The sequence below is a fragment of the Domibacillus robiginosus genome (assembly GCF_000966195.1).
Lineage (GTDB): Bacteria > Bacillota > Bacilli > Bacillales > Domibacillaceae > Domibacillus > Domibacillus robiginosus.
On sequence record NZ_LAHL01000014.1, the window covers coordinates 1 to 56764 of the forward strand.

Annotated in this window: 60 protein-coding genes and 1 other annotated feature (1 of these 61 cut by a window edge); of the genes, 37 read left to right on the plus strand and 23 right to left on the minus strand. The window is 44.3% G+C overall.

The window, feature by feature from the left end; all coding sequences use genetic code 11:
* Positions 1-15: 15 nt before the first annotated feature.
* Together ggt and VP97_RS24715 are read right to left on the minus strand one after the other, a co-directional pair.
* Positions 16-1689, minus strand: coding sequence for a gamma-glutamyltransferase (gene ggt / locus VP97_RS11335; RefSeq protein ID WP_050181987.1), 1674 nt, complete (start codon positions 1687-1689; stop codon positions 16-18).
* A gap of 115 nt (positions 1690-1804) precedes the next feature.
* Complete coding sequence (locus VP97_RS24715) at positions 1805-1939, minus strand: hypothetical protein (protein WP_281175088.1); 135 nt, start codon at positions 1937-1939, stop codon at positions 1805-1807.
* A gap of 396 nt (positions 1940-2335) precedes the next feature.
* Here VP97_RS24715 and VP97_RS11340 point away from each other — a divergent pair, with 396 nt between their 5' ends.
* Positions 2336-2758 (plus strand): acyl-CoA thioesterase, encoded by a 423-nt coding sequence (locus tag VP97_RS11340; protein ID WP_050181988.1) that lies wholly within the window; start codon positions 2336-2338, stop codon positions 2756-2758.
* Positions 2758-3060, plus strand: a complete 303-nt coding sequence (locus VP97_RS11345; RefSeq protein ID WP_050181989.1) for a hypothetical protein — start codon at positions 2758-2760, stop codon at positions 3058-3060. The genes VP97_RS11340 and VP97_RS11345 overlap by 1 nt, the downstream gene beginning before the upstream one ends.
* Before the next feature lie 12 nt (positions 3061-3072).
* Here VP97_RS11345 and VP97_RS11350 read toward each other — a convergent pair whose 3' ends face one another.
* Together VP97_RS11350 and plsY are read right to left on the minus strand one after the other, a co-directional pair.
* Complete coding sequence (locus tag VP97_RS11350) at positions 3073-3363, minus strand: HesB/YadR/YfhF family protein (RefSeq protein WP_050181990.1); 291 nt, start codon at positions 3361-3363, stop codon at positions 3073-3075.
* A 122-nt stretch (positions 3364-3485) separates the two neighbouring features.
* Positions 3486-4088, minus strand: coding sequence for a glycerol-3-phosphate 1-O-acyltransferase PlsY (plsY, locus tag VP97_RS11355; protein ID WP_425388459.1), 603 nt, complete (start codon positions 4086-4088; stop codon positions 3486-3488).
* Positions 4089-4318: 230 nt separating this feature from the next.
* Between plsY and parE the strand changes: the two genes are divergently transcribed.
* The 6 genes from parE to VP97_RS11380 all read left to right on the plus strand — a co-directional run bounded on the left by parE (position 4319) and on the right by VP97_RS11380 (position 11701).
* Positions 4319-6295, plus strand: coding sequence for a DNA topoisomerase IV subunit B (gene parE / locus VP97_RS11360; RefSeq protein WP_050181991.1), 1977 nt, complete (start codon positions 4319-4321; stop codon positions 6293-6295).
* A gap of 4 nt (positions 6296-6299) precedes the next feature.
* A complete protein-coding gene (parC, locus tag VP97_RS11365; RefSeq protein WP_425388460.1) occupies positions 6300-8723 on the plus strand; it encodes a DNA topoisomerase IV subunit A in 2424 nt (807 codons plus the stop codon).
* A 150-nt stretch (positions 8724-8873) separates the two neighbouring features.
* Positions 8874-9017, plus strand: a complete 144-nt coding sequence (locus VP97_RS23820) for a hypothetical protein (protein ID WP_156153473.1) — start codon at positions 8874-8876, stop codon at positions 9015-9017.
* Positions 9018-9092: 75 nt separating this feature from the next.
* Complete coding sequence (mscL, locus tag VP97_RS11370; protein WP_050181993.1) at positions 9093-9473, plus strand: large conductance mechanosensitive channel protein MscL; 381 nt, start codon at positions 9093-9095, stop codon at positions 9471-9473.
* 138 nt (positions 9474-9611) lie between these two features.
* Positions 9612-10481, plus strand: coding sequence for a TetR/AcrR family transcriptional regulator (locus VP97_RS11375; RefSeq protein ID WP_050181994.1), 870 nt, complete (start codon positions 9612-9614; stop codon positions 10479-10481).
* Between the two features lie 20 nt (positions 10482-10501).
* Positions 10502-11701: an MFS transporter gene (locus VP97_RS11380; RefSeq protein ID WP_050181995.1), complete on the plus strand. Its 1200-nt coding sequence runs from the start codon at positions 10502-10504 to the stop codon at positions 11699-11701.
* A 29-nt stretch (positions 11702-11730) separates the two neighbouring features.
* On the opposite strand, the gene VP97_RS11385 is transcribed toward VP97_RS11380, so the two are convergent.
* Positions 11731-12354 carry an HAD hydrolase-like protein gene (locus VP97_RS11385; RefSeq protein WP_050181996.1) on the minus strand — a complete coding sequence of 208 codons (624 nt, stop codon included), beginning with the start codon at positions 12352-12354 and terminating at the stop codon, positions 11731-11733.
* Between the two features lie 151 nt (positions 12355-12505).
* Here VP97_RS11385 and map point away from each other — a divergent pair, with 151 nt between their 5' ends.
* Together map and VP97_RS11395 are read left to right on the plus strand one after the other, a co-directional pair.
* Positions 12506-13249, plus strand: a complete 744-nt coding sequence (gene map / locus VP97_RS11390) for a type I methionyl aminopeptidase (RefSeq protein ID WP_050181997.1) — start codon at positions 12506-12508, stop codon at positions 13247-13249.
* A 116-nt stretch (positions 13250-13365) separates the two neighbouring features.
* Positions 13366-14415, plus strand: a complete 1050-nt coding sequence (locus tag VP97_RS11395; RefSeq protein ID WP_050181998.1) for a metal ABC transporter solute-binding protein, Zn/Mn family — start codon at positions 13366-13368, stop codon at positions 14413-14415.
* 18 nt (positions 14416-14433) lie between these two features.
* Here the strand turns inward: VP97_RS11395 and VP97_RS11400 are convergent, their stop codons facing one another.
* Positions 14434-15030 (minus strand): YitT family protein, encoded by a 597-nt coding sequence (locus VP97_RS11400; RefSeq protein ID WP_050181999.1) that lies wholly within the window; start codon positions 15028-15030, stop codon positions 14434-14436.
* A gap of 117 nt (positions 15031-15147) precedes the next feature.
* Between VP97_RS11400 and VP97_RS11405 the strand changes: the two genes are divergently transcribed.
* The 8 genes from VP97_RS11405 to VP97_RS24215 all read left to right on the plus strand — a co-directional run bounded on the left by VP97_RS11405 (position 15148) and on the right by VP97_RS24215 (position 19877).
* Positions 15148-16518: an aldehyde dehydrogenase gene (locus VP97_RS11405; RefSeq protein WP_050182000.1), complete on the plus strand. Its 1371-nt coding sequence runs from the start codon at positions 15148-15150 to the stop codon at positions 16516-16518.
* Between the two features lie 58 nt (positions 16519-16576).
* A complete protein-coding gene (locus tag VP97_RS11410; protein WP_050182001.1) occupies positions 16577-17092 on the plus strand; it encodes a hypothetical protein in 516 nt (171 codons plus the stop codon).
* Positions 17093-17207: 115 nt separating this feature from the next.
* On the plus strand, positions 17208-17408 hold the full coding sequence (gene cspD / locus VP97_RS11415; protein WP_046176144.1) for a cold-shock protein CspD: 201 nt from the start codon (positions 17208-17210) through the stop codon (positions 17406-17408).
* Positions 17409-17632: 224 nt separating this feature from the next.
* On the plus strand, positions 17633-17983 hold the full coding sequence (locus VP97_RS11420) for a hypothetical protein (protein ID WP_050182002.1): 351 nt from the start codon (positions 17633-17635) through the stop codon (positions 17981-17983).
* A gap of 139 nt (positions 17984-18122) precedes the next feature.
* Complete coding sequence (locus tag VP97_RS11425; RefSeq protein WP_050182003.1) at positions 18123-18416, plus strand: hypothetical protein; 294 nt, start codon at positions 18123-18125, stop codon at positions 18414-18416.
* 70 nt (positions 18417-18486) lie between these two features.
* Complete coding sequence (locus VP97_RS11430) at positions 18487-19116, plus strand: metal-dependent hydrolase (RefSeq protein ID WP_156153474.1); 630 nt, start codon at positions 18487-18489, stop codon at positions 19114-19116.
* Between the two features lie 110 nt (positions 19117-19226).
* Entirely contained in the window at positions 19227-19631 is a 405-nt protein-coding gene (locus VP97_RS11435; protein ID WP_050182005.1) for a sporulation protein, read from the plus strand.
* 108 nt (positions 19632-19739) lie between these two features.
* On the plus strand, positions 19740-19877 hold the full coding sequence (locus VP97_RS24215) for a hypothetical protein (RefSeq protein ID WP_172656761.1): 138 nt from the start codon (positions 19740-19742) through the stop codon (positions 19875-19877).
* A gap of 90 nt (positions 19878-19967) precedes the next feature.
* Here the strand turns inward: VP97_RS24215 and VP97_RS11440 are convergent, their stop codons facing one another.
* Genes VP97_RS11440 through yfkAB form a run of 4 tightly spaced genes read right to left on the minus strand, consistent with a single transcriptional unit; the run spans position 19968 to position 23281 of the window.
* Positions 19968-20249, minus strand: a complete 282-nt coding sequence (locus VP97_RS11440) for a DUF6509 family protein (protein WP_050182006.1) — start codon at positions 20247-20249, stop codon at positions 19968-19970.
* 17 nt (positions 20250-20266) lie between these two features.
* A complete protein-coding gene (locus tag VP97_RS11445; protein WP_245629879.1) occupies positions 20267-21634 on the minus strand; it encodes an aminotransferase-like domain-containing protein in 1368 nt (455 codons plus the stop codon).
* Positions 21618-22157: a peptide-methionine (S)-S-oxide reductase MsrA gene (gene msrA / locus VP97_RS11450; protein WP_050182008.1), complete on the minus strand. Its 540-nt coding sequence runs from the start codon at positions 22155-22157 to the stop codon at positions 21618-21620. The genes VP97_RS11445 and msrA overlap by 17 nt, the downstream gene beginning before the upstream one ends.
* Positions 22154-23281 carry a radical SAM/CxCxxxxC motif protein YfkAB gene (gene yfkAB, locus VP97_RS11455; RefSeq protein ID WP_050182009.1) on the minus strand — a complete coding sequence of 376 codons (1128 nt, stop codon included), beginning with the start codon at positions 23279-23281 and terminating at the stop codon, positions 22154-22156. Before yfkAB ends, msrA begins: the two co-directional genes overlap by 4 nt.
* A 515-nt stretch (positions 23282-23796) precedes the next feature.
* Between yfkAB and VP97_RS11460 the strand changes: the two genes are divergently transcribed.
* Both VP97_RS11460 and VP97_RS11465 read left to right on the plus strand, forming a co-directional pair.
* Complete coding sequence (locus VP97_RS11460; protein ID WP_050182010.1) at positions 23797-24465, plus strand: hypothetical protein; 669 nt, start codon at positions 23797-23799, stop codon at positions 24463-24465.
* Between the two features lie 106 nt (positions 24466-24571).
* Positions 24572-24901 (plus strand): hypothetical protein, encoded by a 330-nt coding sequence (locus VP97_RS11465; protein WP_050182011.1) that lies wholly within the window; start codon positions 24572-24574, stop codon positions 24899-24901.
* A 32-nt stretch (positions 24902-24933) separates the two neighbouring features.
* On the opposite strand, the gene VP97_RS11470 is transcribed toward VP97_RS11465, so the two are convergent.
* From VP97_RS11470 to VP97_RS11480, 3 genes are all read right to left on the minus strand, one after another.
* Complete coding sequence (locus tag VP97_RS11470) at positions 24934-26175, minus strand: glutamate-5-semialdehyde dehydrogenase (RefSeq protein WP_050182012.1); 1242 nt, start codon at positions 26173-26175, stop codon at positions 24934-24936.
* 11 nt (positions 26176-26186) lie between these two features.
* Positions 26187-27302: a glutamate 5-kinase gene (gene proB, locus VP97_RS11475; protein WP_050182013.1), complete on the minus strand. Its 1116-nt coding sequence runs from the start codon at positions 27300-27302 to the stop codon at positions 26187-26189.
* A 46-nt stretch (positions 27303-27348) separates the two neighbouring features.
* Positions 27349-27556 (minus strand) — a binding site (T-box leader).
* A gap of 30 nt (positions 27557-27586) precedes the next feature.
* Positions 27587-28222, minus strand: a complete 636-nt coding sequence (locus VP97_RS11480; protein WP_050182014.1) for an NUDIX hydrolase — start codon at positions 28220-28222, stop codon at positions 27587-27589.
* A 216-nt stretch (positions 28223-28438) separates the two neighbouring features.
* Here VP97_RS11480 and VP97_RS11485 point away from each other — a divergent pair, with 216 nt between their 5' ends.
* Positions 28439-29518 (plus strand): branched-chain amino acid aminotransferase, encoded by a 1080-nt coding sequence (locus VP97_RS11485; protein WP_050182015.1) that lies wholly within the window; start codon positions 28439-28441, stop codon positions 29516-29518.
* Positions 29519-29594: 76 nt separating this feature from the next.
* Entirely contained in the window at positions 29595-30521 is a 927-nt protein-coding gene (locus tag VP97_RS11490) for an MBL fold metallo-hydrolase (protein WP_050182016.1), read from the plus strand.
* An 82-nt stretch (positions 30522-30603) separates the two neighbouring features.
* Here the strand turns inward: VP97_RS11490 and VP97_RS11495 are convergent, their stop codons facing one another.
* Positions 30604-31683: a tyrosine-type recombinase/integrase gene (locus tag VP97_RS11495; RefSeq protein ID WP_050182017.1), complete on the minus strand. Its 1080-nt coding sequence runs from the start codon at positions 31681-31683 to the stop codon at positions 30604-30606.
* Between the two features lie 179 nt (positions 31684-31862).
* On the opposite strand from VP97_RS11495, the gene uvsE reads away from it, so the two are divergent.
* The gene (gene uvsE, locus VP97_RS11500; protein ID WP_050182018.1) at positions 31863-32741 is read left to right on the plus strand and encodes a UV DNA damage repair endonuclease UvsE; all 879 of its coding nucleotides are present in this window, start codon (positions 31863-31865) and stop codon (positions 32739-32741) included.
* A 31-nt stretch (positions 32742-32772) separates the two neighbouring features.
* On the opposite strand, the gene VP97_RS11505 is transcribed toward uvsE, so the two are convergent.
* The 4 genes from VP97_RS11505 to nagA are packed head-to-tail and all read right to left on the minus strand — an operon-like array spanning position 32773 to position 36151.
* A complete protein-coding gene (locus tag VP97_RS11505) occupies positions 32773-33510 on the minus strand; it encodes an SIS domain-containing protein (protein WP_050182019.1) in 738 nt (245 codons plus the stop codon).
* 13 nt (positions 33511-33523) lie between these two features.
* Positions 33524-34246 (minus strand): GntR family transcriptional regulator, encoded by a 723-nt coding sequence (locus VP97_RS11510; protein ID WP_050182020.1) that lies wholly within the window; start codon positions 34244-34246, stop codon positions 33524-33526.
* Positions 34239-34985: a glucosamine-6-phosphate deaminase gene (gene nagB, locus VP97_RS11515; RefSeq protein WP_050182021.1), complete on the minus strand. Its 747-nt coding sequence runs from the start codon at positions 34983-34985 to the stop codon at positions 34239-34241. The genes VP97_RS11510 and nagB overlap by 8 nt, the downstream gene beginning before the upstream one ends.
* A complete protein-coding gene (nagA, locus tag VP97_RS11520; RefSeq protein ID WP_050182022.1) occupies positions 34982-36151 on the minus strand; it encodes an N-acetylglucosamine-6-phosphate deacetylase in 1170 nt (389 codons plus the stop codon). Before nagA ends, nagB begins: the two co-directional genes overlap by 4 nt.
* Positions 36152-36360: 209 nt before the next feature.
* On the opposite strand from nagA, the gene nagE reads away from it, so the two are divergent.
* From nagE to opuFB, 3 genes are all read left to right on the plus strand, one after another.
* The gene (gene nagE, locus VP97_RS11525; protein ID WP_050182023.1) at positions 36361-37809 is read left to right on the plus strand and encodes an N-acetylglucosamine-specific PTS transporter subunit IIBC; all 1449 of its coding nucleotides are present in this window, start codon (positions 36361-36363) and stop codon (positions 37807-37809) included.
* Positions 37810-37910: 101 nt separating this feature from the next.
* Entirely contained in the window at positions 37911-38846 is a 936-nt protein-coding gene (locus VP97_RS11530) for an ABC transporter ATP-binding protein (RefSeq protein WP_050182024.1), read from the plus strand.
* The gene (gene opuFB, locus VP97_RS11535) at positions 38843-40360 is read left to right on the plus strand and encodes an osmoprotectant update ABC transporter permease/substrate-binding subunit OpuFB (protein ID WP_050182025.1); all 1518 of its coding nucleotides are present in this window, start codon (positions 38843-38845) and stop codon (positions 40358-40360) included. Before VP97_RS11530 ends, opuFB begins: the two co-directional genes overlap by 4 nt.
* Positions 40361-40375: 15 nt before the next feature.
* Here the strand turns inward: opuFB and VP97_RS11540 are convergent, their stop codons facing one another.
* Complete coding sequence (locus VP97_RS11540) at positions 40376-41296, minus strand: CHAD domain-containing protein (protein ID WP_050182026.1); 921 nt, start codon at positions 41294-41296, stop codon at positions 40376-40378.
* A 186-nt stretch (positions 41297-41482) separates the two neighbouring features.
* Here VP97_RS11540 and purT point away from each other — a divergent pair, with 186 nt between their 5' ends.
* Positions 41483-42649 carry a formate-dependent phosphoribosylglycinamide formyltransferase gene (purT, locus tag VP97_RS11545; protein ID WP_050182027.1) on the plus strand — a complete coding sequence of 389 codons (1167 nt, stop codon included), beginning with the start codon at positions 41483-41485 and terminating at the stop codon, positions 42647-42649.
* A gap of 35 nt (positions 42650-42684) precedes the next feature.
* Here the strand turns inward: purT and VP97_RS11550 are convergent, their stop codons facing one another.
* Both VP97_RS11550 and VP97_RS11555 read right to left on the minus strand, forming a co-directional pair.
* On the minus strand, positions 42685-43107 hold the full coding sequence (locus VP97_RS11550) for a hypothetical protein (protein ID WP_050182028.1): 423 nt from the start codon (positions 43105-43107) through the stop codon (positions 42685-42687).
* 87 nt (positions 43108-43194) lie between these two features.
* Positions 43195-43761 (minus strand): SLOG family protein, encoded by a 567-nt coding sequence (locus tag VP97_RS11555; protein WP_050182029.1) that lies wholly within the window; start codon positions 43759-43761, stop codon positions 43195-43197.
* A 74-nt stretch (positions 43762-43835) separates the two neighbouring features.
* Here VP97_RS11555 and VP97_RS11560 point away from each other — a divergent pair, with 74 nt between their 5' ends.
* Complete coding sequence (locus VP97_RS11560) at positions 43836-45713, plus strand: ABC-F family ATP-binding cassette domain-containing protein (RefSeq protein ID WP_050182058.1); 1878 nt, start codon at positions 43836-43838, stop codon at positions 45711-45713.
* A gap of 38 nt (positions 45714-45751) precedes the next feature.
* Here VP97_RS11560 and VP97_RS11565 read toward each other — a convergent pair whose 3' ends face one another.
* Entirely contained in the window at positions 45752-46444 is a 693-nt protein-coding gene (locus tag VP97_RS11565; protein ID WP_216594925.1) for a hypothetical protein, read from the minus strand.
* A gap of 192 nt (positions 46445-46636) precedes the next feature.
* Between VP97_RS11565 and VP97_RS23280 the strand changes: the two genes are divergently transcribed.
* The 7 genes from VP97_RS23280 to VP97_RS23830 all read left to right on the plus strand — a co-directional run bounded on the left by VP97_RS23280 (position 46637) and on the right by VP97_RS23830 (position 53191).
* Positions 46637-46831: a hypothetical protein gene (locus VP97_RS23280; protein ID WP_082220334.1), complete on the plus strand. Its 195-nt coding sequence runs from the start codon at positions 46637-46639 to the stop codon at positions 46829-46831.
* Between the two features lie 189 nt (positions 46832-47020).
* Entirely contained in the window at positions 47021-47881 is an 861-nt protein-coding gene (locus tag VP97_RS11575) for a GRP family sugar transporter (protein WP_050182031.1), read from the plus strand.
* Positions 47882-47903: 22 nt separating this feature from the next.
* Entirely contained in the window at positions 47904-48689 is a 786-nt protein-coding gene (locus VP97_RS11580; RefSeq protein WP_050182032.1) for a glucose-1-dehydrogenase, read from the plus strand.
* Positions 48690-48900: 211 nt separating this feature from the next.
* Entirely contained in the window at positions 48901-50604 is a 1704-nt protein-coding gene (locus VP97_RS11585) for a molecular chaperone HscC (RefSeq protein WP_050182033.1), read from the plus strand.
* Positions 50601-52067 (plus strand): sodium/calcium exchanger protein, encoded by a 1467-nt coding sequence (locus VP97_RS11590; RefSeq protein WP_050182034.1) that lies wholly within the window; start codon positions 50601-50603, stop codon positions 52065-52067. The genes VP97_RS11585 and VP97_RS11590 overlap by 4 nt, the downstream gene beginning before the upstream one ends.
* A gap of 18 nt (positions 52068-52085) precedes the next feature.
* Complete coding sequence (locus VP97_RS11595) at positions 52086-52775, plus strand: DUF1266 domain-containing protein (protein ID WP_050182035.1); 690 nt, start codon at positions 52086-52088, stop codon at positions 52773-52775.
* Positions 52776-53020: 245 nt separating this feature from the next.
* Positions 53021-53191 (plus strand): hypothetical protein, encoded by a 171-nt coding sequence (locus tag VP97_RS23830; protein WP_156153476.1) that lies wholly within the window; start codon positions 53021-53023, stop codon positions 53189-53191.
* A 100-nt stretch (positions 53192-53291) separates the two neighbouring features.
* On the opposite strand, the gene VP97_RS11600 is transcribed toward VP97_RS23830, so the two are convergent.
* A complete protein-coding gene (locus VP97_RS11600; protein WP_050182036.1) occupies positions 53292-54032 on the minus strand; it encodes a hypothetical protein in 741 nt (246 codons plus the stop codon).
* A gap of 236 nt (positions 54033-54268) precedes the next feature.
* Here VP97_RS11600 and VP97_RS11605 point away from each other — a divergent pair, with 236 nt between their 5' ends.
* Positions 54269-55234 (plus strand): cation diffusion facilitator family transporter, encoded by a 966-nt coding sequence (locus VP97_RS11605; protein ID WP_050182037.1) that lies wholly within the window; start codon positions 54269-54271, stop codon positions 55232-55234.
* A gap of 238 nt (positions 55235-55472) precedes the next feature.
* Positions 55473-56764: the 5' portion of a transposase gene (locus tag VP97_RS11610; RefSeq protein WP_050182038.1), read on the plus strand. It continues 67 nt past the right edge of the window; 1292 of the gene's 1359 nt are visible here — the first part of the coding sequence; it begins with the start codon at positions 55473-55475; its stop codon lies beyond the right edge, outside the window.

The following is a 56764-nucleotide window of genomic DNA, read 5'->3' on the forward strand; positions in this document are numbered from 1 at the left end:
GAAAAGCCGTTTTTTTTATTGGTTTGCGACAGGAATACCTGGCCGTGAAGAATCACTCCCGCCAATTCGTTCGCCTGTTTCAGGGTTGAGCAAAACGGCCTGCACGTTTCCAATAGACAGCGCGATAGAGTCAAACTGATAATTCATCCTTTCGAGCGTTTGCTTTGCCTCTTCTGGAATGCCTTCCTCTTGCCAGATAAGCGGCCCGGTGCCATTATAAATACGAGGTTCTTCAATGGCTTCTTTTAAATCCAATCCGAAATCAAGCACATGAATCATTGTTTGCAAAACAGACGCAGGGATAGTCGGTCCACCAGGAGAACCCAATGTTAAAACTGGATCAGCGTCTTTAAAAACGATAGTTGGTGTTTTCATGCTGACCGGATATTTGCCTGATTCAACGGAATTTAAGCCGGCCGGGTCTGGATCAAAATCTGTCATGTCGTTATTCAGCAAAAAACCATAGCCGGGAACCATAATTCCAGAGCCGAAGAAATGCTCCAACGACGACGTGCAGGCAGCGATATTACCCCTTTCGTCTACGGCAATAAAGTGTGTGGTGTCCGGTCCTGGCTCTGTTGTGCTGGCAGCCTTGTTGTGAGGCTCCTGGTCATCGTACGGCCACGGGTTGCCCTCCGTTACATCCTCATTCCGGAATTTGAAATTCAAAAGCTTCAGCCGTTCCTTTATATAGTCCTCAGTTAGCAGTCCATTTAACGGAATATTGTAAAAGGAGGGGTCTCCCATAAAGGCAAGCTTATCAGCTGTCATAATGCGCATCACTTCTGCCAAAAGGTAATACTTTTCCCAGGAGCGCAGGCCATACTGCCCGATATCCAGCTTTTCAAGCATTTTCAGCATATAAAGAAGAGCAAAGCCGCCGCCGTTTGGCGGTGCAGGCACTGCAATCGTATACTCTTTATATGTACCTGTAATCGCTTCAGAGACGGTTGCTTCATAAGCAGTCAAGTCGTCTTTTTGCATAAAACCATCGAATGACTGAACCGTTTCAATAATCTTATCGGCGATTTCTCCTTTGTAAAAAGCATCGGCTCCTTTTGATTGGAGAATTTGAAGTGTTTTGGTTAACTCCTCATTTACAACTGTTTCTCCTTCCGTAAGAGGCACATCATTTGGATAAAAAAATGCCTTTGCTTTTTCGCCTAGACGATCGCTAAAACGTTGAAGTCCTGTATTCCAGGTTAAATTAACGCGGACACCCTTCTCAGATAAGGCGATAGCCGGCTCGATCACATCCGCCCAGGACATCGTTCCAAACTCATTCAGGGCTTTTTCCATCCCCTTTAAAATGCCGGGTACGGCTACAGCCGTGCCGGGTGTAGATCGTTCTAAAAATGGAATAACATCCTGATGCTCATCCACAAAAACGTTTTTATGAGCATTTTTCGGTGCGATCGAGTGTCCGTTTACAACGGATGTTTTCTTTGTTTCAGCATCGTAGTACATAATAAAACCGCTGGCAGCAAGTCCTGTATTAAACGGCTCTGATACGGCCAGAGCAAACTGCATAGCAACGATTGCATCCATGGCATTGCCGCCTTTTGCTAAAATATCTGCTCCAATGGTTGACGCTTCTTCAGTTGCGCTTGCTGTCATTCCTTTGTATCCGCGAGCATGCTGTTTATCAGAGTGATTTTGTTGATTTTTCCAGATATGGTCCATTGTCATGTGTGATCCTCCGTCACTTTAAGGTAATCGTTCAATTGTTTTTGTAAAAAATGCAGTCGTGAAGCCGCGGGGGTATACTCGCCAGTTTCACTGTGTGAAAATTCACCGGCAGGACTCATCCCATCGGTGGGAGCATGCCGGCCGGTTTCTTTACTTTCTCCAGAAGAGAGGTTGGAAATGCGCCCCTTAATCCCGGCAGCTGTTCCCGGAATAGTCTTTTTTGTACAAGAGAATGGATATAGTTCGACATCCCAGCCTGCTTGTTTTCACGCTTTTATCGCAGATCATGGCTGGCCTTTTCCTCTTTAACTAGTCTCATACGATTAAAATGCTGGATGCTTAGTAGCTAAAAAAGTAACGCTTACATGATAGCCGTGTTTTTGCTCACGATAAACAGCAACGGGAGAGACGAATAGTTTACATTCCTCCTGGAGCAAGATAGCCGGTTTGATCGACGTATATTACTGTTTGCGTTTGTGATATTCCCAAAAAGTAATAGTATGTTTTCCTGGTTTGGAAACGTAATCGACAATCCATCCACTTTCACATGCTCTTTCTCTGTACCCATTAAGACAAAATGAATAAACGCAAGTTCAAAACATGATAAAATAAGTAAAGAAATTGATTGACTAAAGGAGTTTTCATTTTGTTTATATCAGAAACGCAAGTAGAAGTTCGTTATGCAGAAACCGATGCGATGCAGGTTGTATACCACGGCCAGTATGTCGTTTGGTTTGAAATTGGTCGAACCCAGCTCATTAAAGATTTAGGCTTTCATTATGCGGATATGGAAAGAGCCGGATTTGTTTCCCCGGTTATAGATATCCAGCTTTCATACAAGCGACCATTTCGATATGGAGAAAGTGCTATCGTTCGAACATGGATTCAGTCTCACACTGGGATTCGTACCACATACGGCTACGAAATTATAAACGAAGCGGGTGATGTTTGTGTAACCGGTTCAAGCGTGCATACAGTGGTAGACAAGGAAACATTCCGGCCGGTAAAGTTTAAAAAAGCTTTTCCTGAATGGCACGCTGTTTATGAAAAAGAAAAGCAGGAACAGTAATGGCGTTTGGCGTAAAGAGGGCAGAGGTTGAAAAATGGAAGGAAGAAATTGCTCAAGGGAATGTGTCTTTTTTAACTCATTATTGGCAGGATGAGCGGTTTCCAGGTTATCGGACTGTTACAAAAGCGGGATGTATAGATGCCAAGAAACTGGCCCGGTGGGGAAAGCAGTACGGATTAAAGCCGGAATGGATTGATATGCGCAACCCATCCCGGCCCCACTTTGACTTGCTGGGAGCAAAGCAGTTAGCCGTTTTAAGACAGGAAAAACTGTTTGACCATATAAAGCGATTTAATCTTTAACAGCTGGCACTTTTATTTTATGTATTCATAAGCTGGTTCCTTCAACTTGTCGTCAAAAGCTACTTTTAAATGATGACCGTCAAAGTACCAGACATCTTTTTCTTCGACGAAGTAGGTAACACCTTCGTGCGAAACGGTAACAGCCGGTTCTACAGGCTCGTCTTTTGTTACGCCCAATGAAAAACCTTCATGAAGCGGGCTTGATCCGCCGTATCGTACATAAAAGCGGACAGAATCTCCTGACTGCACCTGCATTTCTTCTTTAAACCACTTTTTTGCTTTATTGGTTATATCGATGTTCATCGTGATCACTCCAATCTTTTTTCATAGTGTAGCATGGAAACGGATGGACTCAAAATAGTTCGCTGTCTGCGGGGCGCTTTCAGGAAAAAAGCCGGCTTAACTTTTGAGTTAAGCCGGCTTCGTTATTCCTTACTTCCCAATCGAATTTTCGGTTCTGTTCCATTGCGCAGGCGTGACATATTTGCTCTGTGTCGGTAAATAACGAAAAAAGCCAGTGCCGTGACAACTGCTAAAAATGGGATATCCTGCGTGTAAATTGTATGCACGACCGCATAAATAAAAGCAGCCACTGCAGCTGTTACTGATGCCACAGACACGTATTTTGTCGTGAGCAGAACAGCCGCAAAAATGGCGATTAAAAGCAGGAAAAAAAGCCAGTTGTACGCAAGCAGCACACCAGCTGACGTAGCAACTGCTTTACCGCCGCGAAATCCGGCAAACACAGGGAATATATGCCCAATAACGGCTAAAAGGCCGGCTAAAAGAGGATGGACCCCTGTGTCAAAAACAATGGGGATAGAAGCAGCAGCTGTTCCTTTTAAAATATCAGCTGCTGTAACAAAAGCGCCGGCTTTTTTTCCAAGAACGCGAAATGAATTGGTCGCGCCCAAATTACCGCTCCCATGTTCCCGTATGTCTATGCCAAAAAAGGCTTTTCCTGCAATTAAGCCGGAAGGAATCGAGCCTAGTAAGTAGGCGATTATAAGTACAAATGCTGGAATCAATTTCTCATTCTCCCTTTTTGTGTTGTATAATCATGTGCATGGCATTCTCATTCATTTTACCATGAGGACCTAGACGGCGGGAACATTATTTCGGTTGATTCTCAAGCAAAAGTAACGTACTCTTTAAAACGGAATCAGCAAAGAGATTGGTGAACCGCCGCTTTTTATGATATGATAGTTAAGAACATACGTTTTATGTACGGGTGTTGGAAAGAGAGGAGATTACGTTCATGGCGGATGCAACAAAACAATCAACTTACAATGAAGACTCCATCCAGGTTCTTGAGGGACTTGAAGCGGTTCGAAAGCGCCCTGGAATGTATATAGGGTCGACAGATAGCCGTGGGCTTCACCATTTGGTATATGAAATCGTTGACAACTCGGTTGATGAAGCGCTTGGCGGACATGGAACCGAAATTAACGTTACGATCCATAAAGACAATTCAATCAGTGTGCGTGACTACGGACGTGGAATGCCAACGGGTATGCACCGCACGGGCAAGCCGACAACGGAAGTGATTTTAACCGTGCTTCACGCAGGCGGAAAATTTGGCCAGGGCGGCTATAAAACAAGCGGCGGCCTGCATGGGGTAGGGGCTTCTGTGGTCAATGCCCTGTCTGAGTCGCTCACGGTTACGATCTGGCGGGACGGCTTTCAATTCGAGCAACGCTTTGAAAAGGGCGGCCGTCCAGTCACGACTCTTGAAAAAAAAGGGAAAACAAAATCAACCGGTACGCAAATTCATTTCAAGCCGGATGAAACGATTTTTTCAACAACGGTTTTTCAGTTTGATACGCTAAGCGAACGATTAAGAGAATCGGCGTTTTTGTTAAAAGGCTTGAAAATTACACTTGAAGATAAGCGGAAAGACAGGGAACAAAAAGAAGAGTACTTTTTCGAAAATGGTATTGAAGAATTTGTTAAATACTTAAACGAAGAAAAAGATACACTTCATCCGGTTGTGTCATTTGAAGGAACCCAGCACAGCATTGAAGCAGAATTTGCTTTTCAATTTAATGATGGATTCTCAGAAAATGTCTTATCATTTGTAAACAATGTCCGCACAAAAGATGGAGGTACGCATGAAGCGGGTGCGCGTGCAGCCATGACACGCACGTTTAATGAATATGCACGTAAAAGCGGATTGTTGAAGGAAAAAGATAAAAATCTTGAAGGAACCGACATTCGTGAAGGTTTGACTGCGATTGTGTCCGTGCGTGTACCCGAACATCTGCTGCAATTTGAAGGACAGACGAAAGGAAAGCTCGGAACAGGAGAAGCCCGTTCTGCAGTCGATCAAATTGTGTCGGAAAAAATGCTGTACTTTCTGGAAGAAAACCAGGATGTGAGTGCACTGCTGATTAAAAAAGCGGTCAAAGCAGCCCAGGCAAGAGAAGCAGCCCGCAAAGCACGGGAAGATGCACGCAACGGCAAAAAGCGTAAAAAGGGAGAGTCGGTGTTGTCTGGAAAGCTGACGCCAGCTCAATCACGCAATCCAGAAAGAAACGAACTATACCTGGTGGAAGGCGATTCAGCCGGCGGCTCTGCGAAACAGGGGCGCGACCGTAAATTTCAAGCGGTGCTGCCGCTGCGCGGGAAAGTCATTAACACAGAAAAAGCAAAGCTTGCTGATATTTTTAAAAACGAAGAAATCAACACGATTATTCATGCAATTGGCGCTGGCGTAGGACCGGATTTTGCAGTTGATGATGCCAATTATGATAAAGTCGTAATTATGACAGATGCCGATACAGACGGAGCGCATATTCAAGTACTGCTGCTTACATTTTTCTATCGTTATATGAAGCCGCTTATCGACAGCGGCAAGGTATATATTGCCATGCCGCCGCTTTTTAAAGTATCAAAAGGAACGGGGAAAAAAGAAGTAACAGAGTATGTATGGACGGAGCGTGAACTCGAGGTGCTGCTTAAAAAAATGGGCAAAGGAACAACGATCCAGCGCTACAAAGGACTCGGAGAAATGAACGCAGACCAGCTGTGGGAAACAACGATGAATCCCGATACAAGAACGCTGATCCGTGTTACGATTGATGATGCGGCACGGGCAGAGCGCCGTGTAACTGTCCTTATGGGGGACAAGGTAGAGCCGCGCAGAAAATGGATCGAATCCAATGTGGCGTTCGGGTTGGAAGAGGAAGCCGCTCTCTTAGAAAATGAGCAGCTGGCCGGCAGTAGGGAGGAATAACGAATTGGAAAGTGAAAACATTCAAGATTTACCGCTTGAGGATGTCATTGGTGACCGATTCGGGCGGTATAGTAAATACATTATTCAAGAACGGGCGCTTCCGGATGCACGTGATGGACTCAAACCGGTACAGCGCCGTATTTTATTTTCTATGCATACAGAAGGAAACACGCATCAAAAGCCGTTCCGGAAAGCGGCCAAAACGGTTGGTAATGTAATCGGTAATTATCACCCTCATGGTGATACATCGGTGTATGACGCGATGGTGCGTTTGAGCCAGAGCTGGAAGATGAGAACACCGCTTATTGAAATGCATGGTAATAATGGATCTGTTGACGGGGATCCGCCTGCTGCGATGCGGTACACGGAAACAAGGCTTTCGGCTATAGCCGGAGAACTGCTGACAGACATCGAAAAAAGAACGGTTGATTTTATTCCAAACTTCGATGAAACAACCAATGAGCCGGTTGTACTGCCGGCCAGATTTCCAAATCTGCTTGTGAATGGATCAACAGGGATCTCAGCGGGGTATGCCACGGAAATTCCTCCTCATCGTCTTGATGAAGTGATTGATGCTGTGATTATGCGGATGGAAAAGCCGGACTGTACGGTAGAGGAACTCATGACAGTGCTGCCAGGACCGGACTTTCCGACAGGAGGCATTATTCAAGGTGTAGACGGTATTGAAAAAGCGTATAAAACGGGAAAAGGAAAAATAATTGTCCGCGGTAAAACGGAAATTGAAGATATGCGCGGCGGACGTCAGCGGATTGTCATTACGGAAATACCGTATGAAGTAAATAAAGCATCACTTGTAAAGAAAATGGATGATTTACGCATCGACCGCAAGCTTGACAGCATAGCAGAAGTACGGGATGAAACAGATAGGACCGGCCTTCGAGTAGTCATCGACTTGAAAAAAGATGCAGATGCAGAGCTTATTTTAAATTATTTGTTTAAAGCGACAGACCTGCAGATTTCGTATAACTTTAACATGGTTGCGATCGCTGATAAGCGACCTGTTTTAATGGGGCTGCACCGCCTGCTGGATGCTTATATTGAGCATAGAAAAGAAGTGGTAACCAACCGGTCAGCTTACGATTTAGAGAGAGCAAAAGCCCGTCATCACATTGTAGCAGGGCTGATCAAAGCCCTGTCTATTCTGGACGAAGTCATTGCCTGCATCCGTTCCTCAAAAGACAAACAGGACGCTAAATACCGCTTGATGGATCAATTTGATTTTACAGAGCCGCAGGCTGAAGCAATTGTGACCTTACAGCTTTACCGCTTGACCAATACAGATATTACCGCGCTTCAAAAAGAGTCCGCCGAGCTTGAAAAAACGATCAAGCAGCTGGAAGCCATTTTAGGAAGTGCAAAAAAGCTCGAGTCAGTTATCAAAAAAGAACTAAAAGAAATGAAAAAAGTATATGCCACCGAGCGCCGCACGATCATTGAGGCGGAGATTCAGGAAATTAAAATCGATCAAAAAGCAATGATCCCAAGTGAGGATGTGATCGTTTCCGTTACACGAGAAGGATACATCAAGCGAACCGGCTTGCGTTCTTATTCCGCTTCAGGTGGACTTCCAGCCATGAAGGAATCAGATGGACTCCTGTTTAAACGTGAGATGAACACAACAGATGTGCTGCTCGTTTTCACAAATAAAGGCAGTTACTTATATCTGCCTGTACATGAGCTGCCGGACATTCGCTGGAAAGATGCCGGTCAGCATGCTTCAGGCATGGTGAGCGGCTTTAAAGATGAAGTTATTGTCGGTGCTTTCCCGGTACGTGATTTTACTGCCGAGCGTTTTATACTTTTGGCAACAAAAGATGGAATGATCAAGCGAACAGAGCTTTCACAGCTGAGCGTACAGCGTTATTCAAGAGCATTAACAGCCATGAATGTAAAAGGCAATGATGAAGTGTGTGCAGCAGCGCTCACAGATGGCAGCAGTGATATTTTGATGATTACTCATCAGGGATATGGCCTGCGCTTTCCAGAAGAGGAAGTACCTGTGGTTGGTCCACGTGCAGCCGGTGTTAAAGGAATCAGCTTAAAGGAAGAGGATTATACCGTTTCGGTTATTGTGTCAGATCGTGGTGGCGAAACCCTATTTATTGCAGTAACAAACCGTGGATCAGCTAAACGGGGAGGATTCGACCAATTTGAACAGACAACCCGTGCCAAGCGTGGTGTGGTATTGCTTCGTGAGTTAAAAACAAACCCGCATCGCATTGTTGGAGCAGCCCGGCTTGATGAAGATCGGGATTATTATGTGCGTACAAAAAGGGGACCAGATGTGAAAGTGGCAGTCAACACATTAAAAAAAGTGGATCGCTATTCAAATGGCTCTTTTATTGTGGACGAAAAAGAACAGGGAGCTGTTGAGCAGCTTTTTTTAACTGAAAAAGAAAACGAATAACCAAAAGCTTCACGCTCTTCGAGTGTGAAGTCTTTTTTTAGAAAATAATTAATATTACACTATGTGCAAAATTCAAATCTATTTGTCATAAAACATAAAAACCTTATATAATAAAAAAGCTGGAGTTCAATCAACAGAGGAGGCGGGAACATGCAGTGGATTGCCGGTTTTCTGTACGTGTTGGTTTATGCAGTGCCAGTTTTTTTTATCACGTTGTTTATCAAGCTGTTCAAGTCTGAACAAAAAGGGAATAGACAGGAAAAAATGAAAAAAGATGATATTGCTCAAAAATAGAGCTCTTTTCTGCTAAAATGTTTTTTATGTCTGTTCTCAGGATATAAAACAGGGAAGCAGAAAGGAGGGAGGACCATGTTGAAGGAATTTAAAGCATTTGCGATGCGGGGCAACGTAATGGATTTAGCCGTCGGGGTGATCCTCGGAGCCGCTTTTGGTAAAATTGTTTCTTCGCTTGTGGCTGATGTGATCATGCCGCTTGTTGGACTTTTGGTTGGCGGAATCGACTTTTCAGGCTTGTCTTTTACATTTGGCAAGGCTGAGGTGAAATACGGTATTTTCATTCAAACCGTTGTGGATTTTGTTATTATTTCATTTTCCATTTTTCTGTTTATTAAATTGTTTAATAAGCTTTACACAAAAGAAAAAAAAGAAGAAGAAGCACCGCCTTCTTTAACAAAAGAAGAAGAGCTTTTAACGGAAATACGTGACTTACTGAAGTCAGGCAGGCAGTGAGCCGATACCCGGATAAACCATCCGGGTATCTTTTTTGATATTATTTCGTTTTACGAAACATTTTTCGTGTGTTTTGGGACAGCCTATGCTAAGATTGACTTCGCGGTCAATTACAAAACTTTTCGGTTGGTGTAGAAAATGAATGAAAAAAAAAGAAAAATCCTGCTGACGGCTATGAAGCTTTTTTCAACAACGAGCTTTTATCAAACATCCATGCAGCAGATTGCGGATGTATGCGAGCTATCAAAAGGAAGTTTATACACGTATTTCAAATCAAAAGAAGAGCTGTTATCCGATATATTCGAGTATTACTATCAGGTGCTGCACGATCAAATTGCAGCAGCAAAAAATGAGTCAGACAGCCATGAAGAACATTTTATCCGGGAGATGGCCATTCGAGCGCGGCATTATTATGCCTTTCAGGAATTTTTTATGATGCAGCTCAAAGAAATACGCGGCCTTGAAGATTCTTCTTTACATGATTTTGTCCGCCAGGAAAGCATTCAACTGAAAAAGCGGACAGAAGGGCAGATTGCTGCGATCTATGGAGAAGAAATCATTCCATATGCACCAGATTTGAACACTTCCATAAAGGGGATGATGATATCATACTTAGGAGAAATTATTGAAAGAGACGCCCAGCACGATTTTGACCGCCTTGCCCGGCATTTATTTCAGCAGTTGAATGCTTCGGCTCTTTGGATGCTTCAAAACAAACCGGAGCCATTTTTTAAAGCCTCCAGGTTTGATCAGAAAAAGGGTCTGTATTCTGAAAGTGTTCATCCCCTTTATTTCATTAAAAAGCTAAAAGCCCTGGCAGAAGGGGAACAGAATGCTTCTTTTGCCTTCGACTCGATCGCGCTTTTAGAAAAAGAATTACTTGAAGTAAACCCGCGTGCTGCCGTTCTGACAGGAATGCTTTTTAATTTGAAAAACCTGCCGCATATGAAAGCGATGGCTGAAGAGCTTGAACAGGCAGTTGGCAAAATGCCTAAAACGATTTATTAGACCAAGAAAGAAGGATGTACATGTCAAGACAAAGTATTCAGCAATTTCCTCTGCTGATTTTAATGATGAATATGTTTATCGTAATGACAGGGATTGGTCTGGTTATCCCGATCATGCCGACTATTATTCATGAATTTGGGGCTGGCGGCAAAACATTCGGGTTTTTAATTGCTACATTTGCATTTGCCCAGTTTTTATTTTCACCGCTGGCAGGAGACTTATCAGATCGGTACGGCCGAAAGAAATCAATTGTTTTTGGCCTTTTATTATTTTCCGCTGCGCAATTTTTATTTGCGTTCTCAAATCATCTTGCTCTTTTATATGTATCACGTATCATTGGTGGCATTGGCGGAGCATTTATGATTCCGTCCATGATGGCTTTCGTGGCGGATATTACGACGGTTGAAACGCGTGCAAAAGGAATGGGACGCCTGGGAGCAGCCATGTCATTTGGATTTGTGGTGGGGCCAGGAGTTGGTGGTTTTCTAGCAGCGTTTGGCCTGCGGGCGCCTTTTATTATTGCAGGTACTGTAGCAGCACTGGCTGCACTTCTTTCTATATTTTTCCTCAGTGAGCCGGCGAATGAGAAAGCGCAGGCTACGGTGAAAAAACGCGATTCACTTGTGAAACAGCTTGCACTTTCTGTTCAAAAACCATATTTTATACTGCTGGTGATGATGTTTACACTGTCGTTTGGACTTGCCAATTACCAATCAACGATTAGTTTGTTTACCGACCAGAAATTTGGCTTTAGCCCTTCAGATATTTCTATTTTAATGGTGGTCGGTGGCTTGATTGGTGTAGTTGTACAAGCCTTTGTACTTGACCGTGTGCTGGAGCGCTTTGGAGAAGTAAAGGTAATGAATACGATGCTTGTTGTGGCAGCGGCTGCGATGCTTGGCATTTTATTTGCTACCGGCTTCTCATCTGTGTTAATCATTTCTGCGATATTCTTTACCGCTGCTTCTTTGCTGCGCCCTTCCATTAACACAACGATTTCAAAGATGGCAGGAAGTGAGCAGGGATTTGCAGCCGGCATGAATAACGCCTACATGAGTATTGGTAATATGATCGGGCCAGCGCTCGCGGGTACTTTATTTGATATGAATATGGGTCTTCCTTACGTTTTCGGTGCTGTGATTATTGGTGTTACACTTCTTATTTGCATTCGCTGGGCAAGAGGAAGAAAGCAAAAGCATACAGCGGGCTCAGTTCATTAAAAAAGTGCGGATTTATAATCCGCACTTTTTTATGCCCGCATCGCAAAATCAACAATATCGTCCGGGATGGAGGCTTTAGATGCTTCTCCGGAAATAAGGGATTCATGATCATATCCCCAGGATGCCCATACTGCACGCAGTCCTGTTTTCATACAAGCATCAATATCGCGCTGCTCGTCACCAACGTAAAAAACCTCTTCCCGTGAATAATTGTACTGCTTCAGCAATTTTTTTATCATTTTATCTTTACTGAAGATATACTTAGAAGATAAGATATCATGGATGTAATGAATCCCATTGGATCTTAAGCACTGGTTAATAATGTCTGATGCATTGGAGGAAATAATCGCAATATGAATGCCGCGGCTGCTTAATTCGTCCAGCATTTGTTTAATGCCAGGGAACAGCGGAAGCGAGGCATTTGACTCACGTATAAAGCGGTACAGCTTTGGCGCAGCAAATGGAATGCTCCGCATTGGGAAATTTAAATGGCGGCAGCGTTCGGGAATGCTCATTTTTTTTAAATCGTCCAATTCGTCAACCGAAACTTGATTATAGCCTTCTTTTTCGGCAAAATCATTGTATGCCTTTATAAATACTTGAATAGAATCGGAAAGTGTACCATCAAAATCAAAAATGATACATTTTGTCATGAAAATCACTCCTTCGGTCGGGATATTGTCCGCTTATAGTATTAGTTTAACATTGCATCGGTGCATCAAACATGCTCCATACATATTTTCAACACAATCTTAACATTCTGCTATAATAAGTAGGAAAATTAAAAGTGAAGGAATGGATTTAATGATTGTAAAAACAGATGAAGATCTTCAGGCACTCCAAAAGATTGGCAAAGTGGTTGCCGCTATCCGTGATGAAATGCGCGCTTTCACAAAGCCAGGCGTCACAACTAAAGAAATAGATGAGCTTGGCGGCCAGCTGTTTGCGCAGCATGGTGCGATTTCGGGGCCAAAAGGTGAATATGATTTCCCGGGATTTACGTGTATCAGTGTAAATGATGAAGTGGCCCACGGTATTCCGGGCAGCCGGACCATTCAAGAAGGTGACCTGGTAAACATTGATGTTTCCGGTTCACTTGACGGCTACTTTGCCGATACTGGCATTTCATTTGTAGTAGGCGAAGGAGAACCTATTCTTACAAAATTATGCGAAGCAGCCGAGCAGGCCTTTGAACGTGGCTTATTGAAAATCAAAGCAGGTGCAAAGCAAAATCAAATCGGAAAAGCTGTGGCAAATGAAGCACGCCGTAACGGGTTTGCTGTCATTAAAAACTTAACAGGCCATGGTATTGGCAAATCTCTTCATGAGGCTCCGGACCATATTTTAAACTATTTTGATCCATGGGATAATGCGCTTCTTAAAGAAGGGATGGTTATTGCCTTTGAACCATTCGTATCAGAGAAAGCGGATATGATTAAAGAAGCTGGAGATGGATGGACATTTAAAACACCAGACGGCAGCCGGGTAGCACAGATTGAACATACGGTGATCGTAACAAGAGACAAACCCATTATTTTAACGAAATAATAGCAGCAAGCACTCACTGAAAGGTGAGTGCTTATTTAAATCGTAACAATTACTGTTTACAATTCGTAATGATTACGATATTATAGAAGAAACACTCGACTTTGGAGGATATACATGTGAAAAAATGGACAGCAGCAACAGCTAGCTTACTTTTAATGCTGGCAGCTTGCGGAAATGAAGAAAACGATCAAGCCGCAGATACAAAAAAAGCAGCAGGTGACAAGATAACAGTTTATACAACGATTTATCCGCTCGAATATTTTACTGAACGAATTGGTGGCAATACAGTAGACGTAGAAAGTATGCTGCCTGCAGGAGCAGATGAGCATACGTATGAGCCGACGTCTAAAACCGTATTGAATATAGCAGAAGCTGATTTGTTTCTGTATAACGGTCTTAACCTTGAGCCGTTTGCAGATAAAGTAAAAGAAACCCTTTCCTCAGAGGACGTTCATATTGTAAATGTAGGTGAGCAGGTGGAACTTGATTCAGCTCATGAACATGGTACAGAAGAAGAGAATCATGAGTCCGAAGCGGAAGCTGAGCATGAACACAGTACAGAAGAACACAGCCATGAGTCCGAAACAGAGTCAGCAGAGGGGCACAGTCATGAAGCCGAAGATGGGCATAACCATGGCGGTGTTGATCCGCACATCTGGCTTGATCCGCTGTTAGCAGAGCAAATGGCTCAGGTTGTAAAGGAAGAGCTGGTTGAATTGAATCCGGACGAAGAAGCACTTTACACAAAAAATTACGAGACCCTTACCAAAGAGCTTGAACAGCTGGATGAAGATTTTCATACAATGGCAGAAACAGCAGCGCATAAAGAAATTCTCGTTTCCCACGCAGCTTATGGGTATTGGGAAAAATCGTATGGCATTGAACAGCTGAGCGTAGCCGGTCTTTCATCTACAGATGAACCTTCTCAAAAAGAATTAAAGGAACTGGCTGATACAGCGAAAGAACATAACATTCGCTATGTTATTTTTGAACAGAATGTTACGCCGAAAATTGCTAAAGTGATTCAGGAAGAGATTAATGCAGATTCTCTCCGTCTTCATAATCTGGCTACACGGACAGAAGAAGATATTGAAAAGAAACAGGATTATATGTCGATTATGAAACAAAACATTGAAACACTGCAAACAGCCATGAGTGGTGAATAAAAAAAGGCGCTTCTGAAGCTACTGCTTCGGAAGCGCCTTTTTTTGTACAGGGTGGAAAGCGGCAGATTGAATAAAATCAATCACTCTTGATGCGATCCATTGACAGGCAATGGCATACAAAATGGTTTTTATATCTACCACTATTCCGGTTGCAATTAAAATGATCGTGTTTATGTAAAATAAAGTTCGGCCTGGTGTCCAATTCCGCCATTTTGACAGAATCAGTGCTGCAATATCCATACCACCGGAAGAAGCGCCGGATTTAAACAAAACGCCGAGTCCCACTCCAAAAAGAAGGGCACCAGCCGGAAGATCAATCCATATGGTGGAGGGTGGAAGAAAAAAAACAGGCGTTAAAAAATGAATAATGGTTGCTGTAACGGAGACACAATACATTGTGCCGGCCGCTGCTTTCCAGCCAAGCCACTTAAATGCCAGCACGATCATGATGGCATTCACTCCCCAGATTGATGCAGCATAAGGAGTTTGAAGCAAATGATTCAGCATAATACTGATACCTGCAGCACCACCCGAAGAAATGGCGTGCGGAAATAAAAAAATCGACATCGCTGCTGCTTGAATAGCCGCACCAGCTGTCCAAAACAAAATATTCACTATCTTCACCTCTATGTGTCATCATAGCGTACTTTGCTTTCGATTTGAAGGTGTTTTTTGACGCTCTGAAAAGAGACTGTTAAACTAAAAGAAATATACATACAGGAGTGGGTTAGCATGAATGTGGCTGACATGATGCAGGTACAAAAGGATTTTTTTGATTCAGGCATTACCCAGCAGATCGACTGGCGAATCGAGCGTCTGGAAGAATTAAAGAAAGCGATTAAAAAGTATGAAGAAGAAATCATGGAAGCCTTGCACCGGGACCTGCGAAAAAGTACATTTGAAGCGTATACAACTGAAATTGGTTTTTTATATGAAAGCATTAGGTATATGACGAGCCACCTGAAGGAATGGGCAGCTACCGAAAAAGTGGCTACACCTTTTTACCAGCAGCCGGCTCAAAGCTACATTATTCCAGAGCCGTATGGAAGTGTTTTGATTATTGGTCCATTTAATTATCCTTTCCAATTAGTTATGGAACCGCTGATTGGAGCGGTTGCGGCAGGAAACACGGTCATTGTAAAGCCTTCTGAAAGTACTCCTCATACCTCGGCCGTTGTGAAAACTCTTTTAGAAGAAACCTTTGAGCCGGGGTTTATTGGTGTACAGGAAGGCGGAAAGGAAACGGTCACAGCTTTGCTAAAAGCACCTTTTGATTATATATTTTTTACTGGAAGCGCCTCAACTGGCAGAGTGGTAATGGAAGCAGCAGCTAAGCAGCTTATTCCTGTTACATTAGAGCTTGGCGGCAAAAGTCCGGCTTTTGTGGATTATTCAGCCGATTTAAAGCAAGCAGCCCGCCGTATTGCCTGGGGGAAGTTTACAAACGCCGGCCAGACCTGTGTGGCACCGGATTACGTGCTCGTACATCAAAATGTAAGGGGCGCTTTTTTAGAAGAATTGCAGCTTGCTGTGCATGATTTTTATGGAGTGGCCCAGCAGGAAAGTCCTGATTTTGCGCGTATTGTCAATGCACGACAGTTTGACCGGCTGCATGCTATGCTTGAGCGGACAAACGGGCGCCTTCTTATAGGCGGACCAGCAGACAGAGGGGATTTATTTATCGCCCCTACTGTAGTTGAAGCAGAGTGGGATGATATTTTAATGGAAGAAGAAATTTTCGGTCCCATTTTGCCGGTTCTCACTTATACAGAGCTTAACGACACCATTAAGAAAGTGAAAAAGCTTCCGAAACCGCTGGCGCTTTATGTTTTTACAAAAGAAGCTGCGGTTGAAGAAAAGCTTGTTTCATCCATTTCGTTTGGCGGAGCGACGATAAACGACACACTTCTTCACGTATCAAGCCCACACCTTCCATTTGGGGGAGTAGGGGCTTCTGGAATGAACGCCTACCATGGAAGAGCAAGCTTCGACCTTTTTTCACATAAAAAAAGCATTTTACGAAAAACATCGTCCCTTTCGCTGCCATTCTTGTATCCGCCTTATGAAAAGCGTTTAAATATAGTTCGAAAGATTTTGCGATAAGAAGGGAAAGCGATGATTCGAGTGGAATGTAATAATAAAAAAACTGGGGGGAAGCCACGTGCCGATTAGTCTTGAACGATTAAAAGTGCCGGATGAATTTGTTTTAACGCAGGAAGACGTGCTTGAAGCCGTAACAGATCACTTAATGGCTCATGGATGGACGGTCCAGCTTGAATCTACAGTCGGTGGCCATGATTTGATCGTAGAAAAGCAGGGATGGTTTGGGTACATAAAGTGTAAAGGATCACGTGGTAAACGACAGCAGGAAGGAATGGTGTACGACAATAATCAGCTGAGAGGGAACACAGGGGATCAAATTGAAAGACTGATACGCGCTCAGGGAGAAGCTGAAAACCCAAGCTTATTTATTATGGCAAATCCGGGAATCGACCGTATGAAGTGGGTGGTATCGAAGCTAGAGACAGGACTTGATAAGCTTGATATTATCCGCATGTGGGTATATCCGGATCGTACGATTAAATGGGACGTTCCGGCTCATCTTTTACACGTTGCAAGGATGCTTGAAATTGAGAAAAATGGAAAGATTGCGGTTGCACCACCTAAAAAAAGATGATATAGTAAAGACAGTTGTTCGTTCGTTTCAAATGATATCACATTATGTGCTTCATCTTGAAATAGCAGCAAACAGCAAGAAAAGATTTGCGTATTAAGCGCGAGGAGGACATAACATGCTAGAAGGTAAAGTAAAATGGTTTAACGCAGAAAAAGGCTTCGGTTTCATCGAAGTTGAAGGACAGGACGATGTATTCGTTCATTTCTCAGCTATTCAAGGTGAAGGCTACAAATCACTTGAAGAAGGCCAAAACGTAACATTCGAAGTGGTTGAAGGACCACGTGGCCCACAAGCTGCTAACGTTGAAAAACACTAATTCTGATTGAAACCATAACAGGTGAAGCATACTATGCTTCACCTGTTTTACATTTTTATAGAAAAAATTATACATAAGCATAATGTGTAAACGCTGTCAACTTTTTTCAAGGTATTTGTCACAAAAAAGCTACATTTCTGCGCAGGAAATAGGTGTTTTTTTAGAAAAAACGAGTAAAATAAGGAAGGCAAATACATGAATGAAGAAGGGTCAGGAGGATGAGTATGATCTATATGGCAGCAACTGTCGTCGCATTGATTACTGGAATGGTGTGGGCAAGCCGGTTATGGTCTAGTCACAAAGTGGAAGAGGGTGTGCTTGTTGTGAAAAACGGCACGCAGGAAACATCCATCCCCACAAATGAGATAATTGAAGTGTTTGAAATAGATCAAGTGTCAAAGGATGCGTCTTTTTTTGAAAAATATATTATTCGTCCATACGTAAAAAAAGAACGGATCGCTGTTTATACGCGATCGAATGTATCGTACTTTTTTATTCTGCGCAATCCAAACCGGCTTGTTAAAGCCATAAAAGCACAAAACCCACAAGTATTTATTAAAGCGAAAGTTATGTAAAACGGAGTCTCTCCGTTTTTTTTTTATTTTTATTAATTTCCCATAATAACATTATGTTAACTTTAAATTTTGGTTTACAAAAGAAGCGGAAGCTGTTATTTTAAAGTAGTCGTGTTGAATAAAAAGGAGTTATCAAAAAATGGCAATGTTTACAGATGAGCAGCCAGAAGCAATCGTAACCGAATCATCATACAGCTGGAAGAAAAACTGCGTAAAAGTCGAAGATGGTTACTTAAAAAGTACAGGAATGGTAACAAATACGAGGATACCGGTCAAACATATTGATACGGTTGTTTATTCCTACAATCCTAAAAAACCGGCCATTGTTCCGGTATTGAAAATTATCGGCAAGGGCACTGTATTATGTGAAATGGAAGTTTCTACGGAACATATTGAAGCAGTACAGGACTGGATGCTTCGAGTAGTGGAATAATTTTATTACTGTCAGAAAAGCCGTCCGGTTATAGGACGGCTTTTTTTATATAGAGAAAGGACGAGGAATATTGAAAGGATCTTCACATATGGCGATCGGCGCCGCCACAGGCGTTGCAATAGCCGTCTGGACACAGTCTTCAGTCGTTGAGGCAGCGCTCTTTGGCTTTGTTGGGGGTGTTGCAGCCTTGGCCCCTGATCTCGACGTAAATGGTAAGCTTGCAAACAAAATTACGGTAGAAAAAAAGTGGCTTGTTTTATTTTTTGCCATAGCTGGCTTGCTGCTGGCTCTTTACAGCTATTTTATGCTGTTCGGCATAAAGCAGATAACAGGTTTTCTTGTCAGCCTTGGCCTGTTGCTTTTACCAAAGCTGTTTATTAAGCAAAGAATGATGCTTTTTTTGACCGGTGTTATAGTCGCCTATGCAGGGTGGTACATAAATGAAATGTGGATTGTTTACATAGGTCTGTTTATCTTATTTGCCTCCGTTGTTTCTCACCGAACGTGGACGCATTCCTTTGTGGGTGTTATTTTGTTTTATTTTGTTGCAGCCGAAGTTGCTCAGAAATTTCCGATAGAAGGACTTCAGGCAGTTCTTATACTTGGCTATGTGTCTCATTTAGTAGCAGACATGAAAATGCTTCCAGCAAACAAAAAAGGCACCAAGTTTTTTTATCCATTGTGGAAAAAAGAGTTTTAATTAACTCTTTTTTAATACACTATGTGTAAAATTCAAATAAAAAATAAAATAAAAAGTAATAAAAAATACCTTTTACGGGAATAGAAAATAAAAAAAAGGGGGATTCATGTATGTGGAAAGATTTTTTTTCAAGTATCGGGCTAGACAGTGTAAAGGTAGATACAATTGTTGAAAAGCAACTTATTTCGCCAGGAGAAACGCTCAGCGGTCATATTCATGTAAAAGGAGGACAGGCGGATGAACCGATTGATAAAATTCACATATTGCTTTATTTACAATATGAAGCAGTAAAAGAAGACAGCGACTTCTCATGGCATGAAAAGCATTTTGAAGAAATCATCATTCCCTTTAAACGCAATATAAAAGCATACGAAGAACACAGAGTTCCTTTTTCTGTAAAGGTCCCTTTAGAAGCGCCTAAAACTGATGATACACATAAATGGTTTGTTCGAACAAAAGTATTTATTGACCAGGCGGTTGATCCGGAAGATGAAGATGAAATCACTGTTCAATAAAAGCAAAAATTCTTCTGCTTTTATTGAAAAAAAATTGACGGTTTGATTAAACTGTTATATATTAATATTATATAAAATAAATTGTTGTATAACAGAAGGAGGAGCAAAATGGACATGTATCGAGAGGCTTACGAGTATTATTTGCAAATGTGCAAGGCGTTTGGAATGAAAAGTATCCCATTTTACCGCTTTATGCATAATTTAACGGAAGAGCAGATGAAGTTGTACATTGAAAAAGCCCACTGATGAAGAAGGGAATGATTGTTACGGAAACAGCCAGCGATGCTGATGTTTAAAAACCCCGTCCGCAACGAAAAGCAGACGGGGTTTTGTTATTTATGAAAGATGCGAAGCGCAATATTCACGCACCATTTCCAGTTCATCTTCTTCTAATTCAAAATCCAGTACACTGTCATCCAATCGACTATGAAGAAACAAACCGGCTATTTGCTGACTGGATTCTGTTACTGCGTACAAAACACGGATATAAAAGCCTTCCGGTGAATACAGTTCATCTTCTTCATCAACGGAAGCAAAAAGCCGATACTCGTATCGATCTCCCTCTAAAATACCAAATGGATCTTCTATTTTTTCTAGTGTGTGCTCTGTAATAATCATGAGTTGTGCTCCTTTATTCATTTTGATAAAGCAATAATCCATTTTTTCATCTGTTTGATGCCTTCTTCAAACTGTTCAGGCCGGGCATAACCGTATGACAGCCGAATCGCCCGTGACGTCCCTTCTGTATAAATACTGCCTGGATGAAATAAAATGCCTTCATTTAAAGCTTCTGTATATAACTCTCTTAAAGAAATAGGCTGATTCAAACGTAGCCAGACAAAAAAGCCACCGGTCGGCATCGCCCAATCAGCTATTTCCGATAAGTGACGATGAAGAGACTCGGAGGCCGCATGACGCCGTTTTTTAAGCTCTTTGCGGACGTATTCAAGATGATATTCATACAGCCCTTCACCAAGCCACTCGGCTGCCACGCGCTGCGAAAGTGAACTTGTTCCGTAATCAGCTTGCATTTTCAAGTCTGCCAGCCGTTCAATAACGGAATCAGAGCCGGCAATCCAGCCAATCCGCAGGCCGGGACTCAATGTTTTTGACAGGCTGCCAATATAAAGCACATTACCGGTCTCATCCATCGACTTTAAAGAAGGCGGCGGTGGTTCATCAAGCCACAAATCACGGTAAATGTCATCTTCAATGACAGGCAGGCGATTTGTGCTGCAAAAAGACAGCACTTCTTTTCTTCTTGTTTCACTCATTAAAATACCGGTCGGGTTATGAAAGCAGGGAATGGTATAAAGCGCTCCTTTTTGGCCGGACGTCCACGTTCTCTGCAGTGCATCCAGTTTCACGCCTTCGCTATCCATCTCAATGCCTTTTAGTGACATGCCAAGTGATTGAAAAGTACGGATGGAGTACAAATAAGAAGGCTCTTCGAGTAAAACAGAAGATCCCCGCTCAAGCAAGCCGGATGCAATCAAGCCAAATCCCTGCATGGCACCAGATACAATTAAAATAGAAGACGGCGCTACCGGGGTTCCCTGCCGGGTCATATACCCGGCAATAGCTTCACGAAGCGGCTCATAGCCGCCCCGGTCTTCATAGCCGAGTGAATGGATTTTTCCAGACAGCCGGCTAAGCACATCGTTTAAATAGTTTTCTGGAAACACATCCTCGGCAAGCTCACCTTTGCTTAAATCAATAATTCCGGTATCTGCTGGTAAAGATTGCACTTTATCTTCTGCAGGCAGGGCAGCAAGAAGCGACCATGTGTTGCTCGATACAATGGTTCCTTTTCCCATCACACCCTCGATAATCCCGGCCGTTTTCAGCTGTTCCAGCGCAGCAACAACCGTGCTGCGGTTTACCGACAGTTCTTCTGCCAAAACACGCTGGCTTGGAATCTTCGTGCCAATCGCCCATTTGCCGCGCACAATTTGTTCTTTAATCCAGTCGGCAACTGCATCTGACTTAATGCTTCGTTTCATCTTGTTCCCAATGCTCATTTAAAAATTCATCACGCCCAGACTGAGCCCGGTCCGCTTTATATTCTTCCTCATGTGTTTGATAAAAATTCTGGTGGTAGTCTTCAGCCGGGTAAAAAGGACCTGCCGGCAGAATCGGTGTGACAATAGGTTTTTTAAAAAGACCACTGTTTGCAAGTTTTTGTTTTGATTGCTCTGCTGCCTTCTGCTGCTCCAAAGAAGAGTAGAAGATAACCGCTCTATATGAATCACCTCGATCCTGGAATTGGCCTTCATCATCGGTGGGATCGATTTGCTGCCAGTACACCTCAAGAATTTGTTCATATGTTATAAGCTCCGGGTCATATTTGATTTCAACGGCTTCTTTATGACCAGTATGGCCTGCTTTTACCTGCTCGTAGGTTGGGTTTTCTGTATGGCCGCCCGTGTAGCCGGATACAACCGATTGTACGCCATCCCACCGATCAAATGGCTTTACCATACACCAAAAGCAGCCGCCCGCAAAAATCGCTGTTTCTTTTTTCATTGCTTTACTTCCTTTCTTTCCGTCCAGGCTTTTTGTTTCGTGAAGTCTGTATTTGGATAATAAGCTTTTTTAACGAGTAAATTCGGGCCTAAACACCGGACGGACGAGCAATGGCAGTCAATTTCATTTGCCAATGCAGACCGATTCCATACCTCAAAAGAAGATTGAAGAGAATGGGTTCTAATATTGCCAAGTGAAGGAGCGTCTGAAAAATCGGTTACGATCACATCACCGGAAAAAATATTTACATTTAATCGTGAGCGTCCATCTGGATCATTGCGCACGGTTACAAGAGGTTCCTGCTGCAGACGGGTCAGAATGGCACGGTCGCGCTCATCCGAACTGCACGCAAAAAACGGAAGTGTTCCAAACAGCATCCACACATTTGGGTCTCGCACATCAAGCAAGTGATGAATCGCACTACGTGTTTCATCAAGCGTCAAAGATTCAAGTGCGCTGGCAAAATCGCTTGGATACATTGGATGGACCTCATGGCGGGCACATTTCATTTCCCCGACAATTTGCTTATGAATGTGCTCGAGGTGGGGAAGAGTACGTTTATTCAGCATCGTTTCAGCTGATACCATTACATTGGCCTCGGATAAAATCCGGCTGTTTTCAATCATTCGGTCAAATAGCTTTTCCCGCTGGCTATAAGAAGGTTTACGCTCCATATTGGCAAACCCGGCTTCCACAAAATCGTCTACAGTGCCCCAGTTATGGGAAATATGCAAAACATCAAGAAAAGGCGCAATTTCTTCATAACGCCCTGCATCAATTGTCAAATTGGAATTCATTTGTGTATAAACGCCGCGCTCATGGGCATATTGCAGTAATGGTTTTACATACTGCGCAACCGATTTTTTAGAAAGCATCGGTTCGCCGCCTGTAATGCTGAGAGCGCGCAGATCTGGAATTTCATCCAGGCGTGACAGCAAAAGTGAAAGAGGCAGTGCCTCAGGATCCTTTGTTTGGAGTGTATAGCCGACTGCACAATGCTCACAGCGCATATTGCAAAGAGTCGTCGTTGTAAATTCGATATTAGACAGCCGGGCAAAACCGGTCTGGTCAATGTCCATATAGCTTTCCCACGGATCAAACGCGGGTGAAATCATTTTTTTCATCTTAAAACACCTCTTTAATCTTTCAACACATAATTATACCCCTTTTTTGTCCGAATGAAAAAGAAAGTTGAAAAAGCCAGCTGCCAATTGAGCAAGTACAAAGCTAAGTAATATCTATAGGACTGATAAATTTACAATCTTTTAGAACATCTTCACATATTCTTCATATTTGTACCGTATGATAGTAAAAGAAACCGCATGACTATTTTTAAAATCGAAAGAGGTGCTTGAATGGGCAAAAGAAGAGGCATTGTCTTGATCGAACAAACTGAACGCAACAGCATGAATAGAAACAGGAAAAATCAACGAAAGCTGCACCCGTTCAACCTTCAAAGACAGATGAACTCCATTTTTGTGCCATTAAAAAAAGGTTACCGACCGGATCCTCCCTAACTGGTGGGACCATCGAAATAGTGAAAAGCGTCCATTTCTCCTCTATCATTATCGTATTACTTTTCTTCAAAACAAAAAACAAGTATAGTGTGAGGTAATAACCTATGAGGAGGAGCTACATAATGAAGAAAGCAACAGGTTTCATGGGAGCAGCTTTACTTGCTGGAGGAATTCTTGCCGGCTGTTCCGCTGATTCTGAAAATGCATCACCGGAGGAAAACGCAACAGAAGAGACTGCTGCGCCTCAAGAAGAAACAGAACAAGTAGAGCAGCCAGCAGAAACTGAAACAGAGCAAACAACCGAAGAAGTGGAACAAGCAGCAGACGAGGCGGCCGGCAATGCAGAAGAGGCAGCGAATGAAGTGACTGAATCAACAGAAAAAGCCGTTGATGAAGCAGATCAGGCCACACAGGGTGTACAGGATAAAGTACAGGAAGAAGCAAATAACGCAGCAGATACAATAAAAGAAGAAGCATCTGATGCTGGCGCAGCCATTGAACAGGGTACAGTTGAAGTAAAAGAAAAAGCAGAAACAGCAACAGAAAATGCGACGGAAGAAGTGACCGAAGCCGTGCAGGAGAAAGAAACAACGGGTACATTTAACGGTTTGGTCGATCCGCATACAGTTGAAATAGAAGCAGATGGCTCAACAAACTCTTATCAGGTTAAAGTTGGAGAGGCAGCTGGAGACGAAATTATGAAAAAGTTCGAATCGATGGAACCTGGTTCAACAGTCAATTTCGTTTATGAAGAAAACGGCGAGCAGCTTGTGATCAATGAAGTAAAATAAAATGGTAAAAGCGCATCAAAATATGATGCGCTTTTCTTGTTTAAAACAGGAAAGTAAAGGGAAAAACAAACTATAAGACAGCAAGCTTTATAGGGGGATACAAGATATGAATACTTCTGGAATGCTGCGTGGATATTTAGCAAAAGTAATGGATGCGGAAAGCTTCTTTTTTCATGTGGTAAACTGCATGGAAAAACAGCTGGCAGATTGGGGCAGCGATACACTGCTTTTGTTTAACTGGGACAAAAAGGATGACCACGTATCCGGCTTGTTTATTATAGATGGCTTTTCCCATACCGTTTTATTAACAAAGCAGATGATACAAGAGCTTCAAATACAAGCGCCTTATGCGCTTGACCAGGTGTTATGGGAAGCATTAATGGAAGACGGCTTAATCTTAAAAGAAAGCAGCTACATCTATAAAGCATTTATGTAAAAAAAACGACGGGAGAAAGCCCCGTCGTTTTTTTACTTGCGTATTTGCCCTGAACCACGCACAAGTGATTTCACGGTAGTAATGGCGTTTAACCCCATAGGTCCGCGAGCATGCAGTTTTTGTGTGCTTATACCAATTTCAGCTCCATACCCAAATTGTTCGCCATCTGTAAATCTGGTAGAAGCATTTCGATATAGTACAGCCGCGTCAATTCCACGGAAAAACAAATCAGCGCTTTCTTCATTTTCTGTGATAATCGCCTCTGAATGCTTGGTTCCGTAACGGTTAATATGTGTGACGGCTTCTTTTGTGCTGTCAACCAGCTTTGCTGATAACGTCATAGCTAAATATTCCTGTCCCCAGTCTTCTTCCGATGCTTCTTGTATAAAGTGATACGAACCCGACAGCTGGTCGTCGCCCCGCACCTCTACACCCGCTTCTTGGAGAGAAGTAAACAATTCGCGCTGATAAGGCCAATCGCGGTGAACCAGCAGGCTTTCTGCTGCGTTGCAAACAGAAGGGCGGTGTGTTTTTGCGTTTAGTGCAATGTCGATCGCCATTTCTTTTTGGGCAGATTTATCAATAAAAATGTGGCAGTTCCCAACACCTGTCTCTAAGACCGGAACCGTGGCCTGTTCAATTACAGATTGAATCAGTCCGGCACCGCCCCGCGGAATTAAAACGTCTAAATATTGATTCAGTTTAAACATTTCTGAAGCGGTAGTGCGGCTCGTGTCCTCGAGAAGCTGAATAGCGTCTTCAGCAAGAGAAGATTTCGCCAGCGCCGTTTTCATCACTGAAACAAGTGCTTTATTGGAATGAAGCGCAGACGTACTGCCGCGCAGTAAAACGGCATTACCGGCTTTTAAGCAAAGTGTCGCTGCGTCAACGGTTACGTTTGGACGGGCTTCATACACCATACCGACTACGCCGAGTGGCACACGAATCGTTTGGATGTCAAGCCCATGCTCAGTTGTCCACGATTCTACCGTTTCACCAATTGGGTCATTTAGCTTTGTCAGCTGACGGACCGCTTCAGCAATTGCTGCTAAACGCTCCTCTGTCAGCTGCAGCCGGTCAAGCAGGGAATCGGTAAAGCCGGCTTTGCGTCCAGTAGCCATATCCTGCTCGTTTGCCACTAAAATGTCGGGTGTTTGTTCAATTAATGCATCGGCAATTAGTAAAAGGGCTTCATTTTTTTCAGCCGTTGATTTCATGGCCATATCAAAAGATGCTTCTTTTAACAGCTTTGCTTTTTGTAACAGTTCATTCATGTTTCCCACTCCTAGCTCTCATTTTTTAAGGTTACCCAGTTATCACGGTGAATGACTTCCGCCCGTTCATTGATAGAATAGGCTTTTGCTTCGGGGCCGGGCAGGCCTTTCACACGTTCTAAATCAACAGATGAATAAAATACCTGGCCGCGGCCCAGAAGTTCACCTTTTTGACTGCAGATGTCCACTACATCCAGTGCATCAAACAGGCCTTCTACAGCCACAACGCCGACAGGAAGAAGACTTTTTCCGCTTTTTAAAACCGCTTTTTCTGCTCCGGCATCTACTATGACGGTGCCAGCCGGCTTCGCATGAAGAGCCAGCCATTGTTTTTTGCGCTGCATGTGCGGCTGCATAGGTGAGCCAATATAAGTGCCGGCTCCTTTTCCTTCAATAATATCAAGCAGCTTCCGCTCGCCGACTCCATTTCCGATAAAAACAGAAACGCCGAGAGACTGGGCTTTATCGGCGGCCAGCAATTTTGATTTCATGCCGCCGGTTCCAACGGACGAACCGCTTCCGCCGGCTGCTTCAAGCATTTCCTCTGTAATAGAAGGTACGAAATTAAACCGTTTAGCCTCAGGATTTGTTTTAGGGTTGCTGTCATACAAGCCGTCGATATCGGTTAAAATCACCAGCCCGTCTGCCTGTAAAAAGCCGCTTACAAGCGCTGACAGCATGTCATTGTCCCCGTACGTTAATTCCTCAATCGAAATGGAGTCATTTTCATTAATGATTGGAACAGCTCCCCGGCTTAGCAGCTCGCTCATCGAGGTATAAAAGTTTTGAAATCGTCCTTTCGAATAAAAGTCCCCTTTTGTCAGCAGCATTTGAGCAGTGGTGATCCCTTTTGGTGACAGGTGGGAAATGTACCGCTGAATCAATAAGCTTTGGCCGACAGCTGCTGATGCCTGGCGTGCGGCCATCACCTTTGGTCGCGCGGGATAGCCAAGGGCCCGAAAGCCGGCTGCTACAGCGCCAGAGGAAACAACAATTACCTCGTGTCCCGCCTGCTTCATCGCTGCAATCGCAGATGTGTGATCAGCGATTTTTTCTTCCATAATGTTGCCGTTGTCGTCTGTTAAAGAACTGCTGCCAATTTTTACGACAATACGTTGCTTTTTCATCGATTATCTCATCCTTTTCCATAAAAAAAAGCATACCGAATCGTCCATAAAGGACGGGTATGCTTTCCGTGGTACCACCTTTTTTGACGCAAAAATGCGCCCACTTAACATCCGTAACGGAGAATACCGGCTTATGTTTTCATAAGCAATGTTGGCTAGGGCAGGTTCTACAGTGCTTTTCCGCAGGAGCTTTTCAGCCGATGAACTCCCTCTCTAATCCGGCAGCCGTCTGTATACTAATCCCATCATTTTAATATATTTGTTTTTATTATCGTATATTCTGACTATTTGTCAAGTAGATGTGGAGCAGAACGAAGAATATCAAGAAAATGCTTTAAAATCCGTGCTGTCAAACCCCATATAATACGGTCCTCATAGAAATAAAAATACTCCTCCATCTTTTTCGTCTGCCAGGCATAATTTTTACCCTGTGAAATTAAATGATAAGGAAAGCTTTCCTCCGGCTCGGGATGAAGCTTCACATAGTGAAGATCCGGCTCTGTTTTCAACAAAAATGAAAGCGGCACAGTGAACACTTCACCTACTTCAGCTTCGTTTAGCTGCATATTGGACATATCAATCAAACCTACATAACTGTAAATAACGGTCCCGAACGGGGAAATCATATAATCAAGCGGGAACAGAACTTCAATTCCATCCATTGGAATCCCTAATTCTTCATGTGTTTCACGAACAGCAGCGTGAACGGGACCTTCATCGCTATAATCAATTTTACCGCCTGGAAAACAGATTTCTCCAGGCTGCCGCCGCATTAGCAGCGATCGAACTTCAAAGAGTACGTGCAGCTCACCGCTTTTTTGAATAAGCGGCAGCAAAACAGAGAATTTTACTATATTTTCACTGCCCAATATGTCAGGTTTCCGCTCCCCGAACAAAGCTTTGAGTTCATTTATATTCATTTAACCAGCTCCATTTTTCTTTAAACACTGCCAGGGAACCTTGCTTTGCGGTGCATTGGTTCACCTTTCTTTCTTACTATATTATATTAGAAAGCAGAAGAGATTGAAAAAAATTGATTTTATAGTGTGAAAATATTCTAAAAAATTGTATGATAGAAGAAGTACATACATCAGCCCTTGTGCTGACGAATTTTTACACATGAGGAGTCCTTGAAGATGACACAAGAATTAACCGTACAATTAGCTGACACAAAAAGAGATAAACCAGATCAAGCCAATCTTGGTTTCGGCCGTTTTTTTACCGATCACATGTTTATGATGGATTATACAGAGGGCAGAGGCTGGCATGATGCGCGCATTGTCCCATATCAGCCGATTAGCCTTGATCCGTCGGCTATGGTGTTCCATTATGGACAAACGGTATTCGAAGGAATGAAAGCGTATTTGACGGATGAAGGAAAAGTCTTTTTATTCCGCCCGGAGAAAAACATGGAACGTTTAAACCGTTCCAATGAACGCCTTTGCATTCCGCAAATCGATGGTGACTTTGTGATTGAAGGATTAAAAAAGCTGATTGAGGTAGACCAGGAATGGATTCCGACAGCGGAAGGCACATCTTTATATGTCCGCCCATTTATTGTTGCGACAGAACCGTTTTTAGGTGTTGCTCCATCGAAAAATTATATTTTCATGATTATCATGTCTCCGGTCGGCTCGTATTACAAAGAAGGAATCGCGCCGGTTAAAATTCTTGTGGAAAACCAGTTTGTTCGCGCAGTAAAAGGCGGTACAGGTGAAGCGAAAACAGGCGGAAACTATGCATCCAGCTTAAAAGCGCAGGAAGCAGCAACAGGAAAAGAATATTCACAAGTGCTCTGGCTTGATGGGGTAGAAAAAAAATACATCGAAGAAGTCGGCAGCATGAATGTATTCTTTAAAATTGATGGAGAAGTGGTGACACCGGCGCTAAACGGCAGCATTTTGCATGGGGTAACACGTGACTCAGTCATTCAGCTTTTAAAGCACTGGAATGTACCGGTTACAGAACGCCGGATCTCCGTAGATGAAATTGCGCAGGCTTACCGTGAAGGGAAATTGGAAGAAGCATTTGGAACAGGCACCGCTGCTGTAATCTCTCCAATTGGTGAATTTTTATGGGGAGAAGAAAAAATGGTGCTGAACGGCGGCCAGACAGGTGAATTGTCACAACGTATTTACGATACAATTACTGGCATTCAAAAAGGAAAGATCAAAGACGAGTTTGGATGGGTAACGGAAGTTCCTGTTTCAAAATAATTCCTATACTGTATGATATGAATAGAACGAACTGCTCCCCGGGGCAGTTCGTTTCTTTTCAAAAGGAGGCAAAAAAATGACGGCGGTTTCATTAGGATTTGATTTATCCTTGATTGATTTACATGATTCCGGTTTTGAAGAGCGGACGAGCTGCTACGTGTTTCATGAGCCAAAAAAAGCAATTATCGAAACAAGCGCCAGCCCATCTGTTCCATTTTTACTTGAGGGGCTAAAGGAACTTCAGATTCAGCCTGAAGAAATCGACTATGTGATCGTCACGCATATTCATCTTGATCATGCAGGTGGCGCCGGCTTGTTTTTGGAATCCTGCCCGAATGCAAAATTGGTCGTGCATCCAAAAGGCGCTCGCCACCTGGCAGACCCGAGCCGGCTGATTGCCAGTGCAAAAATGGTATATGGAGAAGCGTTCGATGAATTATTTGATCCGATTGTGCCGGTACCGAAAGAACGAATCATTGAAATGGAGGATGGGGGCGAGCTGGATCTTGGCGGACGTATACTCCGGTTCATTCATACACCGGGGCATGCAAACCATCATTTTTCTATTTGGGATGAAAAATCTGCTGGTGTATTTACTGGAGATACAGCAGGCATTCAATATGCTCAGCTTACAGGTACAGAAAGCGGGCTTTTGATGCCGACGACTTCACCCAATCAATTTGATCCGCAGTTGATGAAGCAGTCGATCGAAAAAATCATGTCCTTTCACCCGGAGCGGCTTTTCTTTAGTCACTATGGAATGAATGAGCAGCCAGAGCAAGCTGTAAAAATGGTTTTGAACTGGCTTGATGTGTATATGCATATTTTGGAAAAAAACAACAAAGTCGAAGAGATTGAAACAGTACTCATGCAAAAAGTACGCGGACAGCTTGAACGAGCTGGAGTGGAAGCGGATCATCCGGTTTATGAACTGCTGTCTATTGATCTACGTGTCAGTGCCCAGGGAATGATCCATTATAAGGAAAAACAGCACTCGAAATGAGTGCTGTTTTTCTTTGCATCGAGATGGGCAATTACCCATCTAATTATTTATCGATGCGCGAGAGAGCGAATCTCAAGCATGCTTAAAAACGAACATTTTTCAGATGATCATGCATCCGGTCTTCTTGAATTCTTTCTAAATAAAGATTGGTAATGGAAATATCTGCATGACCGGCCAAATCTTTTACAACCGCAAGTGGGACGTCCTGTTCAAGTAAGTTTGTTACAAATGTATGCCGAAACCAATGGGGACTGACATCAGGCCGGCTTCCCGCTGCTTCAACAGCTCTTTTGACCAATTTATATAAAGCGGCGTAGGAAAGCCTTTTTTTATTGGCCTGTATATCGGTTTTATTGTATAGAGCGTAAAAAAGCGGTTCGGCTGAATTTGGCTGCAATTCTATTGTGTCTCCACATACGCTTCGATAATGAAACAGAAGAGACTCGGTTTCTCTCATGACCGGCAGTGTTCGTTCTTTTCCGCCTTTTCCAATTACGTCTACGACCAAATCACCCTGCCGGCTGCGCCGGAAGCTTCCCCAATTTAGCCCGATCAATTCAGAAGCGCGGATGCCGAGTGTCAGCAGCATCATCCCGATCAGCCGGTTGCGGGCTTCAATCGCTTCTGCGTTTTTCGTTGTTTTTATTGTCTCTGCAAAGCAGTCGATAATGTGACGTGCTTCCCGCGAAGACAGTTCACGCATCACGGTGCGGTTTTCATCGGTTTCCGCTGTATGTCCTTTTTGAACGTGTGGTTTTTGAATCCATACCGACAGCTGGGCAGTATAAAAGTGTGTATGAAAGCCAAATTCAAGAAAACGGCGGAAAAATTCCAGTTTTCTTAATGCACTTTTTGGCTTGTATGTACTAACGATAAACCGGTTAAATGCTTTTACTTCTGGAAATCCGATCGCGCGAAATGCGAGATTATGATGAGAAAGGTAAGCAAGCAGCGTTTTTGCATCGCTTCGATATGCTTTAATCGTGTGTGGAGAAAAGGTCCGGTTTTCTTTTAAAATACCAATGGCAAAAAAATATTCTAAAAATTCTTCATCTGTACAGTGGGCAAGAGATAAGTTGCGTTCTTCATCGAGCAGATGCTCTTTTGATTGAAGCAGCTGCAAAAATGCTTTGTGTGACGCTAAAATCGCCGGCAGATTCATGTTTTTCATTCCTTTACCATAAAATAATTATGTATAATCCATATAATCTATAGTTATCTTTACTTCTATTATAGCCGATTATTCGTTGCAGGAGAAGAAAAGATTCCTGTATAGTAAAACGGTTCAACCCTTGTCTGTTTGGGAAAAGATAAAGAAACAAACCAAAAAGGAGTACATTTATGCGAATCGGATACGCCTGCATTAATATGTCGATGCCATCCAAATTTAAAACGTGCCGGCTGAAAACAGCTGAAACAGAAGGAATGGCCAAAATAAAAGAGCTGACACTCCACAACTTAAATGAAACATTGGATATCATTAAATGGAATATAGAAAATAGAATTTATTTTTATCGAATGAGCAGCAATCTCATACCGCTTGCCACCCATCCGGTGATGACATGGGAGTGGGGGGAAGATGAAGATGTTTTAAAAATCACCGATGAAATAAAAGAACTGGCAGCTGAATATGATGTTCGTTTGTCTGTTCATCCAGGCCAGTATACGCTGATCAATTCTCCTAACGAGGAAGTGGTGCAAAAGTCGATTTTAGACTTGATCCACCACCAGGAACTGCTTGATCTTACCGGCGGAACCGACATGATTTTGCATGTTGGCGGTGCGTATGGAGACAAGGAAGCAGCAAAGAAGCGTTTTGCACAAGCGTTCAAGCAGCTTCCGGAAGCGATCAAACAATCGATGCGTATTGAAAACGACGATAAAATTTTTACCATTCACGATGTATTGGATGTATGCCGGGAAACAGGCGCAGCCGCTTGTTTTGATATTCACCATCATGCGTGCAATCATGAAGAAGAGGCGAAAATTGATGAGGTTATCCAGCGTGCCGTCGATACGTGGCAGCATAAAGAAATTCCGCCGAAAATGCATATTAGCTCAGGAAGAGACGGAAAAACAGACCGCGCGCACCATAATTATATTTTAGAGGATGACTGGCGCTACTTTATCGAGCATCTGCCTGATTTATCGATCGATGTGATGGTAGAAGCAAAGATGAAGGAGCTCGCTGTCCTGCAAATACGGGAACAGTACCGCTAAAAAGCGCTCTTCCGCAAGGAAGAGCGCTTTTTTAACGAAGCAGAGGAATCCGCTCTTTATATTGTTCAACCAGCATGCGGTTATGTTCATCGGCATCTGGTACATTCCCGCTTAAAAAAATGGGCGGTTCAAACCCTCGTTCAATCATTTTGGCAATGACAGAGGCCATAATGCCATTTAGCAGAGCAGCACTAAGCAGAGTAGAAGCCGGTCCGAACGGCGCTGGCGCTTTTTTGTCTGATAACAGCGCATCTCCATAGGGAGCGCTGTTATCAATAACAAGATCTGCGGCATCACGCAAAGTGGTTCCTTCCTCATGGCGGGTCTGGGCTCTTCGGGCATATTCTAAAGAAGTAATAGCGATTGTTTTCACGCCTGCTTTTCTTCCGCGAAGCAAAATGTCAATCGGAACCGGATTAATGCCTGATGTGGATACCACAATCAGTACATCTTCCGGCCGAATATCGAGTTGATCCTCCAAAGAAGCAATATAGCCGTTTTGGCGTTCAAACGTTGAAGAGCGGACAGCGCCTTTATGAAGCATCACATCTTCTAAAAAAATCGGCTGAATGCAGGCAAGCCCCCCGGCCCGGTAAAACAATTCTTCCGCGAGCATATGTGAATGGCCACATCCAAAAACGTGAACAACTCCGCCACGGCGGACGCTTTTTACAATCCATTCGGCAGCTATATCTGCCTGGCTTGTTTGCTTATGGGCTGCGTCAACAAGCATATCGGCTACTCTGTGAACATATTTTAAGTACATCATCATATCCGCTCCTTTACCGGGTAATATCGATGGTGAATTTGTAGCGGTCCGCGCGGTAGGATGACTTCACATATTCAAGTGGTGTACCGTCTTTTAAGAAGGTATGCCGTTCAATCAGCAAAACCGGTGCCCCTTTTGGCACAAGCAGATGCGGCCGCTCTGCTTCACTGACAAGGGCTGATTCAATTGATTGAACGGCACGCCCGATCTCGAGATGCAATTCTTCTTCTATATAATGATAAAGGGAGGTGGCAATAACCGCTTCATTTAAGCCTTTTATTAAATTGGCAGAGATGTACACCGTTTCAAGCGCCATTGGGACCTCATCGGCCAGCCGGATTCGTTTGATTTCGTACACAGGCGCATGTTCCGTCAAAGCAAGCCGCTCCGCCACTTTTTTATCTGCCGGTACGATTTCAAATGCGAGCAGCTTATTGGCAGGAACCATTCCCCGCGCCTTCATGTCTTCTGTAAAGCTGGTTAATCCAGAAAGGTTTTGTTCCAGTTTTTGTTCTGCCACAAATGTGCCGCGTCCTTTTTGGCGGTACAGCAGTCCTTCATTGACAAGATTGGTAATCGCCTGCCGAACGGTCATCCGGCTGACATCGAGCTGTTCAGCATATTCTCGTTCAGAAGGGATAAGATCACCGGGCTTTAATTCGCCCGTATCCATTTGCCGGCGAATAGCATGTTCAAGCTGATAATAAATTGGTACAGGCGAAAGTTTATCAATCATACTTTTCTTCCTTCCGCGAAACTAATGAAAACGCTTCATCATCTACTATTATTGTAACATGTGGATGATCCTGCAGTACAGAGGCAGGGAAAGCTTCTAATACATTTCCCGAAAACAGGCGTGCGACCGCTTCTGCTTTGTGGGGGCCAGATGCAAGCAAAAGAATCTCACGGCTTTTCATGATGGAAGCAATACCCATCGTAATGGCCTGCTTTGGTACGCTTTCAATAGATGAGAAAAAACGGGCATTTGCCTGTCGGGTGGAGTCTGTTAATGTTGTTACATGCGTTGTTTGGTCAAAAGGCGTGCCCGGCTCATTAAAACCGATGTGGCCATTCTGGCCGATGCCGAGTACCTGCACGTCAACTCCTTTTTTATCGATTAAGGATTCATACCTTGTGCATTCATTTTCCAAGAGCACAGCTTCACCATCTGGAATATAAATCTGCTCGGGCGGGATGTCCATATGCTGAAAAAAGGTTTTCCGCATAAAGGAATGATAGCTGTTCGGATCAGACGCGGGCAGGCCAATGTATTCGTCTAAATTAAATGTCGTCACATGCCGGAATGAAATTTTTTCCATGCGGCAGGCGTGAATCAATTGTTTATACATCCCTTTTGGTGTAGAGCCTGTTGCCAGGCCAATCACCGGAGACGGAAGTTCTTTTATTCTGGCTGTTAAAAAGTCAGCGGCTCGTTTACTCATCGCCTCGTAATCCGGAACACGAATGACGTTCATTGCTCCCTCTCCTTTTGGAATGCCACAACACCGCGGCAAATCGTTTTTTGAACCTGAAATTGTTCATCATATATGACTAAATCTGCATCCTTGCCCGGCGCAATACTGCCTTTGCGCTCAAACAGCCGCACTTGCCTGGCCGGATTCTCGGCTGTCATTTTTACAATATCCCGAATCGTACAGTTCGTAAACTTGCGCATATTTCGAATGGCCTGCTGCATGGACAGCGTACTGCCGGCTAACGTTCCATCTCCAAGCACGGCTTTTCCATTTTCGACGCTGACAGCCTGGCCGCCAAGGTCATATTCCCCATCAGGCAGGCCCTTCGCACGCATGGAATCAGTAATCAGCACGGTCCGGTTCGCCGTCTTTTGTTCAAAGGCAAGCCGCACCATCTGCGGGTGAATATGAATACCGTCTACAATCATTTCCACATAAAGATCCCGGTGGAGAAGGGCTCCGCCGGCTGTTCCAGGCTCGCGGTGATGCATGCCGCGCATGCCGTTATAAAGATGGGTAACATGGGTCAGACCAGCCTCGGCAGCATGGCAAAGCTGATCAAATGTGGCGTCCGTGTGGCCGGCGGAAGCGGTAATGTGTAAATGAGCCAAATGGGACACAAGGTCGAGTCCATTTGTTTCTTCCGGAGCCAGTGTAACAAGCCGAATATGCCCCCCAGAAAGAGCCTGCCACTGCTCAAACAGTTCCGTATCTGGCTCAATAATCGCTTCACTTGGCTGAGCGCCGGGATGCTTTGGTGAAATAAAAGGGCCTTCTAAATGAATACCGGTTATTTCTGCTTCACCCGGCTTTTGTTTATAAGAAGAAAAAGACTGAAGAGCTGACTCAATCGCTCGTTTTTCCTGTGTCATCGTTGTCGCTAAAAAAGCTGTGGTGCCTTCGGATGGAAGAAAAGACGCCATTTTATGAAGGGAATGGTGTGTGGCATCCATCGTGTCCGCACCGGCTGCACCATGAATGTGAATATCAACCGCACCGGGCAGAATCAAGTATTGTTCAGAAACAGAAAAGGAAGGTACAGAAGATGGGCAGTCCGCCAGCGGTCCGGCTGCGTTGATTTTTCCGTCTTTTATATGAACAAAGCCAGGAGAAAGCACTTCATTTTCGGTGTAAACAGAACCGCCTTTTATCACATATTCGTTCATTTTACAGCACCTCTTTTGATGGAATGGTTGCTTTAAGTGTAATGGATGAAAAACTAGTTGTCTATACCAATTTTCGTTGCTTGTTTCAAAAATTACGGGTTTTCATTTTTAAATTTTACTACATTGGTATAGACAACTATACTTTAACCATGATAAAGTGCTGTTAAGAAAGCGTTTTTCACTACTTTTTTAAAGGGGGATTGTTGAGCATGATGAAGTATTTACAAAATATCGGCCGATCCTTAATGCTGCCGGTAGCCGTTCTTCCTGCCGCCGCTATTCTGATGGGGATCGGCTACTGGATCGACCCAACGGGATGGGGAGCAGACAATGCAACAGCCGCGTTTTTAATTAAAGCGGGCTCTTCTATTATTGACAATATGGCAATTTTATTTGCGGTTGGGGTTGCGCTTGGTATGTCAAAGGATAAAGATGGATCGGCCGCCCTGAGCGGACTGGTCGCTTATCTCGTTGTCACCACCCTTTTATCAATTGACTCAGTTGCAATGCTGCAGGGAACAGATCCTGAAAATGTAAATGCTGCATTTGATAAAATCGATAATCAGTTTATCGGTATTTTATCAGGCATTGTGGCTTCTATTATGTATAACCGGTTTAGTCATGTTCAATTGCCGGATGCACTGGCATTTTTCAGCGGCAAGCGCCTCGTGCCGATTATGACAGCGGTAGCGATGCTTGTGATTTCTGGCATTTTATTTTACGTGTGGCCTGTTATCTTTACCGGCCTTGTTTCATTTGGGACGGCCATCAGCAAGCTTGATTTTATTGGTGCTGGTCTCTACGGCTTCTTTAACCGCCTGCTTATTCCGACCGGGCTTCATCATGCACTCAATTCTGTTTTCTGGTTTGATGTGGCAGGCATCAATGATATCGGTAATTTCTGGTCCGGAGAAGGGGAAAAAGGTGTCACAGGCATGTATCAGGCAGGTTTTTTCCCCGTCATGATGTTTGGCCTGCCGGCTGCTGCATTGGCTATGTATCACACAGCTAAATCAAAACGGAAAAAACAGGCAGCCTCACTGCTGCTCGCCGCTGGATTTGCTTCATTTTTCACTGGTGTAACAGAGCCGCTTGAATTTTCGTTTATGTTTTTAGCGCCGGCGCTTTATGTGGTTCATGCAGCATTGACCGGCGTCTCACTGGCGGTCGCCGCTTTTTTCCACTGGACAGCGGGCTTCGGATTTAGTGCGGGGCTAGTGGATTTTGTCCTGAGTTCACGGCTTCCACTTGCCAATATGCCGTATATGCTGCTTGTGCAGGGGCTTGTGGTCGGGCTTATTTATTACGTGCTGTTCCGGTTTTTAATTCAAAAGTTTCATTTGAAAACACCAGGGCGCGAAGAGGAAACAGCTGAAACAGGAGTGGAAAACACAGCGCCAGGCAGCCGTTTTGAAAGGATGGCAGCGGTCATTTATGAAGGACTCGGCGGCGATGCCAACGTTGCTTCGGTTGATAACTGTGTGACCCGTCTGCGTGTGGAAGTGCGGGACATGAACGCAGTAGACGAAGCGAAAATAAAATCAGCCGGTGTGCCGGGCACTCACGTTGTCGGCCCAAGGAGTATTCAAGTGATCGTCGGGACAAATGTTCAGTTTGTGGCAGATGAAGTTGCCCGTATCCGAAACAAGAAAAAGTAAAAGCCGCGTATACGCGGCTTTTACTTTTTTAACGTGAATAACAGACAGGCATAGTGTAAAGTGAAAATGGGTAAAAAGAAAGAGGAATGGAGCGTGAGAAGATGATTCAATTTGATCAAGTAGAAAAACAGTATCCAGACGGTACCTATGCAGTTCGAGAGCTGGATTTGACGATTCAAAAAGGGGAATTTTTTGTACTGATCGGACCAAGCGGCTGCGGGAAAACCACAACGCTTAAAATGATTAACCGGCTGATTCCGATTTCAGATGGGACGCTGCGGATAAATGGCCGGAAAATCAGTGAATTTGATATTCACGAGCTGCGCTGGAACATTGGCTATGTACTTCAGCAGATTGCCCTGTTTCCACACATGACGATTGCAGAAAACATTGCCGTTGTGCCGGAAATGCGCAAATGGGACCGGGAGAAAATCAGCCGCCGTGTAGATGAGCTTTTAGAGATGGTCGGACTCGATCCTGCTGTATACCGAAATCGTAAGCCGGCCGAGCTGTCAGGAGGACAGCAGCAGCGCATTGGAGTGGTGCGGGCGCTTGCGGCGGACCCTGAAGTGGTGCTGATGGATGAGCCATTCAGTGCACTCGATCCCATCAGCCGTGAAAAGCTGCAGGATGATTTGCTGGACCTTCAGCGCAATATTCAAAAAACAATTGTATTTGTGACCCATGACATGAAAGAAGCTATTAAGCTTGGTGACCGGCTTTGCCTGATGAAGGAAGGGCGTGTTGTACAAATCGGGACACCATCGCACATTATGAGCCAGCCCGCCAATAATTTTGTAAAAAGCTTTATCGGTACGGACCATCTTGAAGAAAGCCGGACGGTCCGGGATGTAGTGACTGCCTTTCCAGCTCAACCAGCAGAAGGCAGGAGGATTGAAAGCGGGGAAACGGTCCTGAAAGCTCTCCAGCTGCTAGCTGAAGCAGACGCTTTAACGGTATATGAACATGGCCGGCCGATTGGCACGATTACTCACCGCACGATTGTTCAATTTCTCGGCAGGGAGGTACGGCTATGAACCGGCTTGCAACAGTTTTTACAGAGCGGCGTGAGGAGCTGCTTGCTGCTTTATTTGAACATATTCAAATTTCCTTTATTGCCCTTTTTTTCGCCGTACTGATTGCCATCCCGCTTGGCATTCTCTTAACAAGAAAACAGCGGGCAGCAGAGAGCATTATCGGCATTACAGCTGTGCTTCAAACGATTCCATCACTGGCACTGCTCGGCTTGCTTATTCCTCTTTTTGGAATCGGAAAAGTGCCGGCTGTGATTGCTCTTGTTGTGTATGCACTGCTTCCCATCTTAAGAAATACATACACAGGAATTAAAGAAGTAGATCCATCTCTGATTGAAGCAGCACGGGGGATGGGGATGAATCAAAAGCGCCGGCTTTTAAAAGTGGAGCTGCCGCTTGCCATGCCGGTGATCATGGCAGGCATTCGAACCGCCATGGTTTTAATTGTTGGAACGGCGACGCTTGCTGCCCTAATTGGTGCCGGCGGACTTGGCGATCTGATTCTTCTCGGGATTGACCGTAACAACACAGCTCTTATTATACTTGGTGCGGTGCCGGCCGCACTGCTCGCTATTTTGTTTGACGTGCTTCTCCGTCGATTTGAAGCTCTTTCTTTTCGAAAAGCAGGTGCCTTGCTCGGTATCTTTCTTGCAGCGGCCTTATTGGTCATTGTTATCCCGCTTTTCGGCCGCGGGGACAAGGAAATTGTGATTGGGGCAAAGCTTGGGGCAGAGCCTGAAATTTTAATTAATATGTATAAATTACTCATTGAACAGGATACGGATTTAACTGTCCAATTAAAACCGGGACTTGGCAAAACCTCGTTTGTATTTAACGCACTTGATTCCGGCAGCATTGATTTGTACCCGGAGTTTACGGGCACTGCTATTTCGGAATTTTTAAAAGAAACAGCCCGTAGCACTGATTCCCGCGAGGTGTATGAGCAGGCAAAGCGAGGCATGAGCGAGCAGTTTAATATGGAAATGCTTGAACCGATGCAGTATAACAATACGTATGCACTCGCCATTCCGTCTTCACTGGCAGAGCGAAACAATGTCAAAACCATTTCTGATGTTAAGCAAATTGAAAGCCAGATCAAAGCCGGTTTCACACTTGAGTTTTCGGACAGGGAAGACGGCTATCTGGGGATTCAAAAATTGTATAGTATTGATTTTCCCTCTGTTGTAACTATGGAGCCGAAGCTTCGCTATCAGGCTCTTCAAAACGGTGAAATCAACTTAATCGATGCGTATTCAACAGACAGCGAATTGCAGGTGTATGATTTAACCGTTTTAGAAGATGATCAAAACCTTTTCCCGCCCTATCAGGGAGCGCCTCTTTTAAGAAAAGAAACAGCAGAAGAATACCCGGAGCTCGTCCAATCATTAAACAAGCTTGCCGGCAAAATTAGCGATGACGATATGCGGGCGATGAATGTAGAGGTGAATGTAAACAACCAGTCTGCGGAACAAGTGGCACGTGCTTATTTAGAGAGGGAAGGCCTGTTAAAACCATAACGTAAACCCGGGCGGTTATCCTGCCCGGGTTTTTGCTTGCATTAATTCAACATCGTCTATTAACGCTTTTAATCGATTGTTCCATTTTTTCCTAGCAGCAGCGATCTCTTTTTCTGACACGTCCAGCTTTTCTTTGTAACGGTCCAGCTTGTCCAGCCAATCCTTTACATCGTTTATTTCACCAAATTGAGTTTGTATATCCTTATACTGTTTTTCTTTTTTTGAAAAGTCCTGGCCAGCCAGGCTGCTAAGATCAGCGTATAAGTAGCGAAGCACTTTGGACTGAATGCGCACTTTATGCAATACCTTGATAGATTCAGGAGCCTGTTTTCCATAAGTATCAACCGTTTTTTGATACTGGTCAGCTTTTTCGTTAAATTGACTTTCAAACAAAAGGATCCGGGCATCCGGGTCAATCGATAGGGCATAAAAAGAAAGTTCTTCCGCTGCAAAAGCCGAAGAGCGGCGGCTCGCTTTTTGAACTAATTCAGGCAGGTTTTGCTGCAGCTTTTTTTGCAGCTTTTTGCGCTTTTTATGAACTTTTTTAAAAAGCTGCTGATGAACCTGCCCATCCCGATCCTCGAATGCTTCTAAAAACACATCTGCTTCACGGACCGGATTCAGCAGAGAGTGAATCCTTTTTATTTCTTTTACAAGTGGATGATGTTTGGGTACGTTTAAAAATTGCAGCAAAGATGTAATCTTTCTTCCTGTAACCCGGGCCTGGTGGATTGCTTCAGCATCACTCGTTTTCAAGCATTTTTTACATACATGCAAATATCGACTGATCCTTTTTTGAAACCATGATTCCCATTGGGCCAGCCGCCAGTCATTTCCTTCAGCAAGGCATTCGCTGCATATAAAATGCTGTTTGATTGGAATAAGTGACTGTTCGTTTTTGCATAACTGGCATGTATTTGTTTCGCTCGGCATCATTCCGTCACCCGCTTTCCTATTATTCTTTTTGTTTTCCCGTTTTCCCAAAAAGCTAACACGGGTTAATGCGCGAATAATTTATTGTATTTAGTATTAATATGTTCGTAATTGGCATGTTATAATGAGTTTGAAAAATGAAAAAGAAGAAAAAAGTCTGAAATGGCGAATATTAAGGAGAATGCAGAGATGGCAGGGTTACAAACAAAAACGATTATGATGCTTGGATCAGGAGAACTTGGAAAGGAAGTAGTCATGGAAGCACAGCGGCTTGGTGTAAAAACGATTGCGGTAGACCGGTATGAGGGAGCGCCCGCTATGCAGGTGGCCCATTCCTCACACGTCATCGATATGCTGAATGGGGATGCGCTTCGAGCGTTAATTGAACAGGAAAAGCCTGACTTTATCATTCCTGAAATCGAAGCGATTGCGACTGAAACACTGATTGAACTTGAAAAAGAAGGGTATCATGTAATACCAACAGCAAAAGCAGCAAATCTGACCATGGACCGTGAAGGGATTCGCCGTCTGGCAAGTGAAACACTGGGCCTGCCAACGGCAAAATATGCGTTTGCCAATACGCTTGAAGAATTGCAGGAAGCGGTGCGGACGATCGGCACTCCCTGTGTGATTAAACCGATCATGAGCTCATCTGGAAAAGGGCAGAGTGTCTGCCGCTCGCACGAAGATGTAGAGCTCTCCTGGAACACGGCTCTTGAAGGAGGACGGGCGAAAAAAACACGGGTTATTGTAGAAGAATTTATTACATTTGACTCTGAAATCACATTGCTGACGGTTCGGTCCGTTTCCGGCACCACATTTTGCGCGCCGATAGGTCATATTCAAGAGGACGGGGATTATATTGAATCATGGCAGCCGCACAATATGACAGAGGAACAGATTGCGGAAGCAGAAACGATTGCTCAAAAAATTACAGATGCACTTGGTGGCTATGGTTTATTTGGGGTAGAGCTGTTTTTAACGGCGAATGGCGTTTATTTCAGTGAAGTATCGCCGCGGCCGCATGACACTGGGATGGTTACGATGGTCACTCAGGATCTATCCGAGTTTGCGCTCCACATCCGGGCAGTTCTTGGATTTCCAATTCCAGGTGTGCATCTTTTATCTCCAGGTGCCAGCCGTACCATTAAAGCATGGGAGGAACAGTCTTCTTACAAAATCAGCGGAGTGAACAAAGCACTGGAGGTACCCCATACGCAGGTGCGGGTATTTGGAAAACCCGAAACAAAAAAAGGACGCCGTATGGCGGTTGTTTTAACCAGCGCCCAAACAGTGCAGGAAGCCCGGAAAGAAGCGGAAACAGCTGCTGCCCACATAACAGTAGACTACGAATAAAAGAACAAAAAAGGAACCTGATTCAGGTTCCTTTTTTATAACGCATCAGATGTAAGAGACGCTAAAATCGCTTTTGTTTCGGCCATTTTTTCTTTGTTTTCTTCCAGCATATAATCATGCAGAACACCTAAATAGTAATCAAGCTCCCTGTAACGCATCCTCTTCGTAACGGCTTCCCGCTCCCTTTGAAGCCGATCGATCCATGCAGAAAATGGAATCGATTCATTTACATGAGCGAGCACATTCCGGTCGGCAATTTTGGCATAAATGAGCTCCATCGTGTCACGGTGGCGGATGAACGTAAACTGGTTGTTAGCCGCTGCCTGATACACATTTAAAATCATTGTACCGCGGTCAAAGCCCCAAAAAATCAAATAATGCTGTGCTGCAAGTTCATGCACCATTCTTTTTAGCTGCTCCTTTGACAGGTGAAGAGACAAGTTTTTATGCTCGATCATACCGGATGCCCCCTTCTGTTAAGTAAGCGTTACCATTACCTTATTATATGATAAAACGGCAGGCCTGACTTGTTCAAGCCGGCATCCTTAATAAAAATCTGTACGTTCCCGCTCCTGCAGTTCTTCCGCCGCTACCTGCAGGTCATACATAGTGATAAGAAAAATATCGTAATTCCCTTGCTCGGCCTGGTTGTCCGCCGCCGCTTTTAAAAATTTGGGCGAGCCTTCTTTTTCTTCATCATAAACAAGCAGGAGCGCCTCTGTGTTGTCGAGTGAAAATTGATCCCTCGCTTTGAACTGCCAGGGGCCTATATAAGGCTTTTTAGACACCGCATCAACAAAGTCGGCCCGATCGATAATGCTGTTATAGTAATCCTGCCGTTCTTCCTTCCAATTTTTCTCCTGTTCTAAAAAAGGCGTAAGAACACCAAGTTTTAAATCAGGAAATTCCTCCTGCAAGGAAAAAACAACTTCCGCTCCCCACAACTCCACACCGGGCTGGCCGCCAATAATGACCCATTCGAGTCCTTCTTCTACAAGTACGCGCAGCCGTCCTTCAAGTGCATGCTTGATAACAGAAATGCCTGGATGTTTTTGATCCCATATGCCAAGCTCGTGGCTTTTGTAGCCGGAGAGCAAAATCGTTTTAACCAATTCAACCACCTCGGGTCCATTATACATGGAAGAATGGTAAAATGAAAAAAGACCAGCAGAAAAAGGAGAAAGCCATGAACGTTTTAACAATGGAAGGTTTAACGAAAACAGTAGGGGAAAAAGAGCTGTTTCAGCATATTTCTTTTTCGATCACAGAAGGAGATAAAATTGGGATTCTCGGTATTAACGGAACCGGCAAAACAACACTTTTAAATGTGATTGCCGGCCTGGATGACTGGGACGAAGGGAAAAAAGATCATCCGAATGACTATTCGATTTCCTATCTGTCTCAAAATCCGGATTTTGATGAGAGCATGACCATTATGGATTATTTATACGCCAGCCAATCACCGGTTTTTTCAGCGATTAAAGAGTATGAGCGGGCGCTTCTTCAGCTGCAGGAAAATGCCGAAGACGAATCGGTGCAGCAGGAGCTTATGAAGCAGCAGCAGCGAATGGATGACCTGAGCGCATGGGACACAAGTGCGGAAGCCAAAACGATCCTGACAAAGCTGGGCCTCCCGAATTTCGGGCAAAAGCTGTCTGAACTGTCCGGCGGCCAGAAAAAACGGGCGGCTCTGGCTAAAACGCTCATCGAAACACCGGATCTGCTTATTTTGGATGAGCCAACCAACCATTTGGATTATGACAGTATTAAGTGGCTTCAGGAATATTTGAAGAAATCGCAGAAAGCGGTTCTGTTCGTCACGCATGACCGGTATTTTCTCGATGCTGTCGCCGATAAAATCTGGGAGCTTGAGCGCGGAAAATTGTATGAGTATAAAGGTAACTACGCAGACTTTCTCGAAGCGAAAGCCATTCGGGAAGAAAACGAGGTGCTTGAGCAGGGCAAAAAAGAAAGCCTTTTTAAAAAGGAGCTTGCCTGGATGCGCAAAGGCGCCAAAGCCCGTACGACCAAACAAAAAGCACGCATTCAGCGCTTTGAAACGCTGGATGCTGAAGTGAAAAATAAGCAGAGCAGTGAATCACTCGAAATGGATCTCGGCGGTGCCCGTCTTGGCAAAAAAGTGCTGGAGCTGAAAAATATTCAAAAAGCATTTGGCAGCCGGGCGATTTTAACCGATTTTTCTTTCCTGTTTAAGCGCGGTGACCGGATTGGGATTGTCGGGCGCAACGGCAGCGGAAAGTCTACATTGCTGAATATTATCGCGGGCCGTGAGCCATTTGATGCAGGTGAGCTGGATCAGGGGCAGACAGTGAAAATCGGCTACTATACGCAGGAAAACGAAGATATGGATGAAAACATGCGGATGATTGAGTATATTCGGGAAACAGCAGAATCCATTCAGCTCAAAGACGGCAGCTTCGTTTCAGCTGCGCAGATGCTGGAAAAGTTTTTGTTTCCTATGCATACGCACGGCACATTGATCCGCAAGCTTTCAGGCGGAGAAAAGCGGCGTCTTTACCTGTTAAACATTTTAATGTCTGCACCGAACGTCCTCCTTTTAGATGAACCGACCAATGATCTTGACACGCAGACACTAACGATTTTAGAAGACTATCTAGACCATTTTGCAGGGGTAGTCGTAACCGTATCCCATGACCGGTATTTCCTTGATAAAGCATGCCGCCAGCTGCTTGTATTCAAGGGACACGGCGCCGTTGATTTTTACTATGGGAGCTACTCTGACTTTCTTGAGGAGAAACAGGAGACCCCTGTTGCAGATGTGAAACCAAAGACCTCCGCAGCACCGCCACGCCCGGAACGGAAAAAGAAAATGTCGTATTCGGAAACGCGGGAATGGGAAACGATCGAGGATGACATGGAAGCAGCCGAGCAGAGGATTTCAGATATCTCCAATGAAATGGCAACAGCCGGCAGTGATTTTGAAAAACTGAATCGCTTAATGGCAGAAGAAGCAGAGCTGAAGGAAAAGCTGGATTATATGCTTGAGCGCTGGGAGTACCTAGCGGAAAAAGCAGGCGAATAATTAAAAGGCTTCCGGGCAACCGGAAGCCTTTTTTTGCATTAGCGAGTAATCGTGGCGCTCCAACTGCCGCCACCCCGGTCACATGTAAACTGGCCGGAAGCGGTTCGCCCGTTAGAAGACATGGTGCCTCTATAATCACAGTTGTTTCCATCGCTACTGTTCCGTCTTTGAACGCGTACGTTATTTCCTTGCAAAGTGATCGTCAAAACAGCCGTTACCGGCGTTTGCCCGGCCTGCGTCCATCTGCCATCAAAAACGTTGCTGTTTCCGCGCCGTGTCCATACCGCGCGCCAGGCACCTTCCTGCACATCCCATCTCCGGCCGAGCCGGTCCTGACCATCGGGCTGGTCACGGCGTTCAATAACAGCACTCCATGCGCCACCGCCCCGGTTACAAATATTCTGTCCGCTTGCTGTTCTGCCGCCTGATCCAAATGTGCCTGTGTAGTTGCAATTATTTCCATCACTGCTGTTGCGCCGCAAAATAAAAACAAAGGAACCTGATGTGTAAATCGTCAGTACCGCTGTAATATCAGCCTGGCCCGCCTGAGACCAGCGCCCATCGAATACGTTACTGTTTCCACGCCGCGTCCATACCGCGCGCCAGGCACCTTCCTGAACAATCCAGCGGCGTCCTAATCTGTCTGGCTGCCCCTGCGCGCTGATTACATTGGCTGGAACCGCTTCATAAGGCATCATGCCATAATAACCGTAATAAGGATCCCAATACATATCGTTTCTCCTCCGCCCGTTAAAATTCAAACCTGCCCTTCATCATATGTATGGAAGAGAGAAAGTGTCCCCAAAGCCATGAGGAACCGAAAAAGCAAATCGACAAAACATGCCAAAAAAATCGGTTTTCGTTTGACACACTTTTTTTTTGAAGCACAGTATGATAAAAAGAAAAAAAGGTGCGTGGAAAAAATGAATCGAAACATAAATTGGTGCTGCAGTAAGTGCCAAAAGCCTATTCTTGCTAATGATTTAATTGCCTGGACAAAAAAAGAAACGCTTGTTCATTTAATTTGTGATGCCTCTCAGCTTATGGACGGTGTTCATTATATTGGCCGGGCGGAGCAGGTAATGAATGAAGAAATATCAGACCAGCGCCACGCCTAAGCTCAAAGATCTTTGTCCGCCTTCTTTAGCTGTTTATCATTTGTATGCGCTTACAAAAAACGATTGCTTTACTCCTTCGCTTAGTCCCAGACTAAGCGTTTTTTGCGTATAATCATTTCCTTTTCAACGAAAACTACTGTATAGCTAGAACCTGTTCATATTTAACAAAAGAGGAACTGAGGACTGAGAATGACAACTATTTTAATCGCTCTTCTTCCTGCTTTAGCGTGGGGCAGCATCGTACTGGTAAGCGTAAAATTGGGCGGCGATTCCGACAGTCAGACGCTGGGCATTACCATTGGCGCACTCCTTTTTGCTTTTGGCATTTACCTGTGGGCCCAGCCCGTTGTGAACTCAACCGCCTGGATTGCCGGCGTTGTTTCCGGTCTTTTCTGGTCCGTTGGCCAGAAAAACCAGCTTGGCAGTGTGCCGCATCTGGGTGTGTCAAAAGCAGTCCCGATTTCAACCGGTATGCAGCTGGCCGCTACCACTCTTTTTGGCGTGATTGTATTTAAAGAATGGACCACGACAACAACGGTTTTACTGGGGAGTATATCGATCGTGCTCATTATTGTTGGGGTAGTGCTGACATCTATTACAGGAGGCGGAGATGATCCGGCTCAAAAATCCGGCAGCCGGCGAAAAGGTCTGCTTCTCTTGCTCATCTCGACGGCAGGCTACCTGATTTATGTCGTCATTATCCGCTGGTTCAACATTGACAGCTGGGCCGCCATTCTGCCTCAGGCCATTGGGATGTTTATCGGTGCCCTTGTGCTTACGCTTAAAAGCAAGCCATTTAACAAATACGCTCTGCGAAACATTTTGTCCGGCATACTCTGGGGTATCGGCAATCTTGGGCTGCTGTTATCTGTCCCCCGGATCGGTGTGGCCACCAGCTTTTCTCTGTCTCAAACGGGTGCTGTTATTTCAACCCTGGGCGGCATTTTTCTATTGGGAGAAAAGAAAACAAAAAAACAGCTTTTGCTTGTACTGGCCGGCTGCTTTCTGATCGTTGCTGGAGGCGTGCTGATCGGCTTCACGAAAACGTAACTTTACTGAAGGAGGAACAAACATGTATCCTGACTTAAAAGGAAAAGCAGTGGTAATTACCGGTGCTTCTTCAGGGCTGGGCCGGGCGATGGCTATTCGTTTTGGCCGTGAAGGAGCAAAGGTGGCTGTGAATTATTTTCAAAATGAAGAAGACGGAAAAAAAGTTGCCCGTGAAGTGCAGGAGGCAGGCGGCGAAGCGATTTGGGTGCAGGGAGACGTATCACAAGAACAGGATGTAAAAGCGTTAATAACAAAAGCAGCAGAGGCGTTTGGTTCGGTAGATATTATGATCAATAATGCCGGAATTGAAAATGAAGTTCCGTCTGAAAAGCTAAGCCTGGAGGATTGGAACAAAGTAATAGATACGAACTTAACAGGCATGTTTCTCGGCTGCCGGGAAGCGATCTCTTACATGCTTGATCACGGAATTAAAGGAAATGTCATTAATATGTCGAGCGTTCACGAGGTGATTCCGTGGCCGCATTTTGTTCATTATGCGGCCAGTAAAGGCGGGGTAAACATGCTGACGCAGACACTGGCGCTTGAATACGCTCCGAAAGGCATTCGTGTGAACAGTATCGGGCCCGGTGCGATCGATACACCGATCAATGCCGAAAAATTTTCGGACCCAAAGGCAAAAGAAGATGTGGAATCTCTTATCCCGATGGGGTATATTGGCAAACCAGAAGAAATTGCAGCCGCTGCTGCCTGGCTCGCTTCTTCAGAATCAAGTTATGTAACAGGCATCACGCTTTTTGCAGATGGAGGCATGACAAAGTATCCGGGTTTTCAAGCAGGCAGAGGCTGATGATAAGAATGACAGTTATAAGGCCGCTTTCCTTTCTAGGAAAGTGGTTTTATGCCGTATATCCTCTTTCCCCTTGCGATTGATTAAAAGAATGAGACGAAAGAAGTATATTGGACAAGCAATACTGGTTCTTCATTTATCTTTCCCTTCTATCAAACTATAATAGGAAAATATACCAAACTATGCATAGCAGGGAAACGGGGTACATAGGATGACAACCATTGGAATTGACTTAGGAACATCAAACAGTCTGGTAGCTTACTGGGGAAAGGAGGGTCCAAAGATTATACCGAATGTGCTGGGGAAACGGCTGACACCCTCTGTTGTCAGTTTAGGTGAAGAAGGCGAGCTGCTCATTGGAGAGGTTGCAAAAGAGCGGCTGATCACGCACCCCGACCGGACAGCAGCCGTATTCAAACGCCATATGGGAACCGAAAAGTATTACCATTTAGGCGCGCAGCCGTTTTTACCGGAAGAGCTGTCGTCTTTCGTGCTGCAGTCCTTGAAAAAGGATGCAGAAGCTTTTTTAGGCGAAGAAATCACAGAAGCGATTATCAGTGTACCAGCTTACTTTAATGACCGGCAGCGCAAGGCGACTCAAAAAGCAGCCGAGCTTGCTGGCCTCCGGGTAGAACGCTTGATTAGTGAACCGACCGCAGCCGCAATCGCTTATGGGCTTCACGAGTCGCAAAGTGAAACCAGGTTTCTTGTGTTTGACCTGGGCGGGGGGACGTTTGATGTGTCGATCCTCGAATTGTTTGAAGGGGTGATGGAAGTAAAGTCCATTGCCGGTGATAATTTTTTAGGCGGAGAAGACTTTACGACCCTTCTTGCCAACTGGTTTCTTGAATCCAATGGGATCAAGCGGGAAACATTGTCAGCCAAGCAGCTGGCCTCCGTATGGAAGCAGGCAGAAGTATGTAAAAAAACACTTGGAGAAGATCATTCCGCTTTCTTTCGGGTACAGGTTGACGGACAGGAGCTAGAGACTTCTATTACACGCAGTGAGTTTGAGAATCAGGCACTGCCGCTCCTGTTGCGCCTTCGCCAGCCGATTGAACGGGCTTTAAGCGATGCCGGTGTTCATCCGAAAGAGATTGATGCTGTTGTGCTGATCGGTGGGGCAACAAGAATGCCGTTTATTAAACATGTAACCGGAAAATTATTCGGTCAGCTGCCATTCGGTGTAATTCATCCAGACGAAGCAGTAGCGCTGGGTACAGCGGTACAGGCTGCTTTAAAAGAGCGGAATGAAACCGTTGAAGAATTGATTTTAACGGATGTATGCCCTTACTCGCTTGGTACAAGTGTCGTTAAGCGGCTGAACCAAAACGATTTTGAAACGGGACATTACCTGCCGATTATCGAACGGAATACACCGATTCCTGTCAGCAAGGTAGAACGGCTTTATACGATAGCGGACGGCCAATCGGGTATTACCGTAGACATTTATCAGGGAGAAAGCCGGCATGTTAAAAACAATTTAAAACTCGGTGAGCTTTCTGTAGAGGTGCAGCCGGCACCGGCGGGAGAGCAGTCAATTGATGTACGCTATACATACGATATAAACGGTTTACTAGAGGTAGAAGTAACTATTGTGAAAACGGGCGAGAAAAGACGCATCATTGTCGAACAAAACCCCGGAAGCCAGACGAAAGAAGAAATGGAAGCGCGCATGAAGGAATTGCAGGCAATGAAAATCCATCCGAGAGAAAGAACGGAGAACCGGCTGCTTCTTGCAAAAGGAGAACGCTTCTACGAGGAATCAATAGGGGAAAGAAGGCAAAGAGCGGCTGCGGTGCTCGATTGGTTTGAACGGGTGCTCGCCAGCCAAAACGAGCAGGACATTCGCCACGCTGCCGAGCGGTTCAAGCAGGAGCTGGTACTGCTTGAAAGGTGGAACGAATTCGAATGACATATTGGGACATTCTTGGCATAGAACCAGTAGATGATTTGTCAGCGCTGAAAAAAGCGTATGCGAAAAAGCTGAAGGTACACCATCCGGAAGAAGATCCCGAAGGCTATCAGCGCCTTCGAGAAGCATATGATACGCTTACGAAGGAGCTGAAAAGAGGAACAGACCCATTCACGCCAAAACAGGAGAGCCAGGCGCAAACAGCGGTACAGGAAGCGCCTGTAAACACGTATACATATGAAGAAGAGGAAGAACCACCTTTCGTATATACCAGTGAGCAGGCAGCGGAAGAAAATGCGGTCGGAGCTCTTCTTCAACAGGCGGAACAGCTTTATGAGGATATCACCCAGCGCATTCAGCCAGGAAATTGGATCAGCCTGCTGAACGATCCGGCTTTGTGGGACTTGACTGTGAAAAAAGAAGCGGCGCTTGAGCTGTTTGATTTTTTTAAGCAGCACCCATTTTTGCCGAAAGAAGTATGGCAGCTGCTTGAAGACAGCTTTCACTGGCGTGAAAACTATCCGGAATTTTTATTGGAGGAAGAAGAGGACCGCGCGATTTTTTTGTCTTATTACCAGAAGCAGCTCGGCTTTTATCCAGCTTTGTCTTTCAAAGAAATTGCGCATCAAGGGCACATAGAAGCGGATTTCTTTCTTCAAAAACGTGAACGTGCACTGGATGCGTTTCTCGACAGCCGGCTTGAAGAAGCAAAGGAGCTGGCGGAGGAGGCAGAAGCAATTTTTGCGGAAGACCCTGATTTACTCAAACTTCAAGGAGAAATTCACCTTCAGCTGAAGGAATGGGAGCAGGCCGCCCTGTTTTACGACCGGTATCTTGCACTTAAACCAAACAACAAAGAAGCGATGCTGGCAGTGGCGCAATTGGCATATAAACAGAAGGACTGGAAGCAGGCGTTAGCGCTCTGTACAGAAATGGCGGATTTGTTTCCCAGGGATGCCGATGTTCTCAGCCTGAAGGCGAAATGTTTAATAAAAGAAGGAGAAACGGGCGAAGCCCTTTTATTGTTTCAGGAGATAGAGAGCCATTATCCGCATGATGCGGAAAGTATGGTGTATTCAGCTAAAATTTATGCGTATGCAAAAGATGCAGGACGGAAAGGAAACGGCAAAAACGGGCTGCCATCACGCCGGGAGAGCAAACAAAAGCTTCGACGGTCAACCATGCGGGAGCGTATACGCACTTTTGGCAGCGGTATGTTTAATATAAGCACGATCTTCTGGGCTGTTGTTTTTATAATCAGCTGGAATGGTGTAACCGATACGGTTTACGAAAACAATCCGTTTGTTTTTATGTTTCTCATTCTCGGAGCTTTTCTTTTTTCAGAAGTATCGCTGGATTTTATAGATGGATGGGCGCCTTTTATTTGGGAAACCGTGTTTGTATTGGCGCTCTTTTTCCTTATCCGCTCGATCTTTCGCGCGCTTAAAGCGGCTCGCTACTAAAAGGAGGCAAAAACAAATATGATGATCAACATTCACCCTGCGGCAAGAAGGGTTGATCGGTATTTTCACACGATGGGCTCGTTTTGCTACGCCGGGAAATTTGCTTATTACAGTGCGGTAAACCGCCGATTGAGAATTTCCTCGTCACATGCCCGCCGAATGTTAAAAGAGTGGTCAATCGAGGATAAAGAATCCATGACTAAAGTGATCCGATGGCTGTTAGACGAAGGACGCCGCTCAGAGTTCGATCGCATTCAGCACCAGCTCCGCTTTTTGGAGCCGGAAAAACGTCACCAGCTGGCGGATTCCACACGCGATCCAGAAACAAAGCATAAAATCAATATTGCCCATCGGTATTTAAACCGCCTCCCGGCCGGTACAGTTGCAGCTATAGACTACGGATTTTGCGTCATACTCTGTCAGTATGGAGAACGTGTTGGCTTTATGGAGAGGGTGGATTCTCTTAATGCCCGGGCGGAAGCGGCGACTAAAGCGCAAAGCACATATGCGAATTGGGCAGAGTATGCTGCTGCCTGCCTGGCCGGTATTCATTTTATATCAGGATCGGAAGAAAACATTCAAAAGGGGCTGGAAGAACAGCGGACCTATATAACAAAGCTGCTCGTCTCTGACCAGAGTCCTGTACAAAGTGTGGACTGGAATACTCAGCTGTTTGGATTAAAAAAGCGTGAAGGAAGCGCCTTTTAATCGAACGGCGGGGAGTCCATTAAAAAAAGAACGGCCCTTTCCGAAGCGGACCGTTCTTTTTCTTTTTTAAGGGTTGTGTCAGCCGTTTCAGCTAAAGGCTGATCGTTCCCGTTCGGCTTCTTGAGTGATGGCTGCACCGTTTATCGGAGAAAAAAGAAGGACAATCTTCAAAAAAGGATTGCCAGTATGGAAGCGCCGTTATAAAATAAATTAACAGTTTATTACCATAAAAAGGTGGTCTGAAAATGGATTACAAAAAAATGTGGGAAGAACTCAAAGAAGCAGTAAATGATGAGGTCGCTATGTACGCTGCTTTTAGTACAAGCAGCAAGGAAGAACAGGCAAGAAAACAACAAGCAAGTTACATACAGAGCATGATGACAGCACTGGAAAAAACAAATATAGTAAAATCTTAAAAGCCGATTTTTCCGGCTTTTTTTTCGGAAAAGCAAATGAAATAGCATCCCCTTGATCTGCGCTTCAACAATGAACCGACCCGGCGGATCGGTTCCTTTTTTATATTCCAACCAGCATTAAAAGGGCGGCATACACTATGATACCCATACAAAATGCGCCAAAGCTGCTTTCTCTTTCTTCCGGCAGTTCCTCTTTCATCACGTTTAAAATGACGCCTCCGGCGATAAAAGCAACAAGCAGTGAAATGCTTAATTCATCCACTTCTGCTGCTGCCCCGATTCCCCAGCCTAAAAGGATAGCAGCTGTTAAAAGCAGTCTTCCATATTGATCATAAGCAGCTTTATACGTTTCTCTTAAACTATGGTCATTGATGACAAAATGAACTCCCATCGCCAAAAAGAAAAAGAACATTCCCCAGATGCTTTCGTACTCTTCACGAATTAACAGGTAGCCAATGACCATGTTATACAGAAAAAAAGAAGCCATATGAAGCCAGAAAACACCGGCAGCAGCTTTCCCTTCACCTTTATTGCTTCCTTTTCTTTTTGACTTTTTCACAAGGCGCTCAAGTCCATAAAACACCACAAGACCAAACAGGGAAACGAGCAGAATATGATTATCAACATATCCAAGCATCCCCTGTTTCATTTTCTCACCGATTTCGTTTTGATACCGGTGTAATTCAGGAAGCAGGTGAATGAATACATAAGCAACAGCAATCCCGCCGGCAATGGACAGAAAACGACTGCGTGGCTTCTCTGACAGAAATGTCATGTTTTTAGAAAAAAAGTGAATAAGTGCGAACCCAATGGCTAAAATCAAACTCCACCAAAAAAACATGCAACTCCCTTCTTTCTTTAAGCAATCCAGCTTTTCTTTACCCTATTACCTTAATGGTTTCTGTATAAACGCTGTTTTATAAAGGGATAAGCTGTTTTCCCATTGCTTTGAAGTCGATGCTCACTCAATAAAAAAAGGTTTGTTTAAGCAGAGAGCAGGATAAAAGGAAAGTAGCTTTTTCTTCAAGAGTAACCGCTCAGTTAATTGGGTATAAATATGAAAAAAGGAGGCGGCTTATGGGAATTGGTTCTTTGCTGAAAAAAGGAAACACCTCATCAGGCATAGCGTCACTTGGAAACACAATTTTAGCGATTTTAAAATTTATCGCTGCCGCTTTTAGCGGAAGTGGAACGATGTTCGCCTCTGCCATGCATTCACTTGCAGATGCGATTAATCAGGGATTTGTTTATTTCGGAAGTGCTCTCGCAGAAATGAGGCCTTCAAAAAGGTTCCCAACAGGCTTTGGCCGATTGGTGAATATCTTTTGCATGATTGCGGTCATTGTCGTTTCTATCATGGCTTATGAAACGATTTTAAAAGGGTGGAAGCTTCTGCAGCATCCTGAAGAAGCAACAGATTTTTGGCTGAATGTAGCTGTTTTGTTAGCTGCACTCGTTATTGATGGTTTTATTTTATTTAAAGCAATGAAAGAAATTTTAGAGGAAGCACGGGTAGAAAAAAGCGGCAACATTATGAAACAGGCTTTCCAAAATGTCAGCAAAGCATCTCCAGCCACCCGACTCGTTTTTTATGAAGATCTTGTAGCCACATCCGGCGCGCTTTTAGCCATTATCGGTATTACGCTTGCCCAATTTTTCGGCATTTTGGCCGCAGATGGGCTAATCACGATTTTGATTGGTCTGCTGATGGTGTTTGTGGCTTTCCGTGTGGGATACGATAACATGATTGGCTTGATTGGTGTTGCAGCCCCAGTTGAAATTGAACAAAAGGTAGGCCGTGTTATTTTAGAGGATGCGGACACAGTGGATATCCATCATCTCCGTATTATACAAGAAGGCCGATCTTATCATGTAGATGGGGTCATTGAGCTTCGAAAAGGTCTGTCTCTTGCCGAGGCTGATGATATTAAATTCCGGGTAAAAAAGCGTCTTTTAGAAGAAAGTGAAATCAGTGATGTCACACTCGGTATTATTGAAGATGATAACCGGGCAACATGGAGCACGGAATCAAGCTTAACATAAGAAAGTGCCGGAGTGAATAAAAAATTAGCGCCCCATTCCCCTTCAAAATCTCTGTTTTAGTGGGGGTTAGGCGCTAAGGTCTTTATTCTTCCTATTCTACTATATGTTTTTTCAGTACACAGATTACCGCTTCTTCCTTATTATCACTCTACTGATTTTCTTTTTATTTTACTATTTGTTTCCATTTTGGTACGATTACATATCATAAGGGATTGAACGTAGAGAGGAGGGTTTGGTCATGAAAGTTGTGAAGTCACTGCTGCACAAAATTACAAACCAAACGGAAATTTTCAATGCTACATTGGATGTGTATAATGACGCCCTGTCCTTTATCATCCAGGTGATCGACAAAGAGTTTGATCATACCGATGACCTGACAACCAAATCAATTGCATCTGCGGTGGAAAAACTGATTCACGCAACCAAATCAAACCCTCTCCCAAAATACAAAGAGTTTAACGAACGGTTTTACAAATTTCCGTCCTACTTCCGCAGAAGTGCCATTGCTTCTTCTTTTGGCAAAGTAAAGAGCTTTCGCTCTAACTATCAAAACTGGGAAAAAGAGCAGCAATACGCTCTTTCTGAAGGAAAGAAATTCAAGAAACAGCCTCCGCGACTACAAGTGAAGCATAAAGAGTTCCCTGTTTTTTATCGCGGAAATATGTTCACCAGAACATCCGGTACGTCCGCACAAATCAAAGTATTTCATCAAAATGACTGGGTATGGATGGATATCGAGTTTAAAGAACAGGATCACTACAAACGTGGTGTCTGGGAATGGAAAGAGAACAATCCTAAGCTGATTAAGCGAGGAAAGAAATTCTTCCTTTCCATCAGCTACGAAAACAAGGTCACTTTAAACAAGACTCCTATTCAAGAACAAAAAGTATGCGCAGTAGACCTCGGACTCACGAATTCTGCAGTTTGTTCAATTATCGATGCAACAGGCACTGTCTTAGGTCGGACATTTATTGACCAGCCTAAAGAAAAAGACCGTCTGCAGACGTTAACGAACAAACTGCGAAAAGCCCAGCGGGCAAGCGGTCACATTCATGCACCGAATTTTTGGCGGAAGATCAATGGATACCAGGAGCATATTGTCCGCCACACAAGCCATAAAATTATACAATTTGCTGTGGAACATAGCTGTGACGTCATCGTATTCGAATATCTGGGCAGAATGAAAATCCCAAAGGGGTTCTATGGAGCCAGGAAACTTCGTTTCAAGCTTCATGGATGGCGGAAAATAGGCATCCAGAACAAAGTGGAAGAAATGGCGCACTGCCTGAGCATGCGCATATCTCGGATCAATCCGCAAAACACCAGCGCCCTGGCGTTTGACGGCTCTGGAAAAGTGAAACGGAACCCCAAAAAAGACCTTGCCGTGTTTTCAACGGGCAAAGTCTATCATACGGATTTATCTGCTTCTTATAATATCGGAGCCCGTTATTTCATTCGGGCTTTTCAAAAATCCACTTCGGAAACGAAATGGTTGTCAATTCAGGCAAAAGTCCCTGAGCTGGCAATAAG

Excerpts from the sequence above, each read along its gene's own strand:
- VP97_RS11350 (WP_050181990.1), bottom strand. The coding sequence starts at position 3,363 with ATGAACATCGATATAACCAATAAAGCAAAAAAGTGGTTTAAAGAAGAA.
- VP97_RS11480 (WP_050182014.1), bottom strand. The coding sequence starts at position 28,222 with ATGAATATAAATGAACTCAAAGCTTTGTTCGGGGAGCGGAAACCTGAC.
- uvsE (WP_050182018.1), top strand. The coding sequence starts at position 31,863 with ATGCGAATCGGATACGCCTGCATTAATATGTCGATGCCATCCAAATTT.
- VP97_RS24215 (WP_172656761.1), top strand. The coding sequence starts at position 19,740 with ATGGACATGTATCGAGAGGCTTACGAGTATTATTTGCAAATGTGCAAG.
- VP97_RS11590 (WP_050182034.1), top strand. The coding sequence starts at position 50,601 with ATGACATATTGGGACATTCTTGGCATAGAACCAGTAGATGATTTGTCA.
- VP97_RS11510 (WP_050182020.1), bottom strand. The coding sequence starts at position 34,246 with ATGATTGATAAACTTTCGCCTGTACCAATTTATTATCAGCTTGAACAT.
- VP97_RS11435 (WP_050182005.1), top strand. The coding sequence starts at position 19,227 with ATGTGGAAAGATTTTTTTTCAAGTATCGGGCTAGACAGTGTAAAGGTA.
- parE (WP_050181991.1), top strand. The coding sequence starts at position 4,319 with ATGGCGGATGCAACAAAACAATCAACTTACAATGAAGACTCCATCCAG.
- VP97_RS11440 (WP_050182006.1), bottom strand. The coding sequence starts at position 20,249 with ATGATTATTACAGAGCACACACTAGAAAAAATAGAAGATCCATTTGGT.
- VP97_RS23280 (WP_082220334.1), top strand. The coding sequence starts at position 46,637 with ATGAATCGAAACATAAATTGGTGCTGCAGTAAGTGCCAAAAGCCTATT.
- VP97_RS11495 (WP_050182017.1), bottom strand. The coding sequence starts at position 31,683 with ATGAATCTGCCGGCGATTTTAGCGTCACACAAAGCATTTTTGCAGCTG.
- VP97_RS11575 (WP_050182031.1), top strand. The coding sequence starts at position 47,021 with ATGACAACTATTTTAATCGCTCTTCTTCCTGCTTTAGCGTGGGGCAGC.
- mscL (WP_050181993.1), top strand. The coding sequence starts at position 9,093 with ATGTTGAAGGAATTTAAAGCATTTGCGATGCGGGGCAACGTAATGGAT.
- nagB (WP_050182021.1), bottom strand. The coding sequence starts at position 34,985 with ATGAACGTCATTCGTGTTCCGGATTACGAGGCGATGAGTAAACGAGCC.
- VP97_RS11530 (WP_050182024.1), top strand. The coding sequence starts at position 37,911 with ATGATTCAATTTGATCAAGTAGAAAAACAGTATCCAGACGGTACCTAT.
- yfkAB (WP_050182009.1), bottom strand. The coding sequence starts at position 23,281 with ATGAAAAAAATGATTTCACCCGCGTTTGATCCGTGGGAAAGCTATATG.
- msrA (WP_050182008.1), bottom strand. The coding sequence starts at position 22,157 with ATGAAAAAAGAAACAGCGATTTTTGCGGGCGGCTGCTTTTGGTGTATG.
- VP97_RS11600 (WP_050182036.1), bottom strand. The coding sequence starts at position 54,032 with ATGTTTTTTTGGTGGAGTTTGATTTTAGCCATTGGGTTCGCACTTATT.
- VP97_RS11580 (WP_050182032.1), top strand. The coding sequence starts at position 47,904 with ATGTATCCTGACTTAAAAGGAAAAGCAGTGGTAATTACCGGTGCTTCT.
- VP97_RS11405 (WP_050182000.1), top strand. The coding sequence starts at position 15,148 with ATGAATGTGGCTGACATGATGCAGGTACAAAAGGATTTTTTTGATTCA.
- nagE (WP_050182023.1), top strand. The coding sequence starts at position 36,361 with ATGATGAAGTATTTACAAAATATCGGCCGATCCTTAATGCTGCCGGTA.
- VP97_RS11425 (WP_050182003.1), top strand. The coding sequence starts at position 18,123 with ATGGCAATGTTTACAGATGAGCAGCCAGAAGCAATCGTAACCGAATCA.
- VP97_RS11385 (WP_050181996.1), bottom strand. The coding sequence starts at position 12,354 with ATGACAAAATGTATCATTTTTGATTTTGATGGTACACTTTCCGATTCT.
- VP97_RS11420 (WP_050182002.1), top strand. The coding sequence starts at position 17,633 with ATGATCTATATGGCAGCAACTGTCGTCGCATTGATTACTGGAATGGTG.
- VP97_RS11560 (WP_050182058.1), top strand. The coding sequence starts at position 43,836 with ATGAACGTTTTAACAATGGAAGGTTTAACGAAAACAGTAGGGGAAAAA.
- VP97_RS11540 (WP_050182026.1), bottom strand. The coding sequence starts at position 41,296 with ATGATGCCGAGCGAAACAAATACATGCCAGTTATGCAAAAACGAACAG.
- VP97_RS11380 (WP_050181995.1), top strand. The coding sequence starts at position 10,502 with ATGTCAAGACAAAGTATTCAGCAATTTCCTCTGCTGATTTTAATGATG.
- VP97_RS11470 (WP_050182012.1), bottom strand. The coding sequence starts at position 26,175 with ATGAATGAACTGTTACAAAAAGCAAAGCTGTTAAAAGAAGCATCTTTT.
- VP97_RS11485 (WP_050182015.1), top strand. The coding sequence starts at position 28,439 with ATGACACAAGAATTAACCGTACAATTAGCTGACACAAAAAGAGATAAA.
- cspD (WP_046176144.1), top strand. The coding sequence starts at position 17,208 with ATGCTAGAAGGTAAAGTAAAATGGTTTAACGCAGAAAAAGGCTTCGGT.
- VP97_RS23820 (WP_156153473.1), top strand. The coding sequence starts at position 8,874 with ATGCAGTGGATTGCCGGTTTTCTGTACGTGTTGGTTTATGCAGTGCCA.
- opuFB (WP_050182025.1), top strand. The coding sequence starts at position 38,843 with ATGAACCGGCTTGCAACAGTTTTTACAGAGCGGCGTGAGGAGCTGCTT.
- VP97_RS11550 (WP_050182028.1), bottom strand. The coding sequence starts at position 43,107 with ATGATCGAGCATAAAAACTTGTCTCTTCACCTGTCAAAGGAGCAGCTA.
- VP97_RS24715 (WP_281175088.1), bottom strand. The coding sequence starts at position 1,939 with ATGTCGAACTATATCCATTCTCTTGTACAAAAAAGACTATTCCGGGAA.
- VP97_RS11490 (WP_050182016.1), top strand. The coding sequence starts at position 29,595 with ATGACGGCGGTTTCATTAGGATTTGATTTATCCTTGATTGATTTACAT.
- purT (WP_050182027.1), top strand. The coding sequence starts at position 41,483 with ATGGCAGGGTTACAAACAAAAACGATTATGATGCTTGGATCAGGAGAA.
- nagA (WP_050182022.1), bottom strand. The coding sequence starts at position 36,151 with ATGAACGAATATGTGATAAAAGGCGGTTCTGTTTACACCGAAAATGAA.
- VP97_RS11345 (WP_050181989.1), top strand. The coding sequence starts at position 2,758 with ATGGCGTTTGGCGTAAAGAGGGCAGAGGTTGAAAAATGGAAGGAAGAA.
- VP97_RS11445 (WP_245629879.1), bottom strand. The coding sequence starts at position 21,634 with ATGAAACGAAGCATTAAGTCAGATGCAGTTGCCGACTGGATTAAAGAA.
- VP97_RS11595 (WP_050182035.1), top strand. The coding sequence starts at position 52,086 with ATGATGATCAACATTCACCCTGCGGCAAGAAGGGTTGATCGGTATTTT.
- VP97_RS11465 (WP_050182011.1), top strand. The coding sequence starts at position 24,572 with ATGAATACTTCTGGAATGCTGCGTGGATATTTAGCAAAAGTAATGGAT.
- VP97_RS23830 (WP_156153476.1), top strand. The coding sequence starts at position 53,021 with ATGGATTACAAAAAAATGTGGGAAGAACTCAAAGAAGCAGTAAATGAT.
- ggt (WP_050181987.1), bottom strand. The coding sequence starts at position 1,689 with ATGACAATGGACCATATCTGGAAAAATCAACAAAATCACTCTGATAAA.
- VP97_RS11565 (WP_216594925.1), bottom strand. The coding sequence starts at position 46,444 with ATGTATTGGGATCCTTATTACGGTTATTATGGCATGATGCCTTATGAA.
- proB (WP_050182013.1), bottom strand. The coding sequence starts at position 27,302 with ATGAAAAAGCAACGTATTGTCGTAAAAATTGGCAGCAGTTCTTTAACA.
- VP97_RS11585 (WP_050182033.1), top strand. The coding sequence starts at position 48,901 with ATGACAACCATTGGAATTGACTTAGGAACATCAAACAGTCTGGTAGCT.
- VP97_RS11460 (WP_050182010.1), top strand. The coding sequence starts at position 23,797 with ATGAAGAAAGCAACAGGTTTCATGGGAGCAGCTTTACTTGCTGGAGGA.
- VP97_RS11505 (WP_050182019.1), bottom strand. The coding sequence starts at position 33,510 with ATGATGTACTTAAAATATGTTCACAGAGTAGCCGATATGCTTGTTGAC.
- VP97_RS11375 (WP_050181994.1), top strand. The coding sequence starts at position 9,612 with ATGAATGAAAAAAAAAGAAAAATCCTGCTGACGGCTATGAAGCTTTTT.
- VP97_RS11605 (WP_050182037.1), top strand. The coding sequence starts at position 54,269 with ATGGGAATTGGTTCTTTGCTGAAAAAAGGAAACACCTCATCAGGCATA.
- map (WP_050181997.1), top strand. The coding sequence starts at position 12,506 with ATGATTGTAAAAACAGATGAAGATCTTCAGGCACTCCAAAAGATTGGC.